Consider the following 54,276-nt stretch of genomic DNA (forward strand, 5'->3'; position numbering starts at 1 on the left):
TCGTTCTTGCGTTTCCGACTCTATCAGATCTTTTCGGACCCGATTTCCTCGGCGCTTTCCGGTTCCGGCGCTTTCGCGCTTTTCCCTTCCGGCGTGACCACTACGCTAGCGGATTTCCCTTGCGGTTCATAATCGAGCCGCCGGTTTCGAATTCGGGCACGCCGAAATCGACCCCGCCAGGGGTGTGTCGCAGGTAGTGGGTTGGCCGCTCTCGGTGACTGTTTCAGCAGTCCCGTCTCAAGCGGCTCGGGCTACATTACGCGTCGCCCAAGACCGGGTCAAGTTGAACGGCGGCGCGGCGTATGGGCGCGATAAGGACTCACCGTGGGGTCGTGGGTGATCCAGAACCGGTACGGGTGGTCTGCTCCGTCTCCGCTCACTCCGGTGCGCGGTCCGATGCTCACCAGGTCGGGCGGGGTGGGGGTGCCGGTGAGTACGGAGAGAGGGGAGTCGGGTCCCGCGCAGAGGTCCGTTCCGTCGAGGGAGCGGTCCACGTCCAGGGCGGCCGCCAGGCGGGCCGGGCCTTTGGCCAGTTCCCTCGCCTGTTTGGCGGAAAGCCGACGTTTGGCGGCCAGGTCGGCGCCCACCGTGATCTCCCCCGCCCGCAGCAGGACACCGCTCGCGGTGTGCTCCGGGCCGCACACCAAGTTCAGGCTGAACCACATGCCGTAGATGAAGTAAACGTACGCGTGTCCGGGCGGGCCGAACATGGAAGCGTTCCGGGCGGTGCGGCCCCGGTAGGCGTGGGAGCCCGGGTCGGCCTGGCCCTCGTACGCCTCCACCTCGGTGATGCGGAGCTCGATGGGGCCCTCCGCAGTGCGCCGGACCAGGATCCGGCCGAGGAGGTCGGGGGCGACGGTGAGGGCCGGGCGGTCGTAGAAGTCGCGGGTCAGGGGCGTACGGTCGGGGCGCGCGCTCATCCGGTCGAGCGTAGTGGACTCCGTGGAGCTGCAACCGGGCTCTAAGGTTCCGCGTAAGTAAGAGGTAGTCGCACGTATAGAGCGCAAGCGCAGGGAGAGATTCGATGGGGTTCAGGAAGCTGCTGGCGAGCCTGGGTGCGGGCGGGGCCTCGGTGGACACGGTCATCACCGAGCCGAACGTGGTGCCGGGCGGGGTCGTGCAGGGTGAGGTCCGGATCCAGGGCGGTTCCGTCGACCAGCAGATCGAGGGGCTGTCGGTCGGGCTGCAGGCCCGTGTGGAGGTCGAGGGCGGCGACCAGGAGTACAAGCAGGACATCGTCTTCAGCAAGCAGCGGCTCGGCGGGGCCTTCACCGTGCAGGCCGGCGCGCAGCACGTGGTGCCGTTCGGGCTGGAGATCCCCTGGGAGACGCCGATCACCCACTTCGCCGGGCAGCACCTGCACGGCATGAACATCGGGGTGAGCACCGAGCTGGAGATCGCGCGGGCGGTGGACGCCGGCGACCTGGACCCGATCAACGTGCACCCGGTGCCGGCGCAGCAGGCGATCCTGGACGCGTTCGGGCAGCTGGGCTTCCGGTTCCGCAGCGCGGACATGGAGCGCGGCCACATCCGGGGCACCCGGCAGCAGCTGCCCTTCTACCAGGAGATCGAGTTCCTGCCGCCGCAGCAGTACCGCGGGCTGAACCAGGTCGAGCTGACCTTCGTCTCCGACGGGCGGCAGATGGACGTCGTGCTGGAGATGGACAAGAAGCCGGGTCTGTTCTCCGAGGGCAGCGACACCTACCGCTGCTTCCAGGTCGACCTGCACAACTTCCAGGGCACCGACTGGGCGGGCTACCTGAACCAGTGGATCGCTTCGGTGGGCTCGCAGCGCAACTGGTTCTGACCGTTGCCGTAGGGAGCGGGAGAAGTGGGAAGAGGGGGCCGGGTCGCCGAGCGATCCGGCCCCCTCGTCTGCGTCCGGCCCTAAGCTCCCTTGCGGAAGGTTTCCGATCACACCAGGAGGTTTCCGTCGTGTCCGAGCCGAAGAGGCCGCCGCTGCCGCACGATTTCCACCCCGAGGTGCACGAGTTCACGGTGATGAGCACCGATCTGGCGCCGGGCGCCGATCTCGGTGACGCGCAGGTGAAGTCGGGCGGGGACGTCTCTCCGCACCTGCGGTGGGAGGGGTTCCCGGAGGGGACCGGGAGCTTCGCCGTGACGTGCTTCGATCCCGACGCGCCGACGGGCAGCGGGTTCTGGCACTGGGTGCTGTTCGACATCCCGGCGTCGGTGACCGAGCTGCCGGCCGGGGCGGGCAGCGGCACGTACGGCGGTCTGCCGCCCGGTGCGGTGCACGCGCGGAACGACTACGGGTCGAAGGACTTCGGCGGGGCGGCTCCGCCGGCCGGCGAGCGGCACCGGTACGTGTTCACCGTCTACGCGGTGGACCGGGAGAAGCTGGGTCCGGACGCGGACGCGTCTCCTGCGGCCGTCGGGTTCAATCTGCGCTTCCACACGCTCGGGCGCGCTCAGCTGGTGGGTGAGTACGAGGCTCCGGCCGCGGACTGATCGTTCGCCGGGTGTTTGCCCGGTCCTGGTCTAAAGGCGGCCGGGACCGGGCATTTTTAATGCGTTGTCCCGCGTGGCGTGCGCGTCCAGAGTGGTGCCGGGCCTTGCTGCCAAAGGGGTGCGGGCCTGCACACGGGAGGTGGGCGAGATGCGGGACACGCTGGTGCTGAACGCGAGCTTCGAGCCGCTGTCGACGGTGACGCTGAACCGGGCCGTCGTTCTGGTGCTGCAGGACAAGGCCGTCGTCGAGCAGTCGCATCCCGAACTCCGTGTGCGTGCGGCCGCGCTGGATCTTCCGATGCCCCGGGTGATCAGGTTGTGCAGGTACGTGAGGGTGCCGTTCCGAAGACATGCTCCGTGGTCGCGGAGGGGTGTGCTGGTCCGGGACCAGAACCGGTGCGCGTACTGCGGGAAGCGGGCCACCACGGTGGACCACGTACTGCCGAAGGCGCAGGGTGGTGGGGACACCTGGTTGAACACGGTGGCGTCGTGCGCCGAGGACAACCACCGGAAGGCGGCCCGGACTCCGGAGGAGGCCGGGATGCCGCTGCTGCGCAAACCGTTCGTGCCGACTCCGGCGGACGCGCTGGTCGCCGCGCTGGGGCTGGGCGGGCGGGACGCGTTGCCGGACTGGCTCCCCCGGTCCGCCTGATCCTTCTGTTCCGTTCCTCTTCTTCGTGGGCCCGTTCCGCTGCGGCGGGGCGGGCCCACGGCGTACGCGGGGCCGGTGGGAGGGCGTCCGGCGGTCAGCGGAGCAGCAGCTGGGCGATCGCGACGAGGCCGACCACGACGATGACGGCGCGGAGCGCGGTCGGCGGGAGGCGGCGGCCGATCTTGGCGCCGATCTGGCCGCCGAGGGTGGAGCCGACGGCGATGAGCACCACGGCGGTCCAGTCGAAGTCGGCGACGAAGAGGAAGAAGAGGGCGGCGATGCCGTTGACGAGGGCGGCGAGCACGTTCTTGACGGCGTTGATCCGCTGCAGGTCGTCGTGGAGGAGCAGGCCCATCAGGCCGATGTAGAGCACGCCCTGGGCGGCGCCGAAGTAGCCGCCGTAGGCGCTGGCGAGCAGCATGCCGGCGTGCAGGGCGGGGCCGCCGTCGGGGTCGCCCGCGCCGGCGCCGGTGGTCTCCTGGCGTTCGCGGAGTGCCTTGGCGAGCCTGGGCTGGAAGATGACGAGGACCAGGGCGAGTCCGATGAGGACCGGGACGATGGTGTCGAAGGACTCGCTGGGCAGGGTGATGAGCAGGATGGCACCGGTCAGTCCGCCGACGAGGGTGGTGGCGGCCAGGCGGCGTACCCGGCGGCCCTGGCCCCGGAGTTCCTTGCGGTAGCCGATGGCACCGCTTATGGATCCGGGGACCAGGCCCAGGGTGTTGGAGACGTTGGCGGTGACCGGTGGCAGTCCGGTGGCGAGCAGCACCGGGAAGGTGATCAGGGTGCCGGAGCCGACGATGGTGTTGATCGTGCCGGCGCCGATGCCGGCTGCGAAGACCGCGACGGATTCCCAGAGGGAGTCGTGGATGGACAAGGCCATCTCCTTCGGATCAGTGAGTCGCCTCCCCGCCGTGAGGGTCGAGGGGCCTCACCGATCATCCCGGAGCGGTCGGCCGGGTCAGTCGATGGGGGGCTGTTCGCGGCGCCCGCCGGTGTCGCCGGGTGCGCCCGCCTGCTTGGGGAGCGAGGCCGAACCGCCGCCCGTCGGGCCGAAGTTGCCGAGGGCTCCGGAGAGGCCCTTGAGGGCGTCGCCGATCTCGCTGGGCACGATCCAGAGCTTGTTGGCGTCGCCTTCGGCGATCTTCGGGAGCATCTGGAGGTACTGGTAGGAGAGGAGCTTCTGGTCCGGGTCTCCGGCGTGGATCGCCTCGAAGACCGTGCGGACGGCCTGGGCCTCGCCCTCGGCGCGCAGGGCGGCGGCCTTGGCCTCGCCCTCGGCGCGGAGGATCGCGGACTGCTTCTCGCCCTCGGCCTTGAGGATCTCGGACTGGCGGACGCCTTCGGCCTGGAGGATGGAGGCGCGCTTGTCACGGTCGGCGCGCATCTGCTTCTCCATCGAGTCCTGGATGGAGGTCGGCGGGTCGATGGCCTTGAGCTCGACGCGGTTGACGCGGATGCCCCACTTGCCGGTGGCCTCGTCGAGCACGCCGCGCAGGGCCGCGTTGATCTCCTCGCGGGAGGTCAGGGTCCGTTCCAGGTCCATGCCGCCGATGATGTTGCGGAGGGTGGTGACGGTGAGCTGTTCGATGGCCTGGATGTAGCTGGCGACCTCGTAGGTCGCGGCGCGGGCGTCGGTCACCTGGTAGTAGATGACGGTGTCGATGTTGACGACCAGGTTGTCCTGGGTGATGACCGGCTGCGGCGGGAACGGGACGACCTGTTCGCGGAGGTCGATCCGGTTGCGGATCGAGTCGATGAACGGGACGACGATGTTGAGTCCCGCGTTGAGGGTGCGGGTGTAGCGCCCGAACCGTTCCACGATGGCGGCGCTGGCCTGCGGGATCACCTGGATCGTCTTGACCAGTGCGATGAAGACCAGCACCACCAGAATGACCAGGACGATGATGATCGGTTGCATGCGGTTCCCCGTGCCCTTCTGGCTGTCTGTTACATGACGACGGCGGTGGCGCCGTCGATCTCGACCACGTCGACCTGGAGGCCTGGTTCGTAGCTGAGCCCCGGGTCGAGGCTGCGGGCGGACCAGATCTCGCCGGCGAGTTTGATGCGCCCTCCGGTGCCGTCCACCCGCTCCAGGACGACGGCGCTCCTGCCCTTCAGCGCGTCGATTCCGCTGCGGTGCTGCGGGCGTTGGTCGCGGTGCCGGTTGGCGATCGGGCGGACGACGGCGAGGAGCGCGACCGACACGATCACGAAGACGAGGACCTGTGCGACGGGGCCGCCGCCGAGGGCGGCCGTGACGGCGGCGGCGACGGCGCCGACCGCGAACATGCCGAATTCCGGCATGGCGGTGAGGACCAGCGGGATGCCGAGTCCGACCGCGCCGATGAGCCACCACACCCATGCGTCGATGTCCACATGGTCATGGTAGGTCGCCCGGGCGCGGTCGGGACAGGGTACGGGGTTCCCGGGCGGGGTGAACCGGCGTGCGGGGGACGGTTTCTGACGTATCGGAGCCTGGGTGCCGGCACGGGGTGCCGGCACCTGTGCGGTGGCGTCCGCGCGTCGGCGCGTCAGCGCAGGGGCAGGCCCTGGGCGGTCCAGCGGTCGTGTTCGTTGCGCTCGACGACGAGCGGGAGCCCGAAGCACAGGGAGAGGTTTCGGGAGGTCAGTTCGAGGTCGATGGGGCCGGCCGTGACGATCTTGCCCTGGCGGATCATGAGCACGTGGGTAAAGCCGGGCGCGATCTCCTCGACGTGGTGGGTCACCATGATCATGGAGGGGGCCAGCGGGTCGCGGGCGAGCCGGCCGAGGCGCCGTACGAGGTCCTCGCGGCCGCCGAGGTCGAGGCCGGCGGCGGGCTCGTCGAGGAGCAGCAGCTCGGGGTCGGTCATCAGGGCGCGGGCGATCAGGGTGCGCTTGCGCTCGCCCTCGGAGAGGGTGCCGAACTTGCGGTCGAGGTAGGGGGTCATGCCGAGGCGGTCGAGGAAGGCGCGGGCGCGCTGCTCGTCGACCTCCTCGTACTCCTCGTGCCAGGTGGCCGTCATGCCGTAGGCGGCGGTGAGGACGGTCTGCAGGACCGTCTGGCGCTTGGGCAGCTTGTCGGCCATGGCGATGCCGGCCATGCCGATGCGCGGGCGCAGCTCGAAGACGTCGACCTTGCCGAGGGTGGAGCCGAGGATGGTGCTGGTGCCCTTGGTGGGGTAGAGGTAGCTGGAGGCGACGTTGAGCAGGGTGGTCTTCCCGGCGCCGTTCGGCCCGAGGATCACCCAGCGCTCCCCCTCCTTGACCGACCAGGAGATCTGGTCCACCAGAGCCCGGCCCTCGCGGACCACGGATACGTCCACCAGCTCCAGAACGTCGCTCATGAGGTTGTTGTCTCCCCTTGCAGTCTTGGTCTCACCGCGCCGGTGGGCGCAGCCCCAGGGAAAACCTACGCCACTCGTGAGGTCCGTAAGGTGGGGGGATGCTGATCGAACCACGTTCAGGGCGGCTGGCCGCCTGGGGGAACGCACTGCTGGCCGGTCTGGTCTCGCCCGACGAGGCGGCGCTGTCGATCGTGGGCGAGGACTCGGTGCACCGGGTGTCGGGGCTGCCGGGTGAGGCGGGGCCGGTGGGTCTGACGCTGGCGCTGGGGCGGCTGCGGGCGATGGGGGTGTCGGGGCTGAGGGTGGCGCTGCCGGCTCCGGGGCATCCGCTGGGGCTGAGCGGTCCGCCGGAGTTCAACGCGAAGGCGCTGGAGGCGGAGGAGGCGGTGGTGTGCACGGGGGCCTCGTTCGGCCTGGTGCCCGCGGTGTCCGAGGCCGGGCCCGAGGGTGATGTGCACGTGTCGGTGCTGTGGGAGTGCCTGCCGGTACGGGAGGCACCGCCGGCGGACGTGCCTTCGCTGGGCGAGGCGGAGCGGGAGCTGGCGGAGGCGCTGCGGGAGGCGACGGTGACGCTGACCCGGCTGGACGTGGCGGCCTCGGGTCCGGTGGCGGAGCGGGCGCTGGACGCGTACCGGGCGAGGTCGGAGGCGGGCCGCGAGGTGCTGGCTCCGGGGTATCCGCCGCGGGCGGTGCGGGTGCTGGAGCTGGCGCAGCGGATCGGGCTGCTGGTGGGGATGGCGTACGAGCACGGGCACGGCGGGGCGGTGTCGGCCTCGGAGATGCAGGCGCGGGCGTTCGCGCTGCGGCCGGTGGAGCGGGTGGCCCGGCGGGCGCAGGTGGCGGCGTACAACGCGTACGTGGAGGAGCAGCAGCGCGGGCGCGGCTAGCGGGCGTCGTTCGGATCAGGCCGGGGCAGGGGCCGGGGTCGTACGGGGAGACGGGCCGGCCCCGCCTCCCGGGGAGAGTCTGTGGGAGGCGGGGCCGGGGCCGGACGGACGGCCGCGCGGGGCGGCGGGCTGCCGGCGGGGGCGTCAGTCGTTGACGGCGGTGTTGCCCCAGGCGCCGTTGAGCAGGCCGATCACGCTGACGGAGTTGCCGACCACGTTCACCGGCACGTGCACGGGGACCTGCAGCAGGTTGCCGGAGGCGACGCCGGGGGAACCGGCGGCCTGGCCGTCGGCCTGCGCACCGCCGTGGGCCGCGGAGACACCGGCGGCGGCGGCGACCAGGCCGCCGGCGATCGCGGTGACGGCAGCGGCCTTCTTCAGGTTCTTCACTTTCAAAGCCTCCATGAGCGTTCGCCGCGGCCGTCCGCCGCGACACGCCATGGAGAACGCCGGGCCCCCGGCGGGGATACGCCATGTGGGCTACATACACCCGACGGTATGAATCTCAGTCCGCAGCATTGCCCGTGCGGACGGCCCAGAGCGCGGCCTGGGTCCGGTCCGCCAGGTCGAGCTTCATGAGGATGTTCGAGACGTGGGTCTTGACCGTCTTCTCGGAGAGCACCAGGGCGCGGGCGATCTCCCGGTTGGAGCGGCCGTCCGCGATCAGCGCGAGGACCTCGCGTTCGCGGTCGGTGAGGGTGGAGCCGCGGGTCGGGGCGGGCGGCTGCTCGTCCTCGGAGAGCAGGGTGAGCGCGACCTCGGGCTGGAGCAGCACGTGGCCGGCGTGGACGGAGCGGATGGCTGCGGCCAGGGCGTCGGGGTCGATGTCCTTGTAGACGTATCCGGCGGCGCCGGCGCGGAGCGCGGGGACCACGGTCCGCTGCTCGGTGAAGCTGGTGACGATCAGGACGCGGGCCGGATTGCCGAGCTCGCGCAGCCGCCGCAGGGCGTCGATGCCGTCCAGGCCGGGCATTTTGATGTCCATAAGGATCACGTCCGGCCGGAGCTCCTCGGCGCGGTCGATGCCGGCCTGTCCGTCCGCCGCCTCGCCGACCACGTCGATGTCGTCCTGGATCTCCAGGAAGGTGCGCAGTCCACGGCGCACCACCTGGTGGTCGTCGACCAGCAGGACCCTGATCCGGTTCGGGTCGTCAGACACCCGGGACCTCCATCTCGATCGTGGTGCCCGCACCGGGCTCGGAGTGCACGGTGAGGCGGCCCCCGGCTCCGCTCGCCCGGTCGCGCATGGAGACCAGCCCGAGGTGGCGGCCGGCCCGGCGGACCGCCTTGGGGTCGAAGCCGGTGCCGTCGTCGCTGACCTTGAGGACGACGCGGCCGGCGCCGTCCCGGGTGAGGGTGACGGACACCCGCCGGGCGTCCGCGTGCCGCAGGGCGTTGTGCAGGGCCTCCTGCGCGACCCGGAGCAGGGCCTCCTCCTGGGTGCGGGGCAGGGCCTTCACGCCTTCGCTGCTGAAGAGGACGCGGGCGCGGTGCGCGCGGTCGAGGACCCGGACCTGGTTGCGGAGGGTGGCGACGAGCCCGTCCTCGTCGAGGGCGGCGGGGCGGAGCTCGACCACGGCGGCGCGGAGCTCGTCGGCCGCTTCGGCGGCGAGCACGGCGACCTGGTGGAGTTCCTCCTTGGCGCGGGCCGGGTCGCGGTCGACGAGGGCGGCGGCGGCCTGGGCGGTGAGCCGGAGGGAGAACAGCTTCTGGGCGACCGCGTCGTGCAGCTCGTGGGCCAGCCGGGAGCGCTCCTCGGCGATGGTGAGCTCGCGGCTGCGCTCGTAGAGGCGGGCGTTGGTCAGGGCGATGGCGGCGTGCTGGGCGAGGATGCCGAGGACCGTCTCGTCCGCCTCGGTGAAGCCGCATCCGCCGCCGGGGCGGGGGCACTGCTTGTTGGCGAGGAAGAGGGCGCCGAGGATCTCGTCGCCGTCGCGGATCGGCAGGCCGAGGAAGTCGGACATCTCGGGGTGGGCGGAGGGCCAGCCCTCGAAGCGCGGGTCCTGCCGCACGTCGGCCAGCCGCTCGACGCCGGGCGAGTGGAGCATCGAGGCGAGGATGCCGTGCTGGCGGGGCAGCGGGCCGATGCGGCGCCACTGCTCGTCGCTGATGCCGTCGACGACGAACTGGGCGAAGCCGCCGTGGTCGTCGGGGACGCCGAGGGCCGCGTACTCCGCGCCGAGGAGCTCCCGGGCCGACACCACGATCGTGTGGAGGACGTCGCGGACCTCCAGCCGGCGGCTCATGGCGAGCAGCGCGCTGCTGACGGCGGCCAGGCCCGTGCGTTCCGGTCCGTTGTGCATGTGATCACCGTACCGGCGCGGCTGACCTGCGGGATCGGGCTGGAGCCCTAGGTCCTGCCGGCGCCGGGGGTAGGGCGAAGGGCGGGGCGGGACCGGTCCCGTCGGCCGAGGTGCCGGAGGCCGTCCCGTTCCTAGGTTGGGGGCATCGATCCGGACGGACGATCCGGACGGACACAGGGAAGGCGGGAGCGGCCATGGCGGTGGCGATCGTGACGGGGGCTTCGCGGGGGCTGGGCCGGGCCCTGGCCCGGCAGCTGGCGGGGCGCGGCTGGGACGTGGTGGTGGGGGCGCGGGACGCGACCGCCCTGGGGGATGCCGTGGAGCTCGTGGACCGGGCGGGTGCGGGGGTTCGGGTGGTGGCGGTGGCCGGGGACGTGACCTCGGCTGCGCACCGGGCCGGGCTGGTGGCGGCGGCGCGGGAGCTGGGCGGGCTGGACCTGCTGGTGAACAACGCGGCGGTGCTGGGGGCGGAGCCGCTGGTGCCGCTGGCGGAGCAGCCTCTGGAGGGTTTCCGGCGGGCGCTGGAGGTCAACCTGGTGGCGCCGCTGGGTCTGGTGCAGGAGGCGCTGCCGCTGCTGCGGGCCTCGGGGCGGGGCGCGGTGCTCAACCTCAGCTCGGACGCGGCGGTCGTGGCGTACGCGACGTGGGGGGCGTACGGGGCGACCAAGGCGGGGGTGGACCTGCTGTCGGGGGCGCTGGCGGCGGAGGAGCCGGGGCTGCGGGTGTGGTGGGCCGATCCGGGGTCGATGGCGACGCGGATGATGGCGGCGGCGGAGCCGGAGGAGGATCTGGCGGCGCTCCCGACGCCCGAGGAGGTGGCGCCGGCGCTGCTGCGGCTGGTGGAGGAGGGGCTGCCGAGCGGGCGGTACACGGCCGAGGGGCTCGCGGCGGGGGTGCCGAAGTGACGGCGCACGCCCCTTATAGGGAGCATTCCTCTCATACGATCTGCTCTCCCTATATAAAGGACATTCCACCGGAGCTTTCTGCTCGGGTGCCGCCGGAGCAGCGGGGGCCGGGGCTGGGGCGGGACGCCGTACGGCTGCTGGTGTCCAGGGGGACGGAGGTGTCGCTGCGGGCCTTCGGTGAGCTGCCGGGGCTGCTGCGGGCGGGGGACGTCCTGGTGGTGAACACCTCGGCCACCCTTGCGGCGGCGGTGGACGGGCGGGTGGCCGGCGGGGGCGGTGGGGCCGGCGGGGAGCCGGTCGTCGTGCACTTCTCGACGCGCGGCGACGACGGCCGGTGGGCGGTGGAGCTCAGGGAGCGGGACGGCTCGGGCACCACCCGGCCCCGGCCCGGCGGCCCCGCGGGGACGGTGGTGGGCCTGCCGGACGGGCTGCGGCTGGTACTGGAGGAGCCGCTGGCACCGGGGGCGGACCGGCTGTGGTGGGCGCGGCCGTCGTGGAAGGCCGGGGCTCGGGGGGCGTACGGGGTGCAGGACGCGCCGGTGGCGCCTGGCACGCAGGGGGCGTACGGCACGCAGGGCGTCCTGGGTGCGCAGGGCGTGTACGGGGTGATGCGGCGGCACGGGAGGCCGATCCGGTACGCCTATACGGAGCGGGACCAGCCCTTGTCGGCGTACCAGACGGTGTTCGCGGTGCCGGCGGCGGACGGTTCGGGCTCGGCGGAGATGCCGAGCGCGGCCCGCCCCTTCACCGCGGAGCTGGTGGCGCGGCTGGTGAGCCGGGGCGTGCAGTTCGCCCCGCTGACCCTGCACACGGGGGTGGCGTCGGCGGAGGCGCACGAGCCGCCGTACCCGGAACGCTTCGAGGTGCCGGAGGCCACGGCGCGCCTGGTGAACGCGGCCAGGGCGGGAGGGGGCCGGGTGCTGGCCGTGGGGACCACGGCGGTCCGGGCGCTGGAGTCGGCGGCGGACCGCTCGGGGGCGGTCCGGGCGGTCCGGGGCTGGACGGACCTGGTGGTGACCCCGGAGCGGGGGGTACGGGTGGTGGACGGGCTGCTGACCGGGCTGCACGAGCCGGCGGCCTCGCACCTGCTGATGCTGGAGGCGGTCGCCGGGAGGGCCGCGGTGGAGCGCGGATACGCCGAGGCGCTGACCCGTCTCTGCCTCTGGCACGAGTTCGGGGACGTCCATCTGCTACTCCAGGAGGAGGACAGTCACTGATTGCATTGCTGTTGCAACTTACGGTGAGATTGTCACGGGCCTGATGTGAGCCCGCGCATAGGACCCACATCACTTACGAAGGTCGGTAGTGGATAAGTAAAGAGGTCATCAGAGCCGCTCAGAGCGGGACTCATGGCGAAATGGGAGGGCTTGCGCGGGCCCTTGATCCACTATCCGGCTTCGTACGTCACACCTTTGCCACAGGATTTTGCCGCCGCTAAGAATGGCTGCCGTCGCACAGCGCCACTGGATCCCGGATCCGCGTGGCGCTTTCCTGCGGCCCCCCGCTCTTCGTAAAGGTGTGCTCCATGTCTGCGTCCAGCTATGCCGGTCTCAAGCGTCTGACCAAGGCTCACAAGATGTCGATCGCCGGCGTCGCCGCGCTCAGCACCGCCGCCCTCGCGTTCTCCCTCGTTCCCGGTGGCGTCGAGGAGGCCCGTGCCGTCAGCACGGCCCCGGTCGCCGTGGAGCAGATCGTGGCCGCCGCCCACACCAAGAGCCTCACCGACCAGGCCGTCGCCCAGCAGGCCCTCGCCGTGAAGGCCAAGGCGAAGGCCGACGCCGACGCCAAGGCCAAGGCCGAGGCCGCCGCGAAGAAGGCCCGCGCGGAGAAGGAGGCGGCCACGCGCTCCATCGTCCGCAAGCCGCTCTTCGCGAACAACCTGGACGGCTGGATCAAGGAAGCCCTCTGGATCATGAAGAAGGAAGGCATCCCGGGCACCTACCAGGGCATCCACCGCAACATCATGCGGGAGTCCTCCGGTAACCCCCGCGCGATCAACAACTGGGACATCAACGCCCAGAACGGCATCCCCAGCAAGGGCCTGCTGCAGGTCATCGCCCCGACCTTCAAGACGTACCACGTCAAGGGCACCAAGTTCGACCAGTACGACCCGGTCGCCAACATCGTCGCGGCCTGCAACTACGCCGCCGACCGCTACGGCTCGATGGACAACGTCAACAGCGCCTACTGACGGGCGCCCGCCGACGGGCACCGAGCACCCGCGGCACTGCCGCGACACCGGCCGCACGGCCGCGCACACCCCCACGCGCCGCAGGGCGGCACCCGGAGTCCGGGTGCCGCCCTGCGGCGTTGGTGTGCCTCTCTGCGGCCCTGCCCGCCCTACTTGCGCATGACCTCGGGCTCGTGGCGGCGCAGCAGGCGCGCGACCGCGAAGCCGCAGGCGACGCCCATGAGCAGCAGGACGGCGATGTCCAGCGTCCACTGGCCGGCCGTGGCCTCCCACAGCGGGTCGAGGTTGGTGGGGTCCTTCTTGTCCCACGGCGGCATGAGGTGGGCCAGGTCCAGGGTGGTGCCGGACGCGGCGACGGCCCAGCGGGACGGCATGAGCCAGGCGAACTGCTCCAGGCCCGGGGAGTCGTACACCTGGAAGAGGATGCCGGTGAACACGACCTGGACGATCGCGAACATGACCAGCAGCGGCATGGTCTTCTCGGCGGTCTTCACCAGCGAGGAGATCACCAGGCCGAACATCATCGAGGTGAAGCCGAGGGCGATCACCGACAGGCAGAGCTCGACGGCCGGGTTCATGAACAGGCCCTCTGCGGGCAGCTCGCGGGGAGCGAAGCCGATACCGCAGATGATCACGGCCTGGATGGCCGTGATGAGGCCGAGGACGATCACCTTCGACATGAGGTACGCCGACCGGGACAGGCCGGTGGCGCGCTCGCGTTCGTAGATGACCCGTTCCTTGATCAACTCACGGACCGAGTTGGCGGCGCCCGAGAAGCACATGCCGATCACGAGGATCAGCATGATCGTGCCGGCGTCGCCGTTGAAGCGGGACGGCGGCTTCGGCGGGGCCAGGCCGAAGTCGGCCGGGATCACCACGGAGACCACGCCCAGGACGGCGGGCAGGATCAGCATCAGGCCCATGAAGCCCTTGTCGGACGCGATCACCGACACGTAGCGGCGCATCAGGGTCCACAGCTGGTCGCCCCAGCCCTGGGCCTTCTTCGGGTTCAGCTGCTGCGGCGAGGGCATGGTGACCGACTGGGGGGCCTGCGCGTCCAGGTCGGCGGCGTACAGCTGGTAGTGCTGCGAGCCCTTCCAGCGGCCGGCCCAGTCGTAGTCGCGGTAGTTCTCGAAGGCCGAGAAGACGTCCGCCCACGTGCTGTAGCCGAAGAAGTTCAGCGCCTCGTCCGGCGGGCCGAAGTACGCGACCGAACCGCCCGGGGCCATCACCAGCAGCTTGTCGCAGAGGGACAGCTCGGCCACGGAGTGGGTGACCACCAGGACGGTGCGGCCGTCGTCGGCAAGGCCGCGCAGCAGCTGCATGACGTCGCGGTCCATGCCCGGGTCGAGGCCGGAGGTCGGCTCGTCCAGGAAGATCAGCGACGGCTTGGTGAGCAGCTCCAGGGCCACCGAGACGCGCTTGCGCTGGCCGCCGGAGAGGGCGGTGATCTTCTTGTCCTTGTGGATGTCGAGCTTGAGCTCGCGCAGCACCTCGTTGATGCGGGCGGCGCGCTCGGACTCGGCGGTGTCGCCGGGGAAGCGCAGCTTGGCCGCGTACTTGAGGGCCGTCGCGACCCGCAGCTCCTTGTGCAGGATGTCGTCCTGCGGCACCAGGCCGATGCGCTGGCGGAGCTCGGCGAACTGCTTGTACAGGTTCCGGTTGTCGTAGAGGACGTCGCCCTGGTCCGCGGGGCGGTAGCCGGTGAGCGCCTTGAGCAGCGTCGACTTGCCGGAGCCGGAGGGGCCGATGACCCCGATCAGCGACTTCTCCGGGACGCCGAAGGTGACGTCCTTGAGGATCTGCTTGCCGCCGTCGACCGTGACCGTGAGGTGGCGGGCGGAGAAGGAGACGTCACCGGTGTCGACGAACTCCTCGAGCCGGTCGCCGACGATCCGGAAGGTGGAGTGGCCGACGCCGACGATGTCGTTCGGGCCGAGCTGAGCGCTGCCGGACTTGGGCAGCGCCTGGCCGTTGACGTAGGTGCCGTTGTGGCTGCCGAGGTCGTGGATCTCGAAGCGGCCGCCGGTGGCGCGGAACTCCGCGTGGTGGCGGGAGACCTGGAGGTCGGAGACGACCAGTTCGTTGTCGAGGGCACGGCCGATCCGCATCACGCGGCCGACGGCGATCTGGTGGAAGGTCGTCGGGCTGCGGTCGGCGTAGCCACTGCCCTGACCGCCGGCGGCCGGGCCCTGGGCGGCGGGGCGGTGGCCCTGCTGCTGGGGCACGTGCGGCTGCTGGTAGGCCTGCGGCTGCTGCGCCTGCTGCTGCGGCTGCTGGTACTGGTGGTGGGCCTGCTGGTGCGGCGCCTGCTGGGCGTAGGCATCGTGGGCCTGCGGGGCCTGCTGCTGCCCTCCCGGCCAGGCGGCCTGGTGCGCGCCCTGGTGGTGCTGCGGAGCGGCGGCCGCGGCGGCCGGAGCGGCAGCGGTGAAATCAAGCCGCGGGCCGTCGTTGGCATTGCCGAGGTGCACCGGGGTGCCCGGTGCGATCTCGGTGTGCTGGACCCTGGTCCCGCGCACGTACGTGCCGTTGGTGCTGCCGTGGTCTTCGATCGCCCAACCCCGGCCGTTCCAGCTGATGGTGGCGTGCCGCCACGAGACGCGGGCGTCGTCGATCACCACATCACCCTGGGGGTCGCGCCCCAGTGTGTACGACCTGGACGCGTCGAGGGTCCAGGTCCTTCCGTTCAATTCCAGTACGAGTTCCGGCACTCCAGCCCCACTTGTTGTCCCCCGAGAAATCCCCCTGCGTCAGGGAGTCTAGGGATCGCGAACATCCGGGGGAACTATTCCAGGCCCGCGCGCACAAGTGGAATCCGGGCCTTGTCGGGGCCGGGGAAAGGCACCCGGAAAGTGCGATAGGGGACGTCTCGCACCGTGTACCGCGGCCGGTGGAACCGGTGAAGCGGCGTTGGGCGTCACCGGGTTGGGAGGAGCGGCTTCGGCATGCCCGCAGCCGGGTCCGTGGGACGGGGCGTTCGGGACCTGACGGTTCCCGGACCCTGCGGGGCGGTTCCCCCGGCCCGCCCGTTTCCGAAACGGGAGCCTGCGGCCGCGGACCCCCTTCGGCTGGTGGCCGACGGGGCTGATCCCGCAGATTCCCCCGCCCGGACGGGGCCGGCTCCGGTGGGCCATGGGTGGGGGCTCGGGCGACGAGGGGTGAGACGGGGTGACCGCTCCGCGGGCGGAGGGGATACGGTGAGCGGACCATGAGCGCTTCGCAGACCTTCGACGTCCCCACCCTCCTCGTCAAGATCTTCGGCAAGGACCGTCCCGGGATCACCGCCGGGCTGTTCGACACCCTTGCCGCCTACTCGGTCGACGTGGTCGACATCGAGCAGGTGGTCACCCGTGGCCGCATCGTGCTGTGCGCCCTCGTCACCAAGCCGTCCGCCGGCTCGGAGGGCGAGCTGCGGGCCACCGTGCACAGCTGGGCGGAGTCCCTGAAGCTGCAGGCCGAGATCATCTCGGGCACCGGTGACAACCGGCCGCGCGGCAGTGGGCGCTCCCTGGTGACCGTGCTGGGCCACCCCCTCACCGCCGAGTCGACGGCCGCCATCGCCGCCCGGATCACCTCGACCGGCGGCAACATCGACCGTATCTTCCGGCTCGCGAAGTACCCGGTGACCGCGGTCGAGTTCGCCGTCTCGGGTGCCGAGACCGAGCCGCTGCGGACCGCTCTGGCCACCGAGGCCGCCCAGATCGGGGTGGACGTGGCCGTGGTGTCGGCCGGTCTGCACCGCCGGGCGCAGCGGCTGGTGGTGATGGACGTGGACTCGACGCTGATCCAGGACGAGGTCATCGAGCTGTTCGCGGCCCACGCCGGATGCGAGGAGCAGGTGGCCGAGGTGACGGCCCGCGCGATGCGCGGCGAGCTGGACTTCGAGCAGTCGCTGCACGCCCGGGTGGCCCTGCTGGAGGGTCTGGACGCTTCGGTCGTGGACAAGGTGCGGTCCGAGGTCCGGCTGACGCCCGGTGCCCGGACCCTGGTGCGGACGCTGAAGCGGCTGGGTTACCAGGTGGGCGTGGTGTCCGGCGGGTTCACGCAGGTGACGGACGACCTGCAGGAGCGGCTCGGGCTGGACTTCGCCTCGGCGAACACGCTGGAAATCGTGGACGGGAAGCTGACCGGCCGGGTCACCGGCGAGATCGTCGACCGGGCCGGGAAGGCCCGGCTGCTGCGCCGGTTCGCCTCGGAGGCGGGTGTGCCGCTGGCGCAGACGGTGGCGATCGGCGACGGGGCCAACGATCTGGACATGCTGAACGCCGCGGGACTGGGTGTGGCCTTCAACGCGAAGCCCGTGGTGCGGGAGGCGGCGCACACCGCCGTGAACGTGCCCTTCCTCGACGCCGTGCTGTACCTGCTGGGGATCACCCGGGAGGAAGTGGAAGCAGCCGATCTGGCCTGACGATCCGGCCTGATCACCGACGTGCGCCCGCCGGAGCTCCGGCGGGCGCCTTTTCGTGTCAGTGGTCCTGGGGGGTCCAGAAGTCGGCCAGCGTGGCGACGCCGTGCTCCACGGACTTCCACGAGCCGGTGAAGGTGAGGACGGCCAGGGAGGCGGGCGGGAAGCCGCGGAGGGTCAGCCGCTGCAGGGCGTCGCCCTCGGCGCGGCCGGCCAGGATGTCGGCGAGGGCGTGCATCCCGGGGTTGTGGCCGATCACCAGGAGGTCGGAGATCTCGTCGGGGGTCTCGTTCAGCAGGGCGATGAGCTCGCCGGGCGAAGCCTCGTAGAGCCGCTCCTCGTAGGCGGTCTTCGGGCGGTGGGGCAGCTTCTGGGCGGCGAGCTTCCAGGTCTCCCGGGTCCGGGTGGCGGTCGAGCAGAGGGCCAGGCCGAAGTCGATGCCCAGCTCGGCCAGCTTCAGTCCGACGGCCGCGGCCTCCTGGCGGCCGCGGTCGGCCAGCGGCCGGTCGTGGTCGGCGACCTGCGGCCAGTCGGCCTTGGCATGCCGGAGGAGGACGATCCTGCGGGGTGTGTCGGCGCTCATGGAACCCAGCTTCGCACGAAACCGACCATGGGGCGCAGGGTGTTGAAGGAGCTCACCCGCCAGGGGCGGATGCGCTGCGGAGCGCCCCTGCGGGGGTGTCCCGGGGCGGGCTGACCGCGGTCCGCGCGGGGGCGGACGCGGTCAGCCGAGGAGGCGAGCACGGTCAGCCGAGGAGGCGGACGCGGTCAGCCGAGGAGGCGGAGGATCTCCTGGGCGAGCAGCCCGAGCACCGAGGCGTCGGTGGTCCCGGGGGTGGTGCCGGCCTCGGCCGGGCCGCCGAGGAGCAGCAGGACCAGGAGGGAGAAGGCCAGGGCGGGCAGGGCCATGCCCCACCAGGTGAGCCGGGCCTGCGTGCCGTTGCCGCGGGCCGGCCGGGTCCGTGCCGCCATCGCCGCCTCCTGGGTGTCCCCCGCCGTGGGCGCGCCTGGTCGCGCGCCCTCACCTGTGAATCTACGGATCCACGGCGGTGGTTCCCATCGGGGTCACACCCGAGTTCACCCTGAGCCTGGCCCCCTAGGGGATGGTGGGGTCAGCCCCACCATCCCGGGGCGGTCAGGGAGCGGCGATCGTCGCGATGATCGCGATGAGCACGGTGACGCCGAGCATCGCGCCCAGGAGGAGGCCGAGCTTCTTGTGGCTGTTCTGGGGGTTCGGTTCGAGAACGGGCATGCCCGTCAGTCTCGCATGCCGCATTCGTCCTCGATCGTGCGGTCCCGGCCGGCCAGCACGCCCAGCGCGATCTGCGGCACCAGCAGGCCGGCCATCACCGCCAGCGGCAGGTCCCAGCCGCCGCTGTGCTGGTAGAGGGTGCCGATGAGCACCGGTCCGGGGATGGAGATCAGGTAGCCGGCGGACTGGGCGAAGGCGGACAGCCTGACCACACCCGCCGGGGACTTGGCCCTTAGTCCGATCAGCGTGATGACCAGCGGGAAGGCGCAGTTGGAGACGCCGATCAGGAGGGCCCAGGCCCACGCTCCGGCGACGGGGGCGAGGTACAGGCCGAGGTAGCCGGCGAGACCGAACACGCCGAGGGTGACGGCGATGGGGCCCTGGTTCTTCAGCCGGCCGGCCACGCCGGGGATGACGAAGGCGAGCGGGACGCCCATCACCATGACGACGGCGAGCAGCACGCCGGCGGTGCCGGCCGAGACCCCGGCGTCGCGGAAGATCTGCGGGAGCCAGCCCATGGTGATGTACGCGCCGGTGGCCTGGAGACCGAAGTAGCCGGTCAGGGCCCAGGCGGTACGGCTGCGCACGACCCGCGGGCCGGCCGCCTGTGGGGTGGCTCCGCCGGCCGGCGGGACGTCGCCGGTTCCGGCCGCCCGGGCGCGGCGGTCGGCGCGGACCACGGGCAGCCAGGGCAGGACGGCCAGCAGCGCGAGCCCGGCCCAGACCATCAGGCCGGTGCGCCAGTCGCCGCCGAGCAGGTCCTCGGTCATGGGGACGGTGGTGGCCGCGGCGAGGGAGGTGCCGGCGGCCAGGGCCATGGAGTAGAGGCCGGTCATGGTGCCGAGCCGGTGCGGGAACCAGCGCTTGACGATCACCGGGAGCAGCACGTTGGTGAGCGCGATGCCGGCCAGGGTGAGCGCGCTGAAGGCGAGGAAGCCCGCTGCGTCGTCCATGAAGGGGCGGATCAGCAGGCCGGTGGCGACCATGACCATGCCGGCGCATACGACGGCGGCCGCGCCGAAGCGGCGGGAGAGCCGGGGCGCGGTGATGCCGAAGACGGCGAAGCACACGGCCGGGACCGAGGTGATGAGCCCGGCGACGGTGCCGCCCATGTGGAGGCCGGCCCGGGTCTCCTCGAAGAGGGCTCCGAGGCTGGTGACGGCGGGCCGCAGGTTGAGGGCGGCGAGCACGATGCCGATGACGAGGACCGGGCCGAGCCAGGCGGGCTGCGCCGGGCCGTCCATGGGTGCGGTGGAGGTGGTGGGGGCGGCTGTGGGGGGTGCGGCGGCCGTGGCGGGCCGGTCGAGGGTCCGTGTCTCTTCGTCGTGCATGGGAACCATCATAGAATCATGGGATGATTGGTTGTCCAGCCTCGTCGTGCGCTCGGACACCGACGACGAAGACGTGACGAAGACGCCGACGGCGAAGACGTCGAAGAAGACGACGATGATGAAGACGACCAAGACGAAGACGACCAAGGGGAACCACTCATGCCGTTGACCTCGCCCCGGCGCTCCGCGCTGGTCGACCAGGTGATCGCCCAGCTGCGGAACCAGATCACCTCGGGCGAGTGGCCGGTCGGGAGCCGTATCCCCACCGAGCCGGAACTGGTGGAGCTGCTGGGGGTGGCCCGGAACACGGTCCGCGAGGCGGTGCGGGCGCTGGCGCACAACGGCCTGCTCGACATCCGGCAGGGCTCGGGCACCTATGTGCTCGCCACCAGCGAGCTGGCCGGGGTGATGCACCGCAGGTTCGCGGGGGCGGACCCCCGGCACATCGCGGAGCTGCGGTCGACCCTGGAGTCCTCGGCGGCCCGGCTGGCGGCGGAGCGGCGCACCGAGCGGGACCTCGTACAGCTCGACGCGCTGCTGGCCCGCCGCGAGGAGGCGTGGGGGTCCGGTGACGCGGAGCGGTTCATCGCGGCGGACCACGCCCTGCACATGGCGGTGGTCGCCGCCTCCGGCAACGAGGTGCTGATCGAGCTGTACGCGGACCTGGGTGACCTGATCCGGGACTGGCTCCGCGGGGACGTCGGTACGGAGCTCACCCCGCAGTCGCACCTGGACCACGGACGGCTGGTCGAGGCGATCCGGCGCGGGGACGCGGACACTGCGGCTTCGGAGGCGGCCGGATACCCCTTCGTCTGTCTCGGCAGGAGTGACGCGGCACCGCGGGCGGCGGCGCTCAGCCCCGCTGGTGGCTGACCCAGGCCGAGCGGACCTCTTTCCAGCACCGGCCGGTCAGCTCCAGGCGGGCGGCCGGCTCGACGGCCACCGGGGCGCCGTCCCCGTCCAGGTCCCACCAGCGGTCGCACTCGACGTGCAGCCGGACCAGGTCGGTCTCCGGGTAGGGGTTGTGGCAGTACGCGGTGACGGTGGAGCCGGTGATGGCGGTGCGGCAGTCGGCGCCGAACAGCTCGTCCGCCGAGGGGCGGGCGGGCTGGGCGGGGGGCTCCACGGGCAGTTCGGCCACGTTCACGGTGGCCGCGTCGGCCCGCAGCGACTCCTCCATGGCACCCGGGGCCGAGCCGCCGGCGCCGCGCACGGGATCGGCGGCGGGGGGTTGCGCGAGTGCTCCCGGGATCAGGAGACCGGTCAGGACGACCGAGGTGATCAGCAGGGCTACCGTCCGTCTCCGCCTCGCACGCACTCCCTCGCCTCCTCCCCGCAGCGCGCCGGGGAGATCCCGACCCGGTCAGTTTGCAGGCATTCACCCCTTTTATCGACTTGGCGGAGGCGGGTCGCCCGTAACCGCGGGGGCGGGCCGGGATCCGGCCGGACGCCGCGGCAACGCGAAGGGCCGCACCTCCCGGAGGAGGTGCGGCCCTTCACCGCTGTGCGCGGGGCTGACCCGTACGGGCGACAGCGCCGCGGGACCGGCAGGTCGGACGACCGGCAGGTCGGGCAATCGCGCGATCAGGCGATCAGGCGATCAGGCGATCAGGCGATCAGGCGATCAGGCGATCAGGCGCCCATCATGTGCACGCCACCGTCGACGTGCACGATCTCGCCGGTGGTCTTCGGGAACCAGTCCGACAGCAGGGCGACGACGCCGCGGCCGGCCGGCTCCGGGTCGGCCATGTCCCAGTCCAGCGGGGAGCGGTGGTTCCACACGTCGGCCAGCTCGGAGAAGCCCGGGATGGACTTGGCGGCCATGGAACCGATCGGGCCCGCGGAGACCAGGTTGCAGCGGACGTTCTCCTTGCCCAGGTCACGGGCGAGGTAGCGGCTGGTGGCCTCCAGCGCGGCCTTGGCCGGGCCCATCCAGTCGTACTGCGGCCAGGCGAACTGCGCGTCGAAGGTGAGGCCGACGACGGCCGCGCCCTCCGCCGGGAACAGCGGCTTGCAGGCCATGGTCAGGGACTTCAGCGAGAACGCCGACACGTGCATGGCGGTGGAGACCGACTCGAACGGCGTGTTCAGGAAGTTGCCGCCGAGCGCGTCCTGCGGGGCGAAGCCGATCGAGTGGACGACGCCGTCGAGGCCGCCGAGCTCGTCACGGACCAGCTGCTCCAGGCGGCCCAGGTGCTCGTCGTTGGTGACGTCGAGCTCGATGACCTTGGCGGGCTTGGGCAGCTTCTTGGCGATGCGCTCCGTCAGCGTGGGCCGCGGGAAAGCGGTGAGGATGACCTCGGCGCCCTGCTCCTGAGCCAGCTTCGCGGTGTGGAAGGCGATGGAGGACTCCATCAGCACACCGGTGATCAGGATGCGCTTGCCGTCGAGAATTCCGCTCATGTTGTTCAGTGACCCATGCCCAATCCGCCGTCAACGGGAATGACGGCTCCGGTGATGTACGAGGCGTCGTCGGACGCGAGGAAGCGCACCGCCGCGGCGACCTCCTCCGGCTGCGCGTAGCGGCCCAGCGGGACCTGCGACACGATGCCGGCGCGCTGCTCGTCGGTGAGCACCTTCGTCATGTCCGTGTCCACGAAGCCCGGGGCCACGACGTTGAAGGTGATGTTACGGGAGCCCAGCTCGCGCGAGAGGGAGCGGGCGAAGCCGACGAGCGCGGCCTTGGAGGCGGCGTAGTTCGCCTGGCCCGCCGAGCCGAGCAGGCCGACGACCGACGAGATCAGGACGACCCGGCCCTTCTTGGCCCGGAGCATGCCCCGGTTGGCGCGCTTGACCACCCGGAAGGTGCCGGTGAGGTTGGTGTCCAGGACGGAGGTGAAGTCCTCCTCGGACATGCGCATCAGCAGCGTGTCCTTGGTGATGCCGGCGTTGGCCACCAGCACCTCGACCGCACCGTGCTTCTCCTCGATCTCCTTGTAGGCGCTCTCCACCTGCTCGGAGTCGGTGATGTCGCAGCGGACGGCCAGCACACCCAGCTCGGTGAGCTCGGCCGGGGGCTCCCCCGAGCGGTACGTGATCGCGACCTTGTCGCCGGTGTCGACGAAGGCGCGGGCGATGGCGAGGCCGATGCCCCGGTTTCCTCCGGTGACGAGAACCGAGCGGCTCAACGGATCACCCTTTCGCTAGCGGTCTGGTTACCGAAAACCTAGCGGTCCGCTCCGCCGTTCGAGGACTCTGGCATCAACAGGGCCTCGGGACGGGCTCTGTCGAGTCCCTACAGAAAGTGGTAGGCACGACGGGTCCGGGCGCGACATGATCGGAGCGACCGTTCCCGACCTGGGAGGACTTTCCGTGCCCCATTCCATCGATGCGGCCTTCACCGCGCTGCCCCTGCGGGCGCTCGCCGACGCGGCGCTCGCCCGGGCCCGCGCGCTGGGCGCCGAGCATGCCGACTTCCGGCTGGAGCGGATCCGCAGCGCCTCCTGGCGGCTGCGTGACGCCAAGCCCTCCGGCGGCTCCGACACCACCGACCTCGGGCTCGCGGTCCGGGTCGTGCACGGCGGCAGCTGGGGCTTCGCCTCGGGCGTGGACCTCACCATGGACGGCGCGGCCCGGGTCGCCTCGCAGGCCGTGGCGATGGCCCAGCTGTCCGCCAAGGTGATCAGGGCGGCGGGTTCCCAGGAGCGCGTGGAGCTGGCGGAGGAGCCGGTGCACGCGGACCGGACGTGGATCTCCGCCTACGACGTGAACCCCTTCGAGGTGCCCGACGAGGAGAAGGCGGCCCTGCTCGCCGACTGGAGCGCGCGGCTGCTGGCGGCCGACGGGGTGGCCCACGTGGACGCCTCGCTGCTCGCCGTCCACGAGAACAAGTTCTACGCCGACACGGCGGGGACGGTGACCACCCAGCAGCGGGTGCGGATCCACCCGCAGCTGACCGCGGTCGCCGTGGACGACAAGACCGGCGAGTTCGACTCCATGCGGACCATCGCCCCGCCGGCCGGACGCGGCTGGGAGTACCTGACGGGGACCGGCTGGGACTGGAACGGCGAGCTGGAGCGGATCCCGGAGCTGCTGGCCGAGAAGATGCGCGCGCCGAGCGTGCAGGCGGGCCGGTACGACCTGGTGGTCGACCCCTCGAACCTGTGGCTGACCATCCACGAGTCCATCGGCCACGCCACCGAGCTCGACCGGGCGCTGGGCTACGAGGCGGCGTACGCGGGGACCTCCTTCGCCACCTTCGACCAGCTGGGCAAGCTGAAGTACGGCTCCCCGATCATGAACGTGACGGGCGACCGGACGGCCGAGCACGGCCTGGCCACCATCGGGTACGACGACGAGGGCGTCGAGGGCCAGAGCTGGGACCTGGTGCGGAACGGCACCCTGGTCGGCTACCAGCTGGACCGGCGGATCGCGAAGCTGACGGGCCTGGGGCGCTCCAACGGCTGCGCGTTCGCCGACTCCCCCGGCCACGTCCCGGTCCAGCGGATGGCGAACGTGTCGCTGCAGCCGGACCCGGGCGGGCTGTCCACCGAGGACCTGATCGGCGGGGTGGAGCGCGGGATCTACGTGGTCGGCGACCGCTCCTGGTCGATCGACATGCAGCGCTACAACTTCCAGTTCACCGGGCAGCGGTTCTTCCGGATCGAGAACGGCCGGCTGGCCGGCCAGCTGCGCGACGTCGCCTACCAGGCCACGACCACCGACTTCTGGGGGTCGATGGAGGCGGTCGGCGGGCCGCAGACGTACGTCCTGGGCGGCGCCTTCAACTGCGGCAAGGCCCAGCCGGGCCAGGTCGCGGCGGTCTCGCACGGCTGCCCGTCCGCGCTGTTCCGCGGCGTCAACATCTTGAACACCACGCAGGAGGCGGGACGCTGATGGCGCCGAACCACACCAAGCCGCACGAGATCGTCGAGCGGGCCCTGGAGCTGTCCACGGCCGACGGCTGCGTCGTCATCGCCGACGAGGAGTCCACCGCGAACCTGCGCTGGGCGGGCAACGCGCTCACCACCAACGGGGTGACCCGCGGCCGCACCCTGACGGTGATCGCCACCGTCGACGGCAAGGAGGGCACGGCCTCGGGGGTCGTCTCCCGCGGCGCCGTCACCGCCGCCGACCTGGAGCCGCTGGTCCGCGCCGCCGAGGCGGCCGCCCGCACGGCCGGCCCGGCCGAGGACGCGCAGCCGCTGGTCACCGGCACGCCGGCCTCCCCGGGCTTCACCGAGGCTCCGGCCGAGACCTCCTCGGCGGTGTTCGCGGAGTTCGCGCCGGCGCTCGGCGAGGCCTTCGCCCGGGCCCGCGCGGGCGGCCGCGAGCTGTACGGCTTCGCCAACCACGAGCTGGTCTCCAGCTACCTCGGCACCTCGACGGGGCTCCGGCTGCGGCACGACCAGCCCAACGGGACCCTGGAGGTCAACGCCAAGGCCCCGGCCGCGGACGGCCGGCCGCGCTCGGCCTGGGCCGGCCGGTCCACCCGGGACTTCCGGGACGTCGACCCGACCGCGCTGGACGCGGAGCTGGCCGTACGGCTGGGCTGGGCGGAGCGGCGGACCGAGCTGCCGGCCGGCCGGTACGAGACCCTGCTGCCGCCGACGGCCGTGGCGGACCTGCTGATCTACCAGATGTGGTCGGGGGCGGCCCGGGACGCGGTGGAGGGCCGGACGGTCTTCTCCAAGCCCGGCGGCGGCACCCGGCTCGGCGAGAAGCTGTCCCGGCTGCCGCTGACCCTGCGCAGCGACCCGGCCGCGCCGGGGCTGGAGTCCTCGCCCTTCGTGATCGCGCACAGCTCGGGCGACGACGCGTCCGTCTTCGACAACGGCCTGCCGGTGCCCGCCACCGACTGGATCCGGGACGGCGAGCTGAACCGGCTGACCACCACCCGGCACACCGCGGAGCTCACCGGGCTCCCGCAGGCCCCCGGCTTCGGCAACCTGATCCTCGACGCGGGCGGGACGAAGTCCCTGGAGGAGATGGTCGCGGCCACAGGCCACCAGGGGCGCGGTCTGCTGCTGACCTGCCTCTGGTACATCCGCGAGGTCGACCCGGCCACGCTGCTGCTGACCGGGCTGACCCGGGACGGCGTGTACCTGGTGGAGGACGGCGAGGTGACCGGGGAGGTGAACAACTTCCGGTTCAACGAGTCGCCGGTGGACCTGCTCTCCCGGGCCACCGAGGCCGGACGGACCGAGAAGACCCTGCCGCGCGAGTGGAGCGACTGGTTCACCAGGGCCGCGATGCCCGCTCTGCGTATCCCCGATTTCAACATGAGTTCGGTAAGCCAGGGCGTCTGACCACCTAGAATGTGCGGGAACCCTCATCCGCACCCCTACTCACTCCATCCCAAGGAGAGTCACGACCGTGACCGACATCGTCGACGAACTCAAGTGGCGCGGGCTGTTCTCGCAGTCCACCGACGAAGAGGCCCTGCGCAAGGCGTTCGCGGACGGCCCGGTCACGTTCTATTGCGGATTCGACCCGACCGCGGCCTCGCTGCACGTGGGGCACCTGGTGCAGGTGCTCACCATGCGCCGGCTCCAGCAGGCCGGCAACCGGCCGCTGGCGCTGGTCGGCGGGGCCACCGGTCAGATCGGTGACCCGCGGCCGACCGCCGAGCGCACCCTGAACGACCCGGAGACGGTCGCGAACTGGGTGAACCGGCTGCGGGCGCAGATCGAGCCGTTCCTGTCCTTCGAGGGCGAGAACGCGGCCACCATGGTGAACAACCTGGACTGGACCGCCGGCATGTCCGCGATCGAGTTCCTGCGGGACATCGGCAAGCACTTCCGCGTCAACAAGATGCTGACGAAGGACTCGGTCGCCCGCCGGCTGGAGTCCGACCAGGGCATCAGCTACACGGAGTTCAGCTACCAGCTGCTGCAGGGCATGGACTTCATGGAGCTGTACCGGCGGCACGGCTGCACCCTGCAGCAGGGCGGCTCGGACCAGTGGGGCAACCTGGTGGCCGGCCTCGACCTGATCCACAAGGTGGAGCCGGACGCCCATGTGCACGCGATGGCGACTCCGCTGATGGTCAAGGCGGACGGCACCAAGTTCGGCAAGACCGAGAGCGGGGCCGTCTGGCTCGACCCGGAGATGACCACGCCGTACGCGTTCTACCAGTTCTGGCTGAACGTGGACGACCGGGACATCTCGACGTACATGCGGATCCTCTCCTTCAAGTCCGTCGCGGAGCTGGAGGAGCTGGAGGCGCAGACCGCCGAGCGGCCGCAGATGCGGGCCGCCCAGCGGGCGCTCGCCGAGGAGCTGACCACGCTGGTGCACGGCGCCGACCAGTGCGCCGCCGTGATCAACGCCTCCCGGGCGCTGTTCGGTCAGGGCGACCTGACGGAGCTGGACGGGGCCACGCTGGCCGCGGCGCTCTCCGAGCTGCCGCACGCCAGGACCGAGGGACTGGTGCCGGTGGTCGACCTGTTCGCCGAGACCGGCCTGGTGGCCAGCAAGTCGGCCGCGCGGCGCACCGTGAAGGAGGGCGGCGCCTACGTGAACAACGTGAAGGTCACCGCCGAGGACGCGGTCCCCGCCAAGGAGGACCTGCTGCACGGGCGCTGGCTGGTGCTGCGCCGCGGCAAGAAGAACCTGGCCGCGGTGGAGGTCACCGGCATCTGACCGGGGGCGGCGAGGGCCGGAGGTGACACACTTCCGGCTCGGCCCGGCCCGGTTCGACACGACGCACGGCGAGGGGCCGGTGCGGACGATCCCGTCCGTACCGGCCCCTCCGCCGTGTCGTGCGCGGCACGTCGCGCGCCGGCCCCTCCGCCGTGTGTGCGCCGTGCCGTGCCGTGCGCGGTGCGTCCGCCGCGCGCGGTTTCCCTCCTAGGCGGTGCGCCTGCCGCGGAGGGACATGTAGACCATGTCGCCGAGCCCGACGATGAGCACGGCCCCGGCGAGCTGCAGGAGGTGACGGATCCAGTCGATGCCGGCCGTCTCGCGTACGCCGATCCAGCCGGCGACGGCATTGCCGAGGATGGCGCCGACGATGCCGAACAGGGTGGTCAGCCACAGCGGCTGATGCTGTTTCCCGGGCAGGATGGCCCGGGCTATGAGGCCCAGCACGAATCCGACGATGATCGCCCACAACCAGCTCATGTCGCCTCCTCGGGGCGGGATGTGCCCGTGTGGGCCCAGTTTCGGGCCGATCGGTGAACCACGCATTTCGGGCACCCCCGTTCGGTGGCCCCCCTCTCCCCGGCGCGACGGGCCGGGCGTACCGTGGAGGGGTGAAGAAGCGGAACGAAGCCGAGGTCTTCCGGATCACGGGTGCCCGGATGGGGCTCCAGGAGGACGTGCGGGGGCGGCAGCGCCGCTACGTGATCTCGATGGCGATCAGGACCGTCTCGGTGATACTCACCGTGGTCCTGTGGAACGTGGAGCGCCATGTGGCGGTGGTGACCCTGATCGCCGGCGCGCTGCTGCCGTACGTGGCGGTGGTCATCGCGAACGCGGGACGGGAGAACACCCCGGCACTGCCTTCGAACTTCATCCCCTCCCCCGTGCGTCCGGCCCTGGATGCGGGAAACCTCAAGAAAAGCTCAGATCAATCATGAAGTTCCGGTGCACCGCACCGGGTCCTGCGTGACATACTGCCTACGCGCTCCGCATCCCCCGTCGGAGCGACGCATCGACGCCGGGCAGCTCCCCCCGTGGCTGCCCGGCGTCGTCATGTCGTCTTCGCGGCGCCTCCCGGGGTGGAGGGTCTCTTAGGGTGGGGGCGTGAACCTCTTCGCCGACGAACCGACCACCCCGATCTGCTCCGCCAAGGGCTGCCGCGACGCGGCCGTCTGGGTCCTGGCGTGGAACAACCCGAAGCTGCACGCGCCCGAGCGCCGCAAGACCTGGCTGGCGTGCGAGGAGCACCGCGAGCACCTGTCCCAGTTCCTGGGCGTGCGCGGTTTCCTCAAGGACGTGGTGAGGTTCGACGAGTGGCAGGACCCCGAGGGGGCGTAAGGCGGCGGAAACCCGAAAGGCCGGCCCGGTGGGCCGGCCTTTCGCCGTGCGAACGTCTGCCCGGAGGGGCGCCCGGCCGGTCGGCCGCCGGCGTCAGCCGCCGATCGCCGACATGGGGCGGGCGGGCTGCAGGAAGGAGGGGTCGTCCAGGCCGGAACCGGCCTTCTTGCCCCACATCGCCTTCTTCCAGAGGTCGGCGATCTCCTCGTCCGCGGCACCGGAGCGCAGCGCGCCCCGCAGGTCGGACTCCTCCGTGGCGAACAGGCACGTACGGACCTGGCCGTCGGCGGTGAGGCGGGTGCGGTCGCAGGCGCGGCAGAACGGCCGGGTGACCGAGGCGATGACGCCGACCGTGGCCGGGCCGCCGTCGACGAGCCAGCGCTCCGCCGGGGCCGCGCCGCGGGCCTCCTGGCCCTCCTCGGTCAGCTCGAAGCGGGTGCGCAGCGACTGCAGGATGTCACCGGCGGTGATCATTCCGCTGCGCTTCCAGCCGTGCTGGGCGTCCAGCGGCATCTGCTCGATGAAGCGGAGCTCGTACTCGTGCTCGACGGCCCAGGCGAGCAGGTCGGGTGCCTCGTCGTCGTTGAGGCCGGGCATCAGGACGGCGTTGACCTTGACCGGGGTGAGACCCGCGTCCCGGGCCGCGGCCATGCCCTCGATGACGTCCTTGTGCCGGTCCCGGCGGGTGAGGGTCTTGAAGACCTCGGGGCGCAGGGTGTCGAGGGAGACGTTGACCCGGTCCAGACCGGCCGCCTTGAGGGCGGCGGCGGTGCGCTTGAGGCCGATGCCGTTGGTGGTGAGGGACATCCGGGGGCGCGGCTCCAGGGCGGCGCAGCGCTCGACGATGCCGACGAGGCCGGGGCGGAGCAGGGGCTCGCCGCCGGTGAAGCGGACCTCGGTCACCCCGAGTGAGGTCACCGCGATCTCTATGAGGCGGACGATCTCGTCGTCGGTGAGCAGGTCGGACTTGCCGAGCCACTGCAGGCCCTCTTCGGGCATGCAGTACGTGCACCTCAGGTTGCACCGGTCGGTGAGCGAGACGCGCAGGTCGGTGGCAACGCGGCCGTAGGTGTCGAGAAGCACTGTGGGCCTCCTCCCCTGTCCGGTTCTGTGAGGTGCGTTCCGGGGTTGTCCGGTGAGTATCCGTCGTGATCGAGACTACGCCACCCCTGTGGCTTGTTGACGTCGCCAAATGAACGAGACGTAACGCGGCCGCGTCGTATGTCCGTACGACGCGGCCACGCTCGGTGTTCGGAGGATCTCAGTGCGCCCCTGTTCCCGTCAGCGAGCGGACCTCCAGTTCGGCGTACTTCCCGGGGTCGGCCTGCTCCTTGGACAGTACGGTGCCCAGCCAGCCGAGCAGGAAGCCCAGGGGGATCGAGATGATGCCGGGGTTCTCCAGCGGGAACCAGTGGAAGTCCATGCCCTTGAACATCGAGCTCTTGGGGTTGCCGGACACCACCGGCGAGAAGAGCACGAGGACCACCGATGAGATCAGGCCACCGTAGATCGACCACAGGGCGCCCCGGGTGGTGAAGCGCTTCCAGAAGAGGCTGTAGAGGATCGTCGGCAGGTTGGCGGATGCCGCGACGGCGAAGGCGAGGGCCACCAGGCCGGCCACGTTGATGTCGCGGGCCAGGGCTCCCAGGCCGATGGCGGCCGCGCCGATGACCACGGTGGACCAGCGGGCGGCCCGTACCTCTTCCTTCTCGGTGGCCTGCCCCTTGCGGATCACGTTGACGTAGATGTCGTGCGCGAAGGACGAGGAGGAGGCCAGGGTGAGGCCGGCCACCACCGCCAGGATGGTCGCGAAGGCCACCGCGGAGATCACCGCGAGCAGGACGGCGCCGCCGGTGGAGTCGGGGCCGCCGCCGATCTCCTGGGCGAGCAGCGGGGCGGCGGTGTTGCCGGACGGGTTGGAGGCGATGATGTCGGCCCGGCTGAGCAGTGCGGCGGCGCCGAAGCCGAGGGCGATGGTCATCAGGTAGAAGGCGCCGATGATCCCGATGGCCCAGTTCACGGACTTCCGGGCGGCCTTGGCGGTGGGCACCGTGTAGAAGCGGATCAGGATGTGCGGCAGGCCGGCGGTGCCCAGGACCAGGGCGAGGCCGAGGGAGAAGAAGTCCAGTTTGGAGGTCCCGGTGGCGCCGTACTTCAGGCCGGGCTCCAGGAAGGCGGTGCCCTTGCCGCTGTTCTCGGCGGCCTCGCCGAGCAGGTCGGACACGTTGAAGTCGAACTTCCACAGCACCATGAAGGTGATCAGCAGGGCGCCGGCGATCAGCAGGACCGCCTTGACCATCTGGACCCAGGTGGTGCCCTTCATCCCGCCGATGGAGACGTAGACGATCATCAGGATGCCGACCAGGGCGACGATGGCGACCTTTCCGCCGTCGCTCTTGATCCCGAGCAGCAGGGAGACCAGTACGCCGGCGCCGGCCATCTGGGCGAGCAGGTAGAAGATCGAGACCACGATGGTGGAGGTGCCGGCCGCGGTCCGGACGGGCCGCTGGCGCATCCGGTAGGCCAGGACGTCGCCCATGGTGTAGCGGCCGGAGTTGCGGAGCGGTTCGGCGACCAGGAGCAGCGCGACCAGCCAGGCGACCAGGAAGCCGATGGAGTAGAGGAAGCCGTCGTAGCCGTAGAGGGCGATGGCGCCGGCGATGCCGAGGAAGGACGCGGCGGACATGTAGTCGCCGGAGATGGCGAGGCCGTTCTGGAAGCCGGTGAACTGGCGGCCGCCGGCGTAGAAGTCGGCGGCGCCGCGGGTCTGGCGGCCCGCCCAGACGGTGATGATCAGCGTGGCGACCACGAACAGCCCGAACAGGGTCATGATCAGCGGCCGGTGTTCGGAGGCGCCGCCGGCCGCGAGGGGGTGCGCGTGTGCGGCGTGGGTGTGGGCGGCGAGGGCGTGTGCGGCGCTCATTCCCCGGCCTCCATGCGCTCCTTGATGGCCCGTGCGCGCGGGTCGAGCTTGGCGGCGGCGTGCCGCGAGTACCACCAGGCGATGAGGAAGGTGGTGGCGAACTGCCCGAGGCCGAGCACGAGCGCGACGTTGATGTTGCCGAACAGCCTGGTCCCCATGAAGCCGCCCGCGTAGTTGGACAGCAGGACGAAGAGCAGGTACCAGGCGATGAAGGCCGCGGTGAGGGGGAACGCGAAGGAGCGGTGGGTGCGCCGCAGTTCGCCGAATTCGGGGCCGGCCTGGACGGCGGCGAAGCGCTCTGCGGGGAGGGTCGCCGACTGGGTGTCCGGGCCGCCGGGCGGCGGCGCTGCTTCGGTGGTCACGGGAGGTTCTCCTTGCGAAGCGGATGCGGTGGGAACGGCTGACAAAACGACCTCCGTGGGGGTGATGGTGCTGATCCCCCCTGTGCAACGGCACGGAACCCGGAGCGGCGCGGTTCACCGCCCGTCGTGACTTCCGGAACTTCCGCACGACCTGTTCGTCGAACTGATGGCGCAAACCCGAACGGGGCGGCTAGGTTCACCTGTCATGAACCCGTCCGACGCGACCCGCGTCAGGACGGCTTTTTCACGGATGATGTGGAGAACCCATGGCTCATCTGGGATCCGGCCGCTCGCGCGCTCTCGCGGTACCGGTCGGCCTGGCCCTCACGGCCTCGCTCGCCTTCCTCCCGGCGGTGTCGGCCAGTGCCGCCCCCGCCGAGGACTCGGGCGTGACGGCCGCACCGGCCACCGGTCCGAAGCTCTCGTACGTGGCGAACCTGACCGCGTACGGGACGGCCAAGCAGGCCAGGAAGGCCATCGAGCGGGCCGGTGGAACGGTGGTGACGGCGTATGAGCAGATAGGCGTCGTGGTCGCGCACTCCCAGAACCCCGACTTCGCCCGGCAGCTGCGGGCCCAGCGCAGCCTCTTCGTGTCCGTCGGCGCCACCCGTGTGGCCCCGCTGACCCCGGTGCAGACCACCGAGGAGGGCAGCACGCAGAAGCTGAGCGCGGCCGACGCCGCCAAGGCCGCGGCGGCGGCCGCACCGGGCGAGGAGCCGCTGGAGGCCAACCAGTGGGACCTCCGCGCGATCAAGGCCGACCAGGCGCACAAGATCAACGATGGCAGCCGGAGCGTCACGGTGGGCGTCATCGACACGGGTGTGGACGACACCCACCCCGATCTGGCCCCGAACTTCTCCCGCGAGCAGTCGGCCAACTGTGTGGGCGGCGTCGCCGACACCTCCGAGGGCGCCTGGCGTCCCTACGCCGACGGCAGCGACCACGGCACCCACGTGGCCGGCACCATCGCCGCGGCCCGCAACGGCGTGGGCATCAGCGGTGTCGCGCCGGGCGTGAAGGTCGCCGGCATCAAGGTGAGCGAGCCCGGCACCAGCCTCTTCTACACCGAGGCGGTCGTCTGCGGCTTCATGTTCGCCGCCGAGAAGGGGATCGAGGTGACGAACAACAGCTACTACGTCGACCCCTGGCTCTACAACTGCAAGGCGGACGCCGACCAGGGCGCGCTGGTCGAGGCCCTCACCCGGGCGACCCGGTACGCGGAGAAGAAGGGCGTGCTGTCCGTCGCCTCGGCCGGCAACTCCGACCACGACCTGGCCGGTGACTCGATCCTCGACGACACCAGCCCGGACGACGCCACCCCGGTGCCGCGAACCATCGACCCGAAGGTCTGCCTGGACATGCCCACGCAGCTCCCCGGCGTGGTCACCGTCTCCGCCACCGGCGACAAGGGACTGAAGTCCTACTACTCCAGCTACGGCCTGGGCGTGGTGGACGTGGCCGGACCCGGCGGCGACAAGTGGCAGACCCCGGGCACCCCGGACGCCAACGGCCGCGTGCTGTCCACCCTCCCGGGCGGCGGCTACGGCTACAAGCAGGGCACCTCGATGGCCTCGCCGCACGTCGCGGGCGTCGCCGCGCTGCTCAAGAGCACCCACCCGAACGCCACCCCGGCCCAGCTGCAGCGCCTGCTGAAGTCCCAGGCCGACAAGCTCGCCTGCCCGGACAAGGTCTACGACGCCACGGGCAACCTGATCGACGCCACCACCTGCCAGAGCAAGTGGGGCCAGACCGGCTACTACGGCCACGGCCTGGTCAACGCGCTGAACGCGGTCAAGTAGCGGTGTAGCGGGATCCGTCGGTCAGGGGGCCGCGGGATCCGGAGAACGCCGGAGGGGCCGGGCGGGAAACATCCCGCCCGGCCCCTCCGTACGTTCGGGCGTTCAGGCGTTCAGGCGTTCAGGCGTTCAGGGTGCGACGAGGAGCTTCAGGGCGTGCCGAGGACCTTCAGGGGGTGATGAGGACCTTCAGCGCGCTGCGGTCGTCCATCGCGCGGTAGCCGTCGGGCACCTCGTCCAGGCCCACCTCCCGGTCGAACACCGGCGCCGGGTCGATGACGCCGTTCAGGACGTCCTCCAGCAGCTCCGGGATGTAGGCGCGGACCGGGGCCACACCGCCGCGCAGGGTGATGTTCCGGTCGAACATGACACCGAGGTCGAGGCCGGTGCCGCTGCCGTGCGGCACCCCCACGTAGCCGATGGCACCGCCGTCGCGGGTGATGTTCACCGCGGTGCGCATGGACTGCTCGGTGCCCACGGCCTCGATGACGGAGTGCGCACCCTGCCCGCGGGTGAGCTCGCGTACGGCCGCCTCGGCGGCCTCCCCGCGCTCGGCGACCACGTCGGTGGCGCCGAACAGCTTGGCTATGTCGGTACGGGCCGCGTGCCGGCCCAGGGCGATGATCCGCTCGGCACCGAGCCGCTTGGCGGCCAGGACACCGCACAGGCCGACCGCGCCGTCCCCGACCACCGCGACGGTGGAGCCGGCCCGGACGCCGGCGCCCAGGGCCGCGTGGTGGCCGGTGCCCATGACGTCGGAGAGCGCGAGCAGCCCGGTCAGCAGCCGGCCGTCGGAGACGGCGTCGGCGGGCAGCTTCACCAGGGTTCCGTCGGCGTGCGGGACGCGGACGGCCTCGCCCTGGCCGCCGTCGTGGCCGACCGAGCCCCAGAAGCCGCCTTGCACGCAGGACGTGTGCAGGCCCTCGGAGCAGTAGTCGCAGGTGCCGTCGGACCACATGAAGGGGGCGACGACCAGGTCGCCGGCGCGCAGGCCGGTGACGGAGGGGCCGGTTTCCTCGACGACGCCGAGGAACTCGTGGCCGATGCGCTGGCCCGGCTGTCGCTCGGCGTTGCCGCGGTAGGCCCAGAGGTCGCTGCCGCAGATGCAGGCGCGGAGCACGCGGACGACGGCGTCCTCGGGCTGCCGGATCGCGGCATCGGGCACCTCCTCCACGCGGATGTCGTGCGGGGCGTGGATGACGGTGGCGCGCATGGTGGTGCAGTCCTCCGGCGTAGATGGTTGAGTCTTGTATGACCTCCCCTACCGTACGCCTGTCCGACCGCGGTCCGTCCCGCCCCCGGTCCGCCCTGCCTCGGGCGCACCCGCGGGCGCGGTGCCCGCGGCCAGGACGCCGGTGGCCAGCAGGTACTGGGCGGCCAGATAGGTCAGCATGATCCAGAAGTCGGGGCGCGGCGGCTGCGGCCATTCGGCGACGCCGGTGGCGATGAGGGTGTCGGAGAGCAGGAAGAGCGCGCCGCCGAGCGCCGCCCGGACACCGAGCGCGCTCGACCGGAAGGCCATGGCGGCCAGCAGCAGGCTGTAGCCGGCCACCGGGATGCGGAGCTCGGCGGGCAGGTCGCCCCAGAGCAGGGAGATCGTGCCGGCCAGCGCGAGGAGGTACGCCGCCCCCAGGAGCGGGGGCGCGGACCGCTTCCCGAAGAGGACGAGGTAGCAGACGTGCCCCAGGGCGAAGGAGCTCATGCCGACGAGGAAGGCGGCGTCGGCGTCGAAGAGCAGGGCCGTGTCCCCGCCCCATCCGAAGGCGAGCGCCGCCACCAGGAGGCGGGGGGCGCCCAGGGTGAGCACGTAAACGATCAGCAGGGGCATCAGCAGCGGCTTGAAGAGGACGTGCCCGGGGTCCCAGCCGGCCAGCAGCGAGCCGAGGTCGCCGGCGGCGGCGACGGCGAAGCCGATGAGCGCGGCCCGGCCGGCCCGGTCACGGCGCCGGGCGGACGCCAGGCCGGCCGTGGTGCGCGCGGCGGCCCAGGAGGGGATCCGGCGGGGGGCGGCGGTCATGCGGCGCTCTCGGAGGGTGCGGGCGCGGGGGCGCCGTCGGCGGCGGGAGCCGGGGCGGGCTGCGCGGTGGCGGTGGGCTGCGCCGTGGCGGTGGCGGGGGCGGTGGGGGCGGGCTCGGCCGGGCCGGCGGTCCGCGGCTGCCAGCCGGGGCCGCGGAAGACCCGGCCGGCGCGCTCGCGCCAGGAGCGGGCGGCGCGGACGTCCCGGGCGATGGCGGCGTACTCGTGGGTGGCCACCCGCAGCGGGTTGTAGGTGTCGATGTTCTTGGTGAGCCCGTAGACCGGCTGCTCGGCCTCGCCCACCCAGGACCCGAACATCCGGTCCCAGACGATCAGGATCCCGCCGAAGTTGCGGTCCAGGTAGCCGCCCTGGGAGGCGTGGTGGACGCGGTGGTGGGAGGGGGTGTTGAAGAGGTACTCGTAGGGCCGGGGCAGCTTGCCGATGCGCTCGGTGTGGACCCAGAACTGGTACAGGAGGTTGATCCCGTAGCAGAACGGGATCACGGCCGGGTGCACGCCCAGGGCCACCATCGGCAGGTAGAACCACCAGGTGGTGGCGCTGGTCCAGGGCTGCCGCAGGGCGGTGGTGAGGTTGAAGTTGCGGCTGCTGTGGTGCACCACGTGGCAGGCCCACAGGATCCGGACGACGTGGTGGCCGCGGTGCTGCCAGTAGTAGAGGAAGTCCTGGGCGAGCAGCATCAGCGGGACGGTCCACCACAGGAACGGGACCCGCAGCGGGGTGAGTTCGTAGACGGCGGTGAAGACGGCGACGACCGGGATCTTCCACAGCAGGTCGAAGCCGATGCTGCCGATCCCCATGGTCAGGCTGGTCACCGCGTCCTTGGCGTCGTATCCGGCGGCATCGTCGTCGGGATGGAGGCGGTAGCTCACCATCTCGATGACGGTGAGCAGGACGAAGGCGGGTATGGACCACAGCACGACATCGGGCAGGTTTGGCATGGGCGCACCTTAGGGGCGGGTTCCGGGGTGCCGCTAGGGGTTGTTACCGATCAGTATCCGGACGGGTTACCGCGGGTACAAGGGGAGGGCGCATGACGGGGTTCGAGACGGCCGTCCTACGGGCGGCGGGAGCGGCTGCGACGGCCCTGGCGCGGGCCAAACTGGGCCGGGCACCGGGCGCGGGCCTGACCCCCACCCCGGCCCGGCCGGCGGCGCTCCGCGCGGAACAGGCGCTCGGCACCTCGGACCGGGTGCTGCTGCGCGGCCCGGCGGGCTCCGGCAAGAGCACGCTGCTGCAGCGGCTGGCGCTGAACGCGGCCCGTCAGGCGGACGGGCCGTGGGCGACGTGCGTCCCGTTCGTGCTGCGGTTGCGGTCGTTCACCACCACGGAGTCCCTGCCCATGCCGGAGGACTTCCTCAAGGCCTCCGGGGTGCCCATGTCGGCCCCGCCGGGCTGGGTGGAGGACCTCATGCTGAGCGGCCGGGCGCTGGTCCTGGTCGACGGCGTGGACGAGGTCCCGCAGCGACTGCGCACCCGGACGGAGCACTGGCTCCGTTCGCTGGTCTCCGCGTTCCCCGTGGCCCGGTACGTGGTGACCACCCGGCCGTCGGCGGTGCCGGAGGACTGGCTCGCCGGTCAGGGGTTCACCCCCCACTCGCTGCTCCCGATGGAGCGGGAGGACATCGGGGCGTTCGTCGCCCACTGGCACCGGGCCGCCCGCGCGGAATGCCCGGGCGAGGACCTCGACCCGTACGAGGCATCGCTCCTGGAAGCCGTGTCCGCCCGCCGCGACCTGGGACGGCTGGCCACCAATCCGCTGATGTGCGCTCTGCTCTGCGCGCTGAACCGGGACCGCCGCATGCAACTGCCGCGCGCCCGCAAGGAGCTGTACGACGCGGCGCTGGACATGCTGCTGGTCCGGCGGGACACGGAGCGCGAGATCGGCGGGGTGGAGGGCGTGTACCTCACGCGGGACGAGCAGATCCTGCTGCTCCAGCGGTTCGCGTACTGGCTGATCAGGAACGGCCAGGTCGAAGCGGGCCGGGAGCTGACCCTGACCGGCACAGGGAGCTACTACCGACCTGACACCGCTCTCCGGCCTGGACGGGCTGACCGTCGCGCTCAGCACGAAGATCGAGGTCGAAGGTTTGGAGCGGATCCCGCCCGAGCGGATCAAGTGGCTGAACCCCTTCTGATCCGCCCGGCGGGACCCGTACGTCACCAGACCCGGACCGAGCCCCCCTTGGCGAAGGCCGGGCTGGTGGCCTCCGGCGGGACGGCCGTCAAGGGCTCGGCGATCTCCGCGACGAGCGGGCCGTGCTTCGCGGCCAGCGCGTCCAGCAGGGCCGGGTCGAAGCCGTAGACGCGGGCCGCGTTGCCGCCGACCATGGCCGCGACCTCCTCGCGCGGAAGGCCGGCGTAGGCGATGCGCAGGCCCTCGCGGGAGAACGGCGTGGTGCCCTCGTCGTGCGGGTAGTCGCTGCCCCACATGATCTTGTCGAGGCCGATCCGGTCCCGCAGCGGGACCTCGTGTGGCCGCATGAAGCTGGCGCCGACGAAGCAGTTGTCCCGCCAGACCTCGCTCGGGCCCTTGCCCATCGCCTCCGCCAGCCCCGCGCCGAACTTGGACTCGGCGGTCGCGGCCCGCGTCGCCGCGCCCACCAGCCGGCCGTGGTAGTAGTCCAGCATCTCCAGCACGCCCGGGATCCAGCCGGAGCCCTGCTCGGTCAGGACCAGCTTGAGCGACGGGTGGCGCCGGAAGGCGCCGCCGAAGATGAGGTGCCACAGGGCGCGGTGCGAGAACCAGGTCGTCTCCACCATGAAGACGGCCCGCGCGGCCGGCTCGTCGCCCAGCGGCGGCGACGCGGAGCCGCCGTGGTGGTTGACCGGTACGTCCAGCTCCGCGCAGACCGCCCAGATGGGGTCGTAGGCGGCCGAGTAGAGCTCGGGGACGGGCGAGCCGGGCGGGACGCCGGGCAGCAGGATGCCCCCGGTCAGGCCGGCCTCGCGGGTGCGGCGGATCTCGGCGACCGCCGCGTCCACGTCGTTGAGGAGGATCTGGACCACGCCCGCGCGCCGGCCCGGCGCGTCCGCGCAGAAGTCCGCCATCCAGCGGTTGTGCGCCTGCAGCCCGGCCCAGCGCTGCTCGTACTCGGCCCGCGTCGGCGGCTGCGCCATCAGCGAGGCCTTGGGGAAGAAGGGCGGAATGGTGTTGGGGAAGACGACCTCGGCGACGATGCCGTCCGCCTCCAGTTCCGCCAGCCGCCGTGCCGAGTTCCAGTTGCGGTCGGCCGTGTCCGCGAGGAGGTCCTCGTAGGGGTTGACGTACGTGGCCGCCCAGGCGTCGAAGTCGTCGTGGTGCTTCTTCTCCAGGTACGGCCTGTAGTCGAGCAGGTCGGCGCCCGCGTGGCAGTCCGCCGAGACGACCGTGTAGCGGTCCTCCGCCGCGCCGCCGCTCATGCGTCCACCCCCAGGACCGGGAAGTCGTGTTCGGTCAGCCAGTGCCGGCCGACCTCGCGGGAGCGGGCCCAGGAGGCCTCGACGGCGGCCTGGTCGGGCGACTGGCCGAGTTCGGCCGGGGTGGGGCCGATGCGGCGGGCCAGCGGCGCGAGCTTCCCGGTGTCGAAGCCGAACACCTCGGCCGCGGCCAGGCCCAGCATGCGGCGGGTCTCGGCGACCGGGATGTCGTGGAAGGTGTTCTTCAGCCAGGTCCGGGTGTGGGGCCAGGTGCCCTCGGGGTGCGGGAAGTCCGAGCCCCACAGGATGTTGTCCACGCCGATCTCGTACCGCTGCGCGAGCTCGCGCCGCTTGGTGTTGGTGGCGCAGACGAACACCTGCCGGTCCAGGTACTCGCTCGGCGGGCGCTTCAGCTCGGCGAAGGGGGACAGCTTCTTCCCGCCGTGGGCGCCCAGGTAGAGCCGGTCCATGAACCACAGCTGGTTGGGCAGCCACCAGCAGCCGGACTCGGCGACCCCGAACTTCAGGCCGGGGTGCCGCTCGAAGACTCCCGACCAGAGCAGGAACCACAGCGGACGGGCCGGCCACCAGGTGACCTCGGAGACGTAGATGCCGAGGTGGTCGCCGTACTCGTGGCGGGGAGCGGCCCCGGAGTGGGTCACGATCGGCATGGCCGTCTCGGCCGCGGCCGCCCACACCGGGTCGTAGCGCCGGTCGTGGTAGGGCGCCCGGTCCACCCACATGGAGGGGATCATCAGGGCGCCGAGGCCGGACTCCTTGGCCCGGTGGATCTCGGCGACGACCTTGTCCGGCTCCCCGGTGATGGGGAGCAGGGCGACACCGCAGTGCCGTTCGGGGTTCCGGGACACGAACTCGGCGAGCCAGCGGTTGTGGGCCTGCGCGCCCGCCATGCCGAGCTCGGGGTCCTGGTCGCCGGAGAGGCCGAGGCCGACGCCGAAGGGGGCGGCGGTCTGGCTGTCCACGGCGTCGGCGTCGGGGAAGACGACCTCGCCGGCCACCCCGTCGCCGTCGAGTTCCTTGAGCCGCTGGGTGCTGTCCCAGCCGCCCCTGAGGCCCTCCTCGTGGTCGTGGAACCACTTCTGCGCGAAGGCCTCGTTGCGGACGCCGAGGCGCGTGGCCTCCTCGCGGCGGGCGTCCCGCTGGCCGAGGAACTCGTCGAAGGCGGCGTGGAAGCGGGAGTCGAGGTAGGGGCGGTACTGCTCGGTGGGCAGGCCCGCGTGGCAGTCGGAGGAGATGATCAGGTACGGGTCTTCGTACGTCTCGTCAGGCATGGCAGGCCCCTCAGTCGAGGATGAAGCTCTCCAGGTAGGCGGGGTTGGCGCGGTCCAGCATGGACTGCGACCGGGCGCGGATCTGCCGGTCGCTGTGCTCGCTCGGCGGCAGCATCCAGAAGCGGTCGGCGCGGATGCCGTCGACGACGTGCCCGGCGACCTCCTCGACCGGGGTGAACAGCACCTCCTGCCCGGCCTGCTTCATCGCGGCCTCGTACTGGTCGAGGGTGCGGTACGGGGTGCGGCGCGGGCGCTGTTTGGCGTACCGCTCGGGCCGGTTGCGGTGCGACTCCCACAGGCCGGTGCGCAGCATGTGCGGGCCGGGGAAGAGGACGCTCGCGCCGATCCGGGCGCGCTCGGCCCGCAGGTGGGCGTACAGCGACTCGGTCATGGTGACCACGGCGGACTTGGTGACGGCGTAGACGGAGGCGGTGGGCAGCGGGGCGATGCCGCCGTCGCCGGAGGAGGTGTTGACGACGTGGCCGGGGGCGCCGCCCTCGATCATGCGGGGGACGAAGGCCTGGATGCCGTGGAAGACGCCCCACACGTTCACGGCGAAGGCCCATGTCCAGTCGTTCGGTTCGTGCTGCCACATCCGGCCCTCGGCTCCGGAGCCGACCCCGGCGTTGTTGCACAGCACGTGGACGGCGCCGAAGGCGTCGTACGCGGCGTCGGCGAGGGCGAGGACGCTGTCGCGTTTGGAGACGTCGACGGTGCGGGCCAGGACCTCGGCGCCGTCCGCGGAGAGTTCGCCCGCGGCTTTGGCAAGGGCCCCCTCCTCGACGTCGGCGAGGACGACGCGGAGCCCCTCGGCGGCGAAGCGGCGGGCCATGGCGAGGCCGATGCCGCTCGCGGCGCCGGTGACGACGGCCACCTGTCCTGCTTCGAGCTCCATCTCACACGCTCCCCTCGGGCGGACCGTCGTGGGCCTGTTGCGGGTCGTCGTAGCGCTGGTGGACGTACGGGAGGAGGGCCTGGGAGCTGACCCGTTCCACCACGCGGCCCTTCTGGTCGGTGGTCTTCTCGCCGATGGTGATCTCGACCAGGCGGCGGACCGGGAGGTCGGCGACCGGGTCGTACATGGACTCGCGGAGGATCACGTCGCCGGTGATCCGCTCCAGCTTCCTGACCTTCTCGTTTCGGGTGCAGTGGACCAGGACGGGGTCTCCGTCGAAGCCCGAACCGTCCACGGCGGGGAGGAACTTGAAGTAGAAGTCGGTCTTCTGCACGGGGGCCGGCAGGGGCAGTTCGCTGTCGACGGCGCCGCGGACCTCCACGAAGGCGATGCCGTGCCGGGCGAGGGCGGCGGAGACGACGAGGCCCTCGCGTTCGACGGTGACCTCGCCGAGCTTCTTCGGTTCGCCGAACACCTCGCGGCCTCCGGTCAGCGCCCTCTCGTGGGTCATCGGCATCACCAGCGGGTACCAGCCGTCCACTCCTCCGTGGTGGGCGGCGACGGCGACCGAACCGGCCCCGAGCGGATACCCGGGCAGGTCGACCTTGCTGATGTTGACCCGGACCAGGGGCCGCCCGGTGGGCTTGAGCGGCGGCGGGAGGACGGCCGCGACCACGTCGGGGTCGGTCTCCCAGACCGCGACCACGCCCGTGGACCAGATGTCGGGGAGGGAGGAGCTCTTCTCGCGCGAGGCCGCCGTCTCGGCTTCGGTCCGCGCGCCGTACCGTACGCGTGCCATGGGTGGACCACCCTTCGTCGTCGGTTCTGTAACACAGTTACACCGACAGCCGATGAGGGGTAAAGAGGGCTGCACGCACGAGAACTGACGGATCGCCAGATTGGCTGGCACATCGGCCTTGCCCATCGGCTCTGCGCATCGGCTGAGCGCAGCGGCCTTGTGCATCGCCGGCGGATCGGCCGACGGATCGGGGAGGACCGGTGGGGGGACGATGACGAGGGGTGCGCTGACCCGCGAGGAGATCCTCGACGCGGCCGCGGGGCTGGTCCGGCAGCACGGACCGGGGGCGCTGAGCATGCGCAGGCTGGCCGCCGGCCTCGGCACGGCGGTGACCTCCATCTACTGGCACGTGGGCAACCGCGAGCAGCTGCTGGACGCCCTCGTGGAGCGGACCGTACGGGAGATGGGCGCGGTCCGCCCGGCCGGCCGCACCCCCGCGGAGCGGATCGTCTCGGTGGCCCGGGGCCTGCGCCGTGAACTGCGCGCCCGCCCGCACCTGATCGCGATGGTCCACGAACGCGGCCTCACCGAGCGGATGTTCCTCCCGGCCCAGCAGGCCCTGGTGCACGAGGTGCACGCGGCCGGGCTGCGCGGGGCCCGGGCCGCGGAGGCGGTGCGCGCCGTCCAGTTCCAGATCGTCGGCTTCGTCCTGGTGGAGCGGAACCGGGAGCGCGCCCCCGCCCAGGCCCCGGCCGAGGGCGAGGTGTGGGACCCGGCCGCGGTGCCCGGCGATCCGGCCCTGTCCCGGGCCCTGTCCCGCCCGGCCGACCCGGAACGGCTGTTCCTGCTGTCGGTCCGGGCCCTGGTGGGCTCCCTGCTGGCGCCGGACGCCCCCCGCGGGCACCCGTAGCGTCCCCCGGGCCCTCGGGGGCGGCCCGCCGGTATGACCCCGGTCACGGCCGGGGACCCGGTGGCCGAACTCGGGTGAGGCGACGCCCGGAAGGCCGGAAGCGGGCACTTCCGTCCCGCGGTGTCAGTCGGGGCCCGTATCCTCTGTGACCATGCTCGACGACCGTACGACCGCAGACACGACGTGGCCGGCCGCGTACCCCCAGGGGTACGCGGTCGTCGACGTGGAGACCACCGGGCTCGCTCGCGACGACCGGATAGTCTCCGCCGCCGTCTACCGGCTCGACGCGCAGGGCAACGTGGAGGACCACTGGTACACGCTGGTCAACCCGCAGCGGGACCCGGGGCCGGTGTGGATCCACGGGCTGACGAGCGAGGTGCTCGAAGACGCCCCGCTGTTCGGCGAGATCGCCGCCGAGTTCGCCGAGCGGCTCTCGGACCGGGTGCTCGTCGCCCACAACGCCATGTTCGACTGGCAGATGATCGCCCGGGAGTACGCGCGCGCCGAGTCGGCCCCGCCGGTCCGCCAGCGGCTCTGCACCATCGCCCTGTCGAAGGAGCTGAACCTCCCGCTGCCCAACCACAAGCTGGAGTCGCTCGCCGCCCACTACGGGGTGGTGCAGCAGCGCGCGCACCACGCGCTCGACGACGCCCGGGTGCTGGCGGAGGCGTTCCGCCCGTCGCTGCACGCGGCGGCGCGGGACGGCGTACGGCTGCCGCTGCTGGAGTGCCGGCCGCTGACGGAGTGGACGGACTCCCCGGCGACGCCCCGGATCGGCTACCAGGCCGGCCATTCGGCGGGCCGGAACAGCTGGCGGCCCTCCCGGAAGCGGCCGCCGTGCCCGTATCCGAACCCGGGGCGGTTCACCGACGGCAGCCCGCTCAGGCAGGGCATGCGGATCGCCTTCTCGGGTGACACCTCGGTGGACCGGGAGCTGCTGGAGGACCGGGCGGTCGAGGCCGGGCTGCACGTGGCGACCAGCGTGTCCCGGGTCACCAGCCTGCTGGTGACCAACGACCCCGACTCGGCCACCTCGAAGGTGGTCAAGGCGCAGTCCTACGGCACCCCGATCGTGGACGAGGCCGCCTTCACCCAGCTGCTCCGGGACGTGGCTCCGGCAGACGGGTGAGCCGCGGCCGACTCGCCCGGCGCCCGCTGGCCCGCCGGGGCCCGCGGTCCCACTCTGTGGCGCATGGCACGTTGTGAGGTCTGCGGAAACGATTACGGCATGTCCTTCGAGGTGCACGCGCAGGGCGCGGTGCACGTCTTCGACTGCTTCTCCTGCGCGATCCACCGGATGGCGCCCATCTGCGAGCACTGCCGGGTCCAGATCATCGGGCAGGGCGTCGAGGTCGAGGGCTCCTGGTACTGCGGGGCGCACTGCGCCCGCTCGGAAGGGAAGGTGGGCATCGTCGACCGCGTCTGACCCCGGCTGACCGCGTCCGACCGCGACCGGAGGCCTCCGGGATCCGCGCGCGGGGGCGGGCGTCCCACCGCGCGCGGAGACGGGCGTCCCGGACCCGCGCGCAACCGCCCCCGCCCCTGAAGGTACCGTCGGAGGCGTGTACCGCTTCGTGCTGACCCGGCAGTGGGTGTGCCTCACCCTCGTCGCCCTCGTCCTCATCCCCACGATGATCAAGCTGGGGTTCTGGCAGTTCCACCGCCATGAGCACCGGGTCGCACAGAACGAACTGATCGCGTCGAACCTGGACGCCGCGCCCGTCCCGGTGGCGGAGCTGACCTCCCCCGGGCACGAGGTGCCCCGCTCCGACTACTGGCGGGCCGTCACCGCCACCGGCACGTACGACCGGACCCACGAGGTGGTGGTCCGCATGCGGACCTCCAACGACGACAAGGTCGGCTTCCACGTGGTCACCCCGCTCCTCCTGGCGGACGGCCGGGCGGTGCTGGTGAACCGGGGCTGGGTGGACGGCGCCGACGACCCGCGCGCCTATCCCCCGGTACCGGCCCCGCCGGCCGGGCAGGTCACCGTCACCGGACGGCTCAAGGCCGACGAGACCAGCGGCGGCAGCGGCATCAAGGACCGCAAGGGCCTGCCGGACCGCCAGGTGATGCTGATCAACAGCGGGCAGCAGGCACGGACGCTGGGCCGGCCGGTGCTCGGCGGGTACGTCGAGCTGACCGGGCCGGTCCCGGCGGGCGGCAGCCCGGAGCCGGTGGCGGCCCCGGACCACGACTCCATCGGCGCGCACATGGCGTACGCGGTGCAGTGGTGGATGTTTGCGGCGGGTGTGCCGGTGGGCTGGCTGGTCCTGGTGCGCCGGGAGAAGCGGGACCGGGAGGCGGCGACCGCGCAGGCCGCCGCCGAGAGCGGAGCGCCGCCCGTTAGCGTGTAGGGCATGGATCTTGGACTGAAGGACCGTGTCTACGTCGTCACCGGCGCGACCCGCGGGCTGGGTTACGCCTCCGCACGGGAGCTGACCGCCGACGGCGCGAAGGTGGTGCTGAGCGGCCGGGACGCCGGGCGCGTCGAGGAGGCCGCGGCGCGGCTGGGCCCGAACGCGGTGGGGATCGCGGCGGACAACTCCGACCCGGCGTCGGCCCGGCAGCTGATCGGGGCCGCGCGGGAGCGGTTCGGGCGCTTCGACGGCGTGCTGGTGAGCGTGGGCGGCCCGGCGCCCGGTTTCGCCGCGGACAACACGGACGAGCAGTGGGCGGCCGCGTTCGAGTCGGTGTTCCTCGGGGCGGTCCGGCTGGCCCGCGAGGCCGCCGCCGAGCTGGGCGAGGGCGGGGTCATCGGCTTCGTGCTGTCCGGGTCGGTGCACGAGCCGATCCCCGGGCTGACGATCTCCAACGGGCTGCGCCCGGGGCTGGCCGGCTTCGCGAAGTCGCTGGCGGACGAGCTGGGGCCGCGGGGGATCCGGGTGGTCGGGCTGCTGCCGGCCCGGATCGACACGGACCGCGTGCGCGAGCTGGACTCGCTCTCGGGTGACGCGGAGGCGGCCCGCGCGTCCAACGAGTCCCGGATCCCGCTGCGCCGCTACGGCACTCCGGAGGAGTTCGGCCGCACGGCCGCGTTCCTGCTCTCGCCCGCGGCCTCGTACCTGACCGGCGTCATGCTCCCGGTGGACGGCGGCGCCCGGCACGGGTTCTAGGCGTACCGGAACCCTGCGCCGCGGTCGGCCGGTCCGGCCGCGGCGGACCGGGGCCGCGGGCGGCGCGGGCGGCGGGCCTCAGTCGGCGAGTCCGGCGAGGTCGCGGAGCCGGCGCGCCTGCGCGGCGCGTTCAGCGGTGCGCTGCTCGTCGTAGCCGCGGCCGGACGCGCCCCGGAGCAGGGCCTTGGTCTCGATCACCGCCTCGCGCGGGGCGGCCAGCAGGGCCGCGGTGAGGTCGCGCACGGCGGAGTCGAGCTCGGTGCCGGGGACGGCCAGGTTGGCCAGGCCGATGCGTTCGGCCTCCTCCGCGTGGACGAAGCGTCCGGTGGCACAGATCTCCAGGGCGCGCGCGTACCCGACCAGGGCGGTCAGCGGCTGGGTGCCGCCGAGGTCGGGGACCAGGCCCAGGCTGGTCTCGCGCATGGCGAACTGCACGTCGTCCGCGACCACGCGCAGGTCGCAGGCGAGCGCGAGCTGGAAACCGGCTCCGATGGCATGGCCCTGGACGGCAGCGATGCTGATGATGTCGTTCCGCCGCCACCAGGTGAACGCCTCCTGGTATTCCGCAATCGTGGCGTCCAGCAGTTCGTCGGAACCGCGTGCCAGATCGAGGAAGGACGGCTCCCCCTCGAAGCCTTCGGGGGTGAATGCCTGCCGGTCGAGACCGGCGGAGAAGGACTTGCCCTCACCGCGCAGGACGACGACCCGGACGGTGCCCGGCAGCGACCGACCGGCCTCCGTCAACGCCCGCCAGAGCGCGGGAGATTGAGCGTTTCGCTTCGCCGGATTGGTCAGCGTCACCGTGGCGATCGTGTCGTCGACGGTGAGCCGTACGCCGTCCTTGTCGAACAGATCCATCTGGGCCTCCGGGTGGGTACTGTGCAGCCTCCACTAAGTGACTGCACAGTAACCACCCAGCCGACCCAGTGGCCGACCGGGGGTCACTGGTTGCTTGTTGCCTCGGCTTTCCGCGGTCCCGGCCCGGTGTCAGGCCGCGGCCGCCTTCTTGCCGCGGGTCGCACCGCCGCGGCCGCGCAGTGTGACTCCGGACTCGCTGAGCATCCGGTGCACGAACCCGTACGACCGGCCGGTCTCCTCGGCCAGCGCCCGGATGCTCGCACCGGAGTCGTACTTCTTCTTCAGGTCTGCCGCGAGCTTGTCGCGCGCGGCGCCGGTCACCCGGCTGCCCTTCTTCAGAGTCTCGGCCACCCGTGCCTCCTCATGGGAAGTGCGCTCTGGACTTCTCATGATCACCCCTCCCGGGCCTCCTGGCCACCCATTCAGCAAGGTCCGTACGTCGGCAATTCCCGCGGAGTGGACACCCGCGCAGAACGGAATCTTCTCTTCCGGCGCATGACCTCCGTCACATTCTCCGGATGCAGGAATAAATCTCCTGGTCAGGACCCCCTCGCGGAAAGCGGACGACCCCGGCCGGGCACCGTGGGGTGCCCGACCGGGGTCCTGGAACCGCGGGCGAAGGTACGAGAGCGACTCACTCAGATGATGGATCAGCAGTGAGCCGAATGATCCAGAAGGAATTGGATCAGGCGAGGGCGACCAGGTCCCGGTAGTCGGGACCCCACAGGTCCTCGACCCCGTCCGGGAGCAGGATGATCCGCTCCGGCTCCAGGGCCTCCACCGCGCCCTCGTCGTGCGTGACGAGGATGACCGCGCCCTTGTAGGTGCGCAGGGCGCCGAGGATCTCCTCGCGGCTGGCCGGGTCGAGGTTGTTGGTCGGCTCGTCGAGGAGCAGCACGTTCGCCGAGGAGACCACCAGGGTGGCCAGGGCGAGCCGGGTCTTCTCGCCGCCGGAGAGCACCCCGGCCGGCTTGTCCACGTCGTCGCCGGAGAACAGGAAGGAACCCAGCACCTTGCGGACCTGGACCAGGTCGAGGTCGGGTGCCGAGGTGCGCATGTTCTCCAGGACCGTGCGGTCGGGGTCCAGGGTCTCGTGCTCCTGGGCGTAGTAGCCGAGCTTGAGGCCGTGACCGGGGGTGACCTCGCCGGTGTCGGGCTGCTCGGCGCCCGCCAGCAGGCGCAGCAGCGTGGTCTTGCCGGCACCGTTGAGGCCCAGGATGACCACCCGGGAGCCCTTGTCGATGGCCAGGTCGACGTCGGTGAAGATCTCCAGCGAGCCGTACGACTTGGACAGGCCCTCGGCGGTGAGCGGGGTCTTGCCGCAGGGCGCGGGGTCCGGGAAGCGGAGCTTGGCGACCTTGTCGGAGACCCGTACGGCCTCCAGGCCCGACAGCAGCCGGTCGGCGCGCTTGGCCATGTTCTGGGCGGCGACCGTCTTGGTGGCCTTGGCGCGCATCTTGTCGGCCTGCGCGTTGAGCGCGGCGGCCTTCTTCTCGGCGTTCTGGCGCTCGCGCTTGCGGCGCTTCTCGTCGGCCTCGCGCTGCTGCTGGTAGAGCTTCCAGCCCATGTTGTAGACGTCGATGACCGAGCGGTTGGCGTCCAGGTAGAAGACCTTGTTCACGACGGTCTCGACCAGGTCGACGTCGTGGGAGATCACGATGAAGCCGCCGCGGTAGGTCTTGAGGTAGTCGCGCAGCCAGACGATCGAGTCGGCGTCGAGGTGGTTGGTGGGCTCGTCGAGGAGCAGGGTGTCGGCGTCCGAGAAGAGGATCCGGGACAGCTCGACGCGGCGGCGCTGGCCACCGGAGAGGGTGTGCAGGGGCTGGCCCAGGACCCGGTCGGGCAGACCGAGGGCGGCCGCGATGGTGGCGGCCTCCGCCTCGGCGGAGTACCCGCCCTTGGTGAGGAACTCGGTCTCCTGGCGCTCGTACTGCTTGAGGGCCTTCTCGCGGGTGGCGCCCGAGCCGTTGGCGATGCGGTCCTCGTTGGCCCGCATCTTCTTGATCAGCGTGTCGAGGCCGCGCGCGGAGAGGATCCGGTCGCGGGCGAGGACGTCGAGGTCGCCGGTGCGGGGGTCCTGCGGCAGGTAGCCGACCTCACCGGACCGGGCGATGGCGCCGGCGGCGGGCTGGCCCTCGCCGGCCAGGCACTTGGTGAGGGTGGTCTTGCCGGCGCCGTTGCGGCCGACCAGGCCGATGCGGTCGCCCTTGGCGACGCGGAAAGAGGCGTTGTCGATGAGGACGCGGGCGCCGGCGCGCAGCTCGATGCCGGTGGCGGTGATCACGGAAATGCTCCAGGGCGGTGTGGACGGCGGAAGGGTGGCGGTACGCGAGGCTTCGACGCCGCTAATCCGCGAGGAGATTTGCCATGGGATTCATTCTACCGGTGGCGCGCAACTACTTTTCGGGCCGCCGGTCCTGCGCGGGCTTGATGCGGCCCTGTTCCCCCACGGCCACGGTCCGCAGGGTCCACGGCATGTCGGGGTCGTCACAGTCCTGGGCGAGCAGGAGCAGCCGGTCGACGGTCGGCGGGGCCTCACCGGGGCGGAAGGCGCAGCCCTTGCGGGCGGTGACGATCCAGCGCAGGTCGCCGTCCTCGGCTCGGTAGCCGAGGGCCCGCGCGGGGGTGACCACGACGAGCATCCGTCCGTCCGCACCGAGGGAGGCCAGGCTGCCCTCGGTGCCGGCGCCGGGGGCGGTCCGGTGCCAGCGGACCACCGGGTCTCCGGTGCCGGCCCGGCGGACGGTGTCGGTGACCATGCCGTCGTCCCAGAGGGTGAAGGCGTGGCCGGGGGCGGAGCGGACGGCGACCGGTCGGCGGCCCTCCCGGGCATAGGTCCAGGCGGGGCGGGTGCCGTCGGGGGCGTAGGCGTGCACCGCGTCGCGGTCGAGGGCCAGCCGGTACGCCGGCCGGCCGTGCGGCACCTCGTACGCGGCGCCCTCCGGGCCGGCGGCGGGCTGCCGGGCGGTGAGCCGGTCGCCGTAGGGCGTGGCGGGACTCAGCCCGGCCAGGAGGGCCGCGAGGACGGCGAGAAAGGCGGCGACGGCGAGCAGGGCGGGCGGGCGGCGGGCCCACCGGCGCCGCGCGGGGGCGGGTGCTCCGGCGGCGGTGCTCGCGGTGTCCGCAGGGGCGGTGGCACCGGTGGGGGCGATGGTGGGGGCAGCGGTGGCCGTGGCGGCCGAGGCGGCGGTGTCCGCGGGAGCGGTGGTGCCCGTGGCGGAGTCCGCGGTGCCGTCCGTGCCGTCGGCGGGTGCCGGGCCGGGGCCGGGCACGGCCGGCGGAGTGGTCATGCGGAGCCTCCGGGGTCTCGCTGTGCGGGGTACGGCCCTCACCCCGCGCACGGTGCGACGGGACGGGCGCCGAGCGTAGTCGGACCGGCCCGGCCGTGCTGCCGCCGGGGCGGCGCAGTGTCCGTTCGTCCCCCGTTCGGCCCTCGCCGCGACCCGTGCGATATGCGCAGGTACCAGGATGAAGGGCGTGGCAGGACGCGGCAGGACGTGGCACCCGCCGGAGCGGCGGACACGTGGAGCGGAGGGCGGTGCGGGATGCAGTTCGACGACGACGCCAATGTGGACACGTCCGACGTCCAGGACGTGCGGGGCCGTCGCATCCCGGGCGGGAAGGCCACCATCGGAGGCGGCCTGGCCGGGCTGATCGCCCTGGTCCTGGGGCTGCTGTTCGGGGTGGGGCCGGACCAGCTGGGGCTGTCCTCCGGCGACACGGAACCGTCCGGCACCGCCTCCTCCGCCTCGGAGGTACAGCAGGCGTGCGGAACCGGGGCTGCCGCGAACGCGCGCGAGGACTGCCGGCTGGCGTTCGTGGCGAGGAGCACCCAGGACTTCTGGAAGCAGGAGTTCGCCCGGCGCGGCGGGCAGTACTCCCCGGCCACCACGGTCGTCTTCAGCGGGCGGGTGAACACCGGGTGCGGCACGGCGACCTCGGCGGTCGGCCCGTTCTACTGCCCCGTCGACCGGAAGGTCTACGTGGACCTCGGCTTCTTCCGGGAGCTGCAGACGAAGTTCGGCGCGAGCGGCGGGCCCTTCGCGCAGGCGTACGTGGTGGCCCACGAGTACGGGCACCACGTCCAGAACCTGCTCGGCACCCTGCAGCGGGCCCAGGACGGCCGGGTCGGCGCGGCCAGCAACGCCGTCAAGGTGGAGCTGCAGGCCGACTGCTACGCGGGGGTGTGGGCGCGGAACGCGACGACGACCCCGGACCGGACCACCGGGCGGCCGCTGCTCACCCGGCTGAGCGAGCAGGACATCCGGGACGGGCTGGACGCGGCGGCGGCGGTGGGCGACGACCGCATCCAGGAGAAGCTCCAGGGGAGGGTGACCCCGGAGAGCTGGACCCACGGCTCGGCGGCGCAGCGGCAGCAGTGGTTCTACCAGGGCTACCGCACGGGCGACATGGCCCGGTGCAACACCTTCCGCTGACCGTCCACAGGGTCGGCCGACTGTCGGCGTCGACTGCCAGACTGTGTCCCGGATCACATTCACGGGTTCAGGAGAGGGGAGTGATCGTCATGGCGGGCACACCGTCCATCAGCCCGACGCTGACGTACCGGGACGCCAGGGCCGCGATCAAGCTGCTGACGGAGGGCTTCGGCTTCCACCGGGTCGCGGTCTACGAGGGGGACGACGGCTCCGTCATGCACGCGGAGCTGTCCTACGGGAACGGCATGGTGATGCTGGGCAGCCGCGGCACGGGGAGCAAGTTCGACCAGGCGATGGGCAAGGAGCCCGGCCCGACGGGGGTGTACGTCGTGGTGGAGGACGTCGACGCGCACCACCGCCGGGCCGTGGAGCACGGGGTGGAGATCCTGATGGAGCCCACCGACCAGGACTACGGCTCGCGGGATTACATGGCGCGGGACGCGGAGGGCAACATCTGGAGCTTCGGCACCTACGCGCCGACGGTCTGACCGCGGTCCGGGCCTGCGGTCCGGCACGGGTCGTCCCACGGCGCCGGCGGTCCGGCCCTGCGCTCCGGCACGGGTGGTCCGGGCCGGGTGGTCCGGGCCGCCGGCCGGCGGGGCCTCGGGCGGTACCGCCTCAGACCCCGCCGGTGTGGACCTGGAAGGCGGCCCTTCGGACGGCCTTGGCCAGCGAGGGGTCGGGGTGGGCGGCCGCCAGCGCGACCAGGACCTGCACCGTGCGGGGGTGGCCGACCGCACGGACCTCGTCGAGCAGCCGGGGGACGGTGGTGCGGACCGCCGAGTCGAGGTGGCGGGCCAGCAGGTCCGCCTCGCCGTGGTCGGCGATGGCGGCGGCCGTGTCCACCCAGAGCCAGGTCTGCTCCTCGGGGGTGAGGACCTCGTGGGCCTCCTCGGGGTCCTCACCGTCGTGCTCGGCGAGCCACAGCAGCGCGTAGGGCCGCAGGGCCGGTTCGCGGGAGGCGGCCCGCACCTCGGGTTCGGCGGGGGCGCCGACCACCCGGAGCGCCTCGAAGGCGAGGCCGCGCAGCAGGGCGTCCTCCCCGCGGGCGGCCTGCAGCAGCTCGCTGACGGCGTGGCCGACGGGCCGGGCGGCCAGCCAGGCGCGGTACTCGGCGCGGGCCGGGCCGGGGGTGAGCCGGGCGCAGCCGTGCAGCATCGCCGCGGCGGACTGCTCGATGTTCCCGGCGGGGCTCTGCGCGGCCACGCAGATCTGCTCCAGCTTGACCCAGACGGCCCAGCTGCCGAGCGGGGTCAGTCCGGCCTCGGCCGGGCCGAGGGTGACCGCGTCGACGGCGGCGAGTCCGCCGAGGGCCCAGCGCAGCAGCCGGGCGAGCGGGGCGGTGCGGCGGTCCTGGACGACCGGGGCGGACTGCGGGACGGCCGCGGGTTCCGGGTCGTAGGGGATTTCACAGCGCTCCTCGCGGAGTTCGGCGACGCGCTGGCCGAGCAGGTCCAGCAGGGCGGGCACGCCGACGGGTCCGGCCGAGAGCTGGAGCAGGGAGAGGACCTGCGGCATCGCCTCGACGACCTCGGCGACCAGCTCGGGGACGATGTCGGCGGGCGCGGGGTGGACCAGCGACCAGGCGTCGAAGAGCGCGACCCAGCCGCGGAGCACGGCGGCGTCGTCGCGGTCCCAGGCCCGCAGCCGCCAGCCGGGGCGGGCGCTGCCGCCGTGCATCTCGACCAGTCCGGCGAGCCGGGCGCGGTCCCAGCCGGCCCGGACCTGTCCGTGCGTCAGGCGGAGGTCGGCAGAGGCCCGTTCGACGTCGCGGGCGGCCAGTGCGCCGGCCGGGGCGGGGCCCGATCCGTCGGCGTCCTGGAGGTTGCGTTCGGCCCAGCGGGCCAGTCTGACGGCGTCGGAGAGCGACGCCCGCGCGCGGTCCGCGAGTTCGGGCGCGGCCGGGGTGCCCTCCGGCGGCCGGGAGGCCGGCCGGGGGCGGCGGTCGGTGACCGCCTTGCGGGCGGTGGCCACGGAACGCGGGGAGATGAGTCGGAGTCTGGAAGCGCGAGCCAACTGCTCATCAGGCTTTCGGGACGTCACGGAATCAGTCTCGCCCGTCACAGCCCGAAAGCCCAAACGGAACCGGCCGTTACCGCTGGTGGGGCGGGGTGGGGCCGACGGTACAGACCGGGACAAGACGCCCGCCCCGGTGCCGCGGACCAGGGGCGGGGGCCCGGACGCGGGCGGCGGGCCATGGCGGCGGCCCGCCGGGGGCGCCGGGCGGCCCCGGCGGCGCCTCACATGAGCGGGGTGATGAAGCGCCGGAGCACCTCCTCGTAGCGGGAGGGGTTGGCGTTCCACATTCCCCCGTGCGGGGCGTCGCGGACGGGATAGAGGGTGACGCGGTCGGGGCGGAGCGCGGCGAGCCGGCGGGCGGGTTCCCAGGGGGCGATCGTGTCGTCCGGCCCGGAGAAGACGAGGACGGGCATGCGCAGCGCGGCCGGGTCGGCCACCGGGTTCCGGTGGTCGGCGAGCATGCCGGTCCGCGCCTCGGCGGCCCGGACCGCCAGCGGGAGCAGGGCGGGCGGCACCCCGCGGGCGAGGGCCAGGTTGCGCAGGGTGGCGTGCCGGTCGAGCACCGGGGAGTCCAGGACCAGGCCGGCGATGCTGTCGGCGAGGGCCGAGCGCTGTGCGGCGTAGAGGGCCATGGTGGCGCCCGTGGACCAGCCGTGCAGGATCACCCGGCGGGCGCCGAACCGGAGGGCGTAGCGGATGGCGGCGTCCAGGTCGCGCCATTCGGAGGCGCCGAGGTGGCTGATGCCGTCGGGACAGGCGGGGGCCCCGAGATCGCCCCGGTAGGCGAGGGCCAGCACCGGGAGGTGGTACCGGCGCAGGAAGGGCATGACCACCATCGGGTGCTCCC

56 protein-coding genes and 1 pseudogene (1 of these 57 only partly in view) are annotated in these 54,276 nt (G+C 72.2%); 24 read left to right on the top strand and 33 right to left on the bottom strand.

Annotated features, from left to right (window positions below; all coding sequences use genetic code 11):
- Positions 1-278: 278 nt before the first annotated feature.
- Positions 279-920 carry a DNA-3-methyladenine glycosylase gene (locus tag AB0O36_RS20520; protein ID WP_365112234.1) on the bottom strand — a complete coding sequence of 214 codons (642 nt, stop codon included), beginning with the start codon at positions 918-920 and terminating at the stop codon, positions 279-281.
- A 104-nt stretch (positions 921-1,024) separates the two neighbouring features.
- Here AB0O36_RS20520 and AB0O36_RS20525 point away from each other — a divergent pair, with 104 nt between their 5' ends.
- From AB0O36_RS20525 to AB0O36_RS20535, 3 genes are all read left to right on the top strand, one after another.
- Complete coding sequence (locus tag AB0O36_RS20525) at positions 1,025-1,807, top strand: sporulation protein (RefSeq protein WP_365112237.1); 783 nt, start codon at positions 1,025-1,027, stop codon at positions 1,805-1,807.
- Positions 1,808-1,935: 128 nt separating this feature from the next.
- On the top strand, positions 1,936-2,472 hold the full coding sequence (locus tag AB0O36_RS20530; protein ID WP_365112240.1) for a YbhB/YbcL family Raf kinase inhibitor-like protein: 537 nt from the start codon (positions 1,936-1,938) through the stop codon (positions 2,470-2,472).
- Positions 2,473-2,620: 148 nt separating this feature from the next.
- Positions 2,621-3,124, top strand: coding sequence for an HNH endonuclease (locus tag AB0O36_RS20535; RefSeq protein ID WP_365112243.1), 504 nt, complete (start codon positions 2,621-2,623; stop codon positions 3,122-3,124).
- Positions 3,125-3,218: 94 nt separating this feature from the next.
- Here AB0O36_RS20535 and AB0O36_RS20540 read toward each other — a convergent pair whose 3' ends face one another.
- The 4 genes from AB0O36_RS20540 to AB0O36_RS20555 form a co-directional block, all read right to left on the bottom strand.
- Positions 3,219-4,007, bottom strand: a complete 789-nt coding sequence (locus AB0O36_RS20540; protein WP_365112246.1) for a sulfite exporter TauE/SafE family protein — start codon at positions 4,005-4,007, stop codon at positions 3,219-3,221.
- A gap of 78 nt (positions 4,008-4,085) precedes the next feature.
- On the bottom strand, positions 4,086-5,045 hold the full coding sequence (locus AB0O36_RS20545; RefSeq protein WP_365112249.1) for an SPFH domain-containing protein: 960 nt from the start codon (positions 5,043-5,045) through the stop codon (positions 4,086-4,088).
- A gap of 29 nt (positions 5,046-5,074) precedes the next feature.
- Positions 5,075-5,503, bottom strand: coding sequence for an NfeD family protein (locus tag AB0O36_RS20550; protein ID WP_365112252.1), 429 nt, complete (start codon positions 5,501-5,503; stop codon positions 5,075-5,077).
- 155 nt (positions 5,504-5,658) lie between these two features.
- Positions 5,659-6,453 carry an ABC transporter ATP-binding protein gene (locus AB0O36_RS20555; RefSeq protein ID WP_365112255.1) on the bottom strand — a complete coding sequence of 265 codons (795 nt, stop codon included), beginning with the start codon at positions 6,451-6,453 and terminating at the stop codon, positions 5,659-5,661.
- A gap of 98 nt (positions 6,454-6,551) precedes the next feature.
- Here AB0O36_RS20555 and AB0O36_RS20560 point away from each other — a divergent pair, with 98 nt between their 5' ends.
- Positions 6,552-7,340 (top strand): hypothetical protein, encoded by a 789-nt coding sequence (locus AB0O36_RS20560; RefSeq protein ID WP_365112258.1) that lies wholly within the window; start codon positions 6,552-6,554, stop codon positions 7,338-7,340.
- Positions 7,341-7,484: 144 nt separating this feature from the next.
- Here the strand turns inward: AB0O36_RS20560 and AB0O36_RS20565 are convergent, their stop codons facing one another.
- The 3 genes from AB0O36_RS20565 to AB0O36_RS20575 all read right to left on the bottom strand — a co-directional run bounded on the left by AB0O36_RS20565 (position 7,485) and on the right by AB0O36_RS20575 (position 9,643).
- Entirely contained in the window at positions 7,485-7,730 is a 246-nt protein-coding gene (locus AB0O36_RS20565) for a chaplin family protein (RefSeq protein WP_365112261.1), read from the bottom strand.
- Between the two features lie 115 nt (positions 7,731-7,845).
- On the bottom strand, positions 7,846-8,499 hold the full coding sequence (locus AB0O36_RS20570; protein WP_365112264.1) for a response regulator transcription factor: 654 nt from the start codon (positions 8,497-8,499) through the stop codon (positions 7,846-7,848).
- Positions 8,492-9,643, bottom strand: coding sequence for a GAF domain-containing sensor histidine kinase (locus tag AB0O36_RS20575; RefSeq protein ID WP_365112267.1), 1,152 nt, complete (start codon positions 9,641-9,643; stop codon positions 8,492-8,494). The genes AB0O36_RS20570 and AB0O36_RS20575 overlap by 8 nt, the downstream gene beginning before the upstream one ends.
- Positions 9,644-9,837: 194 nt before the next feature.
- Here AB0O36_RS20575 and AB0O36_RS20580 point away from each other — a divergent pair, with 194 nt between their 5' ends.
- The 3 genes from AB0O36_RS20580 (at position 9,838) to AB0O36_RS20590 (ending at position 12,739) form a co-directional block, all read left to right on the top strand.
- Positions 9,838-10,548 carry an SDR family oxidoreductase gene (locus AB0O36_RS20580; protein WP_365112270.1) on the top strand — a complete coding sequence of 237 codons (711 nt, stop codon included), beginning with the start codon at positions 9,838-9,840 and terminating at the stop codon, positions 10,546-10,548.
- A gap of 38 nt (positions 10,549-10,586) precedes the next feature.
- The gene (locus tag AB0O36_RS20585; protein ID WP_365112641.1) at positions 10,587-11,765 is read left to right on the top strand and encodes an S-adenosylmethionine:tRNA ribosyltransferase-isomerase; all 1,179 of its coding nucleotides are present in this window, start codon (positions 10,587-10,589) and stop codon (positions 11,763-11,765) included.
- A gap of 308 nt (positions 11,766-12,073) precedes the next feature.
- Positions 12,074-12,739, top strand: a complete 666-nt coding sequence (locus AB0O36_RS20590; protein WP_365112273.1) for a transglycosylase SLT domain-containing protein — start codon at positions 12,074-12,076, stop codon at positions 12,737-12,739.
- Between the two features lie 149 nt (positions 12,740-12,888).
- Here AB0O36_RS20590 and AB0O36_RS20595 read toward each other — a convergent pair whose 3' ends face one another.
- Positions 12,889-15,450: an FHA domain-containing protein gene (locus tag AB0O36_RS20595; protein ID WP_365112276.1), complete on the bottom strand. Its 2,562-nt coding sequence runs from the start codon at positions 15,448-15,450 to the stop codon at positions 12,889-12,891.
- 497 nt (positions 15,451-15,947) lie between these two features.
- Between AB0O36_RS20595 and serB the strand changes: the two genes are divergently transcribed.
- Positions 15,948-17,147 carry a phosphoserine phosphatase SerB gene (gene serB / locus AB0O36_RS20600; protein WP_365112280.1) on the top strand — a complete coding sequence of 400 codons (1,200 nt, stop codon included), beginning with the start codon at positions 15,948-15,950 and terminating at the stop codon, positions 17,145-17,147.
- 58 nt (positions 17,148-17,205) lie between these two features.
- On the opposite strand, the gene AB0O36_RS20605 is transcribed toward serB, so the two are convergent.
- The 4 genes from AB0O36_RS20605 to AB0O36_RS20620 all read right to left on the bottom strand — a co-directional run bounded on the left by AB0O36_RS20605 (position 17,206) and on the right by AB0O36_RS20620 (position 19,727).
- Positions 17,206-17,727 (bottom strand): histidine phosphatase family protein, encoded by a 522-nt coding sequence (locus AB0O36_RS20605; protein WP_365112283.1) that lies wholly within the window; start codon positions 17,725-17,727, stop codon positions 17,206-17,208.
- A gap of 185 nt (positions 17,728-17,912) precedes the next feature.
- The gene (locus tag AB0O36_RS20610; RefSeq protein WP_365112286.1) at positions 17,913-18,116 is read right to left on the bottom strand and encodes a hypothetical protein; all 204 of its coding nucleotides are present in this window, start codon (positions 18,114-18,116) and stop codon (positions 17,913-17,915) included.
- Between the two features lie 163 nt (positions 18,117-18,279).
- Entirely contained in the window at positions 18,280-18,396 is a 117-nt protein-coding gene (locus tag AB0O36_RS20615; RefSeq protein ID WP_365112289.1) for an SGM_5486 family transporter-associated protein, read from the bottom strand.
- 5 nt (positions 18,397-18,401) lie between these two features.
- Complete coding sequence (locus AB0O36_RS20620) at positions 18,402-19,727, bottom strand: MFS transporter (RefSeq protein ID WP_365112291.1); 1,326 nt, start codon at positions 19,725-19,727, stop codon at positions 18,402-18,404.
- Positions 19,728-19,758: 31 nt separating this feature from the next.
- On the opposite strand from AB0O36_RS20620, the gene AB0O36_RS20625 reads away from it, so the two are divergent.
- Positions 19,759-19,896, top strand: coding sequence for a hypothetical protein (locus tag AB0O36_RS20625; protein WP_365112294.1), 138 nt, complete (start codon positions 19,759-19,761; stop codon positions 19,894-19,896).
- Positions 19,887-20,600, top strand: coding sequence for a FadR/GntR family transcriptional regulator (locus tag AB0O36_RS20630; protein WP_365112297.1), 714 nt, complete (start codon positions 19,887-19,889; stop codon positions 20,598-20,600). Before AB0O36_RS20625 ends, AB0O36_RS20630 begins: the two co-directional genes overlap by 10 nt.
- Here the strand turns inward: AB0O36_RS20630 and AB0O36_RS20635 are convergent.
- The 3 genes from AB0O36_RS20635 to fabG all read right to left on the bottom strand — a co-directional run bounded on the left by AB0O36_RS20635 (position 20,581) and on the right by fabG (position 22,855).
- Complete coding sequence (locus AB0O36_RS20635; protein ID WP_365112300.1) at positions 20,581-21,045, bottom strand: hypothetical protein; 465 nt, start codon at positions 21,043-21,045, stop codon at positions 20,581-20,583. The two genes, AB0O36_RS20630 and AB0O36_RS20635, sit on opposite strands and share 20 nt — an antisense overlap.
- 314 nt (positions 21,046-21,359) lie before the next feature.
- Positions 21,360-22,130 carry an enoyl-ACP reductase FabI gene (gene fabI / locus AB0O36_RS20640; protein ID WP_365112303.1) on the bottom strand — a complete coding sequence of 257 codons (771 nt, stop codon included), beginning with the start codon at positions 22,128-22,130 and terminating at the stop codon, positions 21,360-21,362.
- Positions 22,131-22,135: 5 nt separating this feature from the next.
- A complete protein-coding gene (gene fabG / locus AB0O36_RS20645) occupies positions 22,136-22,855 on the bottom strand; it encodes a 3-oxoacyl-[acyl-carrier-protein] reductase (RefSeq protein ID WP_365112306.1) in 720 nt (239 codons plus the stop codon).
- A 184-nt stretch (positions 22,856-23,039) separates the two neighbouring features.
- Here fabG and AB0O36_RS20650 point away from each other — a divergent pair, with 184 nt between their 5' ends.
- The 3 genes from AB0O36_RS20650 (at position 23,040) to tyrS (ending at position 27,311) form a co-directional block, all read left to right on the top strand.
- Complete coding sequence (locus AB0O36_RS20650) at positions 23,040-24,563, top strand: TldD/PmbA family protein (protein WP_365112309.1); 1,524 nt, start codon at positions 23,040-23,042, stop codon at positions 24,561-24,563.
- Entirely contained in the window at positions 24,563-25,975 is a 1,413-nt protein-coding gene (locus tag AB0O36_RS20655) for a metallopeptidase TldD-related protein (RefSeq protein WP_365112312.1), read from the top strand. The genes AB0O36_RS20650 and AB0O36_RS20655 overlap by 1 nt, the downstream gene beginning before the upstream one ends.
- Positions 25,976-26,042: 67 nt before the next feature.
- Positions 26,043-27,311, top strand: a complete 1,269-nt coding sequence (gene tyrS, locus AB0O36_RS20660) for a tyrosine--tRNA ligase (protein WP_365112315.1) — start codon at positions 26,043-26,045, stop codon at positions 27,309-27,311.
- A gap of 207 nt (positions 27,312-27,518) precedes the next feature.
- Here the strand turns inward: tyrS and AB0O36_RS20665 are convergent, their stop codons facing one another.
- Positions 27,519-27,791 (bottom strand): GlsB/YeaQ/YmgE family stress response membrane protein, encoded by a 273-nt coding sequence (locus AB0O36_RS20665; protein WP_365112318.1) that lies wholly within the window; start codon positions 27,789-27,791, stop codon positions 27,519-27,521.
- A gap of 179 nt (positions 27,792-27,970) precedes the next feature.
- Here AB0O36_RS20665 and AB0O36_RS20670 point away from each other — a divergent pair, with 179 nt between their 5' ends.
- Positions 27,971-28,249 (top strand): DUF3099 domain-containing protein, encoded by a 279-nt coding sequence (locus tag AB0O36_RS20670; RefSeq protein WP_365112644.1) that lies wholly within the window; start codon positions 27,971-27,973, stop codon positions 28,247-28,249.
- Positions 28,250-28,415: 166 nt separating this feature from the next.
- Positions 28,416-28,649 (top strand): hypothetical protein, encoded by a 234-nt coding sequence (locus tag AB0O36_RS20675; protein ID WP_365112321.1) that lies wholly within the window; start codon positions 28,416-28,418, stop codon positions 28,647-28,649.
- Between the two features lie 93 nt (positions 28,650-28,742).
- Here AB0O36_RS20675 and moaA read toward each other — a convergent pair whose 3' ends face one another.
- The 3 genes from moaA to AB0O36_RS20690 form a co-directional block, all read right to left on the bottom strand.
- Positions 28,743-29,732, bottom strand: coding sequence for a GTP 3',8-cyclase MoaA (moaA, locus tag AB0O36_RS20680; protein WP_365112324.1), 990 nt, complete (start codon positions 29,730-29,732; stop codon positions 28,743-28,745).
- Positions 29,733-29,910: 178 nt separating this feature from the next.
- The gene (locus AB0O36_RS20685; protein ID WP_365112646.1) at positions 29,911-31,479 is read right to left on the bottom strand and encodes a cation acetate symporter; all 1,569 of its coding nucleotides are present in this window, start codon (positions 31,477-31,479) and stop codon (positions 29,911-29,913) included.
- A gap of 89 nt (positions 31,480-31,568) precedes the next feature.
- Positions 31,569-31,934: a DUF485 domain-containing protein gene (locus AB0O36_RS20690; protein ID WP_365112327.1), complete on the bottom strand. Its 366-nt coding sequence runs from the start codon at positions 31,932-31,934 to the stop codon at positions 31,569-31,571.
- Between the two features lie 266 nt (positions 31,935-32,200).
- Here AB0O36_RS20690 and AB0O36_RS20695 point away from each other — a divergent pair, with 266 nt between their 5' ends.
- On the top strand, positions 32,201-33,733 hold the full coding sequence (locus AB0O36_RS20695) for a S8 family serine peptidase (protein ID WP_365112330.1): 1,533 nt from the start codon (positions 32,201-32,203) through the stop codon (positions 33,731-33,733).
- Positions 33,734-33,899: 166 nt separating this feature from the next.
- Here the strand turns inward: AB0O36_RS20695 and AB0O36_RS20700 are convergent, their stop codons facing one another.
- The 3 genes from AB0O36_RS20700 to AB0O36_RS20710 are packed head-to-tail and all read right to left on the bottom strand — an operon-like array spanning position 33,900 to position 36,706.
- Complete coding sequence (locus AB0O36_RS20700) at positions 33,900-34,943, bottom strand: zinc-dependent alcohol dehydrogenase family protein (RefSeq protein ID WP_365112333.1); 1,044 nt, start codon at positions 34,941-34,943, stop codon at positions 33,900-33,902.
- 48 nt (positions 34,944-34,991) lie between these two features.
- The gene (locus tag AB0O36_RS20705) at positions 34,992-35,747 is read right to left on the bottom strand and encodes a lysoplasmalogenase (RefSeq protein WP_365112336.1); all 756 of its coding nucleotides are present in this window, start codon (positions 35,745-35,747) and stop codon (positions 34,992-34,994) included.
- Positions 35,744-36,706, bottom strand: coding sequence for a sterol desaturase family protein (locus AB0O36_RS20710; protein WP_365112339.1), 963 nt, complete (start codon positions 36,704-36,706; stop codon positions 35,744-35,746). The genes AB0O36_RS20705 and AB0O36_RS20710 overlap by 4 nt, the downstream gene beginning before the upstream one ends.
- 215 nt (positions 36,707-36,921) lie before the next feature.
- On the opposite strand from AB0O36_RS20710, the pseudogene AB0O36_RS20715 reads away from it, so the two are divergent.
- Positions 36,922-37,743, top strand: a pseudogene (locus AB0O36_RS20715) (NACHT domain-containing protein); the annotation flags it as partial.
- Positions 37,744-37,925: 182 nt separating this feature from the next.
- Here the strand turns inward: AB0O36_RS20715 and AB0O36_RS20720 are convergent.
- Genes AB0O36_RS20720 through AB0O36_RS20735 form a run of 4 tightly spaced genes read right to left on the bottom strand, consistent with a single transcriptional unit; the run spans position 37,926 to position 42,150 of the window.
- Positions 37,926-39,167, bottom strand: a complete 1,242-nt coding sequence (locus tag AB0O36_RS20720; protein WP_365112342.1) for an amidohydrolase family protein — start codon at positions 39,165-39,167, stop codon at positions 37,926-37,928.
- On the bottom strand, positions 39,164-40,456 hold the full coding sequence (locus AB0O36_RS20725; RefSeq protein ID WP_365112345.1) for an amidohydrolase family protein: 1,293 nt from the start codon (positions 40,454-40,456) through the stop codon (positions 39,164-39,166). The genes AB0O36_RS20720 and AB0O36_RS20725 overlap by 4 nt, the downstream gene beginning before the upstream one ends.
- Positions 40,457-40,466: 10 nt before the next feature.
- Positions 40,467-41,351, bottom strand: coding sequence for an SDR family NAD(P)-dependent oxidoreductase (locus tag AB0O36_RS20730; RefSeq protein ID WP_365112348.1), 885 nt, complete (start codon positions 41,349-41,351; stop codon positions 40,467-40,469).
- Between the two features lies 1 nt (position 41,352).
- On the bottom strand, positions 41,353-42,150 hold the full coding sequence (locus AB0O36_RS20735) for an acetoacetate decarboxylase family protein (protein ID WP_365112351.1): 798 nt from the start codon (positions 42,148-42,150) through the stop codon (positions 41,353-41,355).
- A 211-nt stretch (positions 42,151-42,361) separates the two neighbouring features.
- On the opposite strand from AB0O36_RS20735, the gene AB0O36_RS20740 reads away from it, so the two are divergent.
- The 5 genes from AB0O36_RS20740 (at position 42,362) to AB0O36_RS20760 (ending at position 46,116) form a co-directional block, all read left to right on the top strand.
- Positions 42,362-43,000 (top strand): helix-turn-helix domain-containing protein, encoded by a 639-nt coding sequence (locus tag AB0O36_RS20740; protein WP_365112354.1) that lies wholly within the window; start codon positions 42,362-42,364, stop codon positions 42,998-43,000.
- Between the two features lie 145 nt (positions 43,001-43,145).
- Entirely contained in the window at positions 43,146-44,129 is a 984-nt protein-coding gene (locus AB0O36_RS20745) for a DEDDh family exonuclease (RefSeq protein WP_365112357.1), read from the top strand.
- 63 nt (positions 44,130-44,192) lie between these two features.
- Positions 44,193-44,426, top strand: a complete 234-nt coding sequence (locus tag AB0O36_RS20750) for a hypothetical protein (protein WP_365112359.1) — start codon at positions 44,193-44,195, stop codon at positions 44,424-44,426.
- A gap of 136 nt (positions 44,427-44,562) precedes the next feature.
- The gene (locus tag AB0O36_RS20755; RefSeq protein WP_365112362.1) at positions 44,563-45,357 is read left to right on the top strand and encodes an SURF1 family protein; all 795 of its coding nucleotides are present in this window, start codon (positions 44,563-44,565) and stop codon (positions 45,355-45,357) included.
- Positions 45,358-45,360: 3 nt separating this feature from the next.
- The gene (locus AB0O36_RS20760; RefSeq protein WP_365112365.1) at positions 45,361-46,116 is read left to right on the top strand and encodes an SDR family oxidoreductase; all 756 of its coding nucleotides are present in this window, start codon (positions 45,361-45,363) and stop codon (positions 46,114-46,116) included.
- Between the two features lie 78 nt (positions 46,117-46,194).
- On the opposite strand, the gene AB0O36_RS20765 is transcribed toward AB0O36_RS20760, so the two are convergent.
- From AB0O36_RS20765 to AB0O36_RS20780, 4 genes are all read right to left on the bottom strand, one after another.
- Positions 46,195-46,974: an enoyl-CoA hydratase/isomerase family protein gene (locus tag AB0O36_RS20765; protein WP_365112368.1), complete on the bottom strand. Its 780-nt coding sequence runs from the start codon at positions 46,972-46,974 to the stop codon at positions 46,195-46,197.
- A gap of 129 nt (positions 46,975-47,103) precedes the next feature.
- Positions 47,104-47,325: a helix-turn-helix domain-containing protein gene (locus AB0O36_RS20770; protein WP_007263382.1), complete on the bottom strand. Its 222-nt coding sequence runs from the start codon at positions 47,323-47,325 to the stop codon at positions 47,104-47,106.
- Between the two features lie 334 nt (positions 47,326-47,659).
- A complete protein-coding gene (locus AB0O36_RS20775; protein ID WP_365112370.1) occupies positions 47,660-49,258 on the bottom strand; it encodes an ABC-F family ATP-binding cassette domain-containing protein in 1,599 nt (532 codons plus the stop codon).
- Between the two features lie 112 nt (positions 49,259-49,370).
- Entirely contained in the window at positions 49,371-50,264 is an 894-nt protein-coding gene (locus tag AB0O36_RS20780; protein WP_365112373.1) for a hypothetical protein, read from the bottom strand.
- Positions 50,265-50,519: 255 nt separating this feature from the next.
- Here AB0O36_RS20780 and AB0O36_RS20785 point away from each other — a divergent pair, with 255 nt between their 5' ends.
- The gene (locus AB0O36_RS20785; RefSeq protein ID WP_365112376.1) at positions 50,520-51,410 is read left to right on the top strand and encodes a neutral zinc metallopeptidase; all 891 of its coding nucleotides are present in this window, start codon (positions 50,520-50,522) and stop codon (positions 51,408-51,410) included.
- A gap of 89 nt (positions 51,411-51,499) precedes the next feature.
- Entirely contained in the window at positions 51,500-51,898 is a 399-nt protein-coding gene (locus tag AB0O36_RS20790; protein ID WP_365112379.1) for a VOC family protein, read from the top strand.
- A 130-nt stretch (positions 51,899-52,028) separates the two neighbouring features.
- Here the strand turns inward: AB0O36_RS20790 and AB0O36_RS20795 are convergent, their stop codons facing one another.
- Both AB0O36_RS20795 and AB0O36_RS20800 read right to left on the bottom strand, forming a co-directional pair.
- A complete protein-coding gene (locus tag AB0O36_RS20795) occupies positions 52,029-53,384 on the bottom strand; it encodes a hypothetical protein (RefSeq protein ID WP_365112381.1) in 1,356 nt (451 codons plus the stop codon).
- A 266-nt stretch (positions 53,385-53,650) separates the two neighbouring features.
- Positions 53,651-54,276, bottom strand: partial view of an alpha/beta fold hydrolase gene (locus AB0O36_RS20800; protein ID WP_365112384.1) — the 3' portion only. 505 nt of this gene lie beyond the right edge of the window; only the last 626 of its 1,131 coding nucleotides appear in the window; the start codon falls outside the window, past its right edge — the gene reads right to left on this strand; the stop codon is at positions 53,651-53,653.

The sequence above is a fragment of the Streptomyces sp. NPDC089799 genome (genome assembly GCF_040684755.1).
GTDB lineage: Bacteria > Actinomycetota > Actinomycetes > Streptomycetales > Streptomycetaceae > Streptomyces.

What these genes read in the sequence shown, in the direction of transcription:
- AB0O36_RS20520 (WP_365112234.1), bottom strand. Translation starts at nt 920, where the DNA reads ATGAGCGCGCGCCCCGACCGTACGCCCCTGACCCGCGACTTCTACGAC.
- AB0O36_RS20525 (WP_365112237.1), top strand. Translation starts at nt 1,025, where the DNA reads ATGGGGTTCAGGAAGCTGCTGGCGAGCCTGGGTGCGGGCGGGGCCTCG.
- AB0O36_RS20535 (WP_365112243.1), top strand. Translation starts at nt 2,621, where the DNA reads ATGCGGGACACGCTGGTGCTGAACGCGAGCTTCGAGCCGCTGTCGACG.
- AB0O36_RS20540 (WP_365112246.1), bottom strand. Translation starts at nt 4,007, where the DNA reads ATGGCCTTGTCCATCCACGACTCCCTCTGGGAATCCGTCGCGGTCTTC.
- AB0O36_RS20545 (WP_365112249.1), bottom strand. Translation starts at nt 5,045, where the DNA reads ATGCAACCGATCATCATCGTCCTGGTCATTCTGGTGGTGCTGGTCTTC.
- AB0O36_RS20555 (WP_365112255.1), bottom strand. Translation starts at nt 6,453, where the DNA reads ATGAGCGACGTTCTGGAGCTGGTGGACGTATCCGTGGTCCGCGAGGGC.
- AB0O36_RS20560 (WP_365112258.1), top strand. Translation starts at nt 6,552, where the DNA reads ATGCTGATCGAACCACGTTCAGGGCGGCTGGCCGCCTGGGGGAACGCA.
- AB0O36_RS20575 (WP_365112267.1), bottom strand. Translation starts at nt 9,643, where the DNA reads ATGCACAACGGACCGGAACGCACGGGCCTGGCCGCCGTCAGCAGCGCG.
- AB0O36_RS20580 (WP_365112270.1), top strand. Translation starts at nt 9,838, where the DNA reads ATGGCGGTGGCGATCGTGACGGGGGCTTCGCGGGGGCTGGGCCGGGCC.
- AB0O36_RS20590 (WP_365112273.1), top strand. Translation starts at nt 12,074, where the DNA reads ATGTCTGCGTCCAGCTATGCCGGTCTCAAGCGTCTGACCAAGGCTCAC.
- serB (WP_365112280.1), top strand. Translation starts at nt 15,948, where the DNA reads ATGAGCGCTTCGCAGACCTTCGACGTCCCCACCCTCCTCGTCAAGATC.
- AB0O36_RS20605 (WP_365112283.1), bottom strand. Translation starts at nt 17,727, where the DNA reads ATGAGCGCCGACACACCCCGCAGGATCGTCCTCCTCCGGCATGCCAAG.
- AB0O36_RS20610 (WP_365112286.1), bottom strand. Translation starts at nt 18,116, where the DNA reads ATGGCGGCACGGACCCGGCCGGCCCGCGGCAACGGCACGCAGGCCCGG.
- AB0O36_RS20615 (WP_365112289.1), bottom strand. Translation starts at nt 18,396, where the DNA reads ATGCCCGTTCTCGAACCGAACCCCCAGAACAGCCACAAGAAGCTCGGC.
- AB0O36_RS20620 (WP_365112291.1), bottom strand. Translation starts at nt 19,727, where the DNA reads ATGCACGACGAAGAGACACGGACCCTCGACCGGCCCGCCACGGCCGCC.
- AB0O36_RS20630 (WP_365112297.1), top strand. Translation starts at nt 19,887, where the DNA reads ATGCCGTTGACCTCGCCCCGGCGCTCCGCGCTGGTCGACCAGGTGATC.
- fabI (WP_365112303.1), bottom strand. Translation starts at nt 22,130, where the DNA reads ATGAGCGGAATTCTCGACGGCAAGCGCATCCTGATCACCGGTGTGCTG.
- AB0O36_RS20655 (WP_365112312.1), top strand. Translation starts at nt 24,563, where the DNA reads ATGGCGCCGAACCACACCAAGCCGCACGAGATCGTCGAGCGGGCCCTG.
- AB0O36_RS20665 (WP_365112318.1), bottom strand. Translation starts at nt 27,791, where the DNA reads ATGAGCTGGTTGTGGGCGATCATCGTCGGATTCGTGCTGGGCCTCATA.
- AB0O36_RS20670 (WP_365112644.1), top strand. Translation starts at nt 27,971, where the DNA reads ATGGGGCTCCAGGAGGACGTGCGGGGGCGGCAGCGCCGCTACGTGATC.
- AB0O36_RS20685 (WP_365112646.1), bottom strand. Translation starts at nt 31,479, where the DNA reads ATGACCCTGTTCGGGCTGTTCGTGGTCGCCACGCTGATCATCACCGTC.
- AB0O36_RS20695 (WP_365112330.1), top strand. Translation starts at nt 32,201, where the DNA reads ATGGCTCATCTGGGATCCGGCCGCTCGCGCGCTCTCGCGGTACCGGTC.
- AB0O36_RS20700 (WP_365112333.1), bottom strand. Translation starts at nt 34,943, where the DNA reads ATGCGCGCCACCGTCATCCACGCCCCGCACGACATCCGCGTGGAGGAG.
- AB0O36_RS20705 (WP_365112336.1), bottom strand. Translation starts at nt 35,747, where the DNA reads ATGACCGCCGCCCCCCGCCGGATCCCCTCCTGGGCCGCCGCGCGCACC.
- AB0O36_RS20710 (WP_365112339.1), bottom strand. Translation starts at nt 36,706, where the DNA reads ATGCCAAACCTGCCCGATGTCGTGCTGTGGTCCATACCCGCCTTCGTC.
- AB0O36_RS20720 (WP_365112342.1), bottom strand. Translation starts at nt 39,167, where the DNA reads ATGAGCGGCGGCGCGGCGGAGGACCGCTACACGGTCGTCTCGGCGGAC.
- AB0O36_RS20725 (WP_365112345.1), bottom strand. Translation starts at nt 40,456, where the DNA reads ATGCCTGACGAGACGTACGAAGACCCGTACCTGATCATCTCCTCCGAC.
- AB0O36_RS20730 (WP_365112348.1), bottom strand. Translation starts at nt 41,351, where the DNA reads ATGGAGCTCGAAGCAGGACAGGTGGCCGTCGTCACCGGCGCCGCGAGC.
- AB0O36_RS20735 (WP_365112351.1), bottom strand. Translation starts at nt 42,150, where the DNA reads ATGGCACGCGTACGGTACGGCGCGCGGACCGAAGCCGAGACGGCGGCC.
- AB0O36_RS20740 (WP_365112354.1), top strand. Translation starts at nt 42,362, where the DNA reads ATGACGAGGGGTGCGCTGACCCGCGAGGAGATCCTCGACGCGGCCGCG.
- AB0O36_RS20750 (WP_365112359.1), top strand. Translation starts at nt 44,193, where the DNA reads ATGGCACGTTGTGAGGTCTGCGGAAACGATTACGGCATGTCCTTCGAG.
- AB0O36_RS20760 (WP_365112365.1), top strand. Translation starts at nt 45,361, where the DNA reads ATGGATCTTGGACTGAAGGACCGTGTCTACGTCGTCACCGGCGCGACC.
- AB0O36_RS20765 (WP_365112368.1), bottom strand. Translation starts at nt 46,974, where the DNA reads ATGGATCTGTTCGACAAGGACGGCGTACGGCTCACCGTCGACGACACG.
- AB0O36_RS20780 (WP_365112373.1), bottom strand. Translation starts at nt 50,264, where the DNA reads ATGACCACTCCGCCGGCCGTGCCCGGCCCCGGCCCGGCACCCGCCGAC.
- AB0O36_RS20785 (WP_365112376.1), top strand. Translation starts at nt 50,520, where the DNA reads ATGCAGTTCGACGACGACGCCAATGTGGACACGTCCGACGTCCAGGAC.
- AB0O36_RS20790 (WP_365112379.1), top strand. Translation starts at nt 51,500, where the DNA reads ATGGCGGGCACACCGTCCATCAGCCCGACGCTGACGTACCGGGACGCC.